The sequence below is a fragment of the Barnesiella sp. ET7 genome, assembly GCF_024733785.1.
Taxonomy (GTDB): domain Bacteria; phylum Bacteroidota; class Bacteroidia; order Bacteroidales; family Barnesiellaceae; genus Barnesiella; species Barnesiella merdigallinarum.
In genome coordinates this window covers 113,529-171,199 of sequence record NZ_JANRHM010000003.1, presented here as the reverse complement: position 1 = coordinate 171,199, position 57,671 = coordinate 113,529, and the positions used below count along the sequence as shown (strand labels likewise).

At 54.2% G+C, this 57,671-nt stretch carries 49 protein-coding genes, 1 tRNA gene, 1 pseudogene and 1 riboswitch (1 of these 52 only partly in view); of the genes and pseudogenes, 23 read left to right on the top strand and 28 right to left on the bottom strand.

Going from position 1 to position 57,671, the window contains the following annotated elements:
* Together NW211_RS03205 and NW211_RS03200 are read right to left on the bottom strand one after the other, a co-directional pair.
* Positions 1-73, bottom strand: partial view of a fumarate reductase/succinate dehydrogenase flavoprotein subunit gene (locus tag NW211_RS03205; protein WP_087407909.1) — the start only. It extends 1,949 nt beyond the left edge of the window; 73 of the gene's 2,022 nt are visible here — the first part of the coding sequence; its start codon is at positions 71-73; its stop codon lies off the left edge, out of view.
* A gap of 37 nt (positions 74-110) precedes the next feature.
* Positions 111-800: a succinate dehydrogenase/fumarate reductase cytochrome b subunit gene (locus NW211_RS03200; protein ID WP_087407910.1), complete on the bottom strand. Its 690-nt coding sequence runs from the start codon at positions 798-800 to the stop codon at positions 111-113.
* A gap of 219 nt (positions 801-1,019) precedes the next feature.
* On the opposite strand from NW211_RS03200, the gene NW211_RS03195 reads away from it, so the two are divergent.
* Entirely contained in the window at positions 1,020-2,108 is a 1,089-nt protein-coding gene (locus NW211_RS03195; RefSeq protein WP_258326892.1) for a TlpA disulfide reductase family protein, read from the top strand.
* A gap of 283 nt (positions 2,109-2,391) precedes the next feature.
* A complete protein-coding gene (locus NW211_RS03190) occupies positions 2,392-4,257 on the top strand; it encodes a right-handed parallel beta-helix repeat-containing protein (RefSeq protein WP_258326891.1) in 1,866 nt (621 codons plus the stop codon).
* 179 nt (positions 4,258-4,436) lie between these two features.
* Here the strand turns inward: NW211_RS03190 and NW211_RS03185 are convergent, their stop codons facing one another.
* From NW211_RS03185 to tyrS, 3 genes are all read right to left on the bottom strand, one after another.
* Complete coding sequence (locus tag NW211_RS03185; RefSeq protein ID WP_258326890.1) at positions 4,437-5,537, bottom strand: hypothetical protein; 1,101 nt, start codon at positions 5,535-5,537, stop codon at positions 4,437-4,439.
* Positions 5,538-5,772: 235 nt separating this feature from the next.
* Positions 5,773-5,843 (bottom strand) — tRNA-Gln (locus NW211_RS03180).
* 81 nt (positions 5,844-5,924) lie between these two features.
* Positions 5,925-7,217: a tyrosine--tRNA ligase gene (tyrS, locus tag NW211_RS03175; protein ID WP_258326888.1), complete on the bottom strand. Its 1,293-nt coding sequence runs from the start codon at positions 7,215-7,217 to the stop codon at positions 5,925-5,927.
* 241 nt (positions 7,218-7,458) lie between these two features.
* Here tyrS and NW211_RS03170 point away from each other — a divergent pair, with 241 nt between their 5' ends.
* Positions 7,459-7,998, top strand: a complete 540-nt coding sequence (locus NW211_RS03170) for a UpxY family transcription antiterminator (RefSeq protein WP_087407915.1) — start codon at positions 7,459-7,461, stop codon at positions 7,996-7,998.
* On the opposite strand, the gene NW211_RS03165 is transcribed toward NW211_RS03170, so the two are convergent.
* From NW211_RS03165 to NW211_RS03140, 7 genes and pseudogenes are all read right to left on the bottom strand, one after another.
* Positions 7,955-8,608 carry a TatD family hydrolase gene (locus NW211_RS03165; RefSeq protein WP_309249695.1) on the bottom strand — a complete coding sequence of 218 codons (654 nt, stop codon included), beginning with the start codon at positions 8,606-8,608 and terminating at the stop codon, positions 7,955-7,957. The genes NW211_RS03170 and NW211_RS03165 overlap by 44 nt on opposite strands.
* Before the next feature lie 51 nt (positions 8,609-8,659).
* A pseudogene (yidD, locus tag NW211_RS14110) lies at positions 8,660-8,878 on the bottom strand (membrane protein insertion efficiency factor YidD); the annotation flags it as partial.
* On the bottom strand, positions 8,875-9,285 hold the full coding sequence (locus NW211_RS03160; RefSeq protein ID WP_087407917.1) for a ribonuclease P protein component: 411 nt from the start codon (positions 9,283-9,285) through the stop codon (positions 8,875-8,877). The pseudogene yidD and the gene NW211_RS03160, both read right to left, overlap by 4 nt.
* An 82-nt stretch (positions 9,286-9,367) precedes the next feature.
* On the bottom strand, positions 9,368-10,117 hold the full coding sequence (locus NW211_RS03155; RefSeq protein ID WP_087407918.1) for a uroporphyrinogen-III synthase: 750 nt from the start codon (positions 10,115-10,117) through the stop codon (positions 9,368-9,370).
* Positions 10,114-11,013: a DUF4271 domain-containing protein gene (locus NW211_RS03150; protein WP_087407919.1), complete on the bottom strand. Its 900-nt coding sequence runs from the start codon at positions 11,011-11,013 to the stop codon at positions 10,114-10,116. The genes NW211_RS03155 and NW211_RS03150 overlap by 4 nt, the downstream gene beginning before the upstream one ends.
* Positions 11,014-11,026: 13 nt before the next feature.
* On the bottom strand, positions 11,027-11,614 hold the full coding sequence (locus NW211_RS03145; RefSeq protein ID WP_258326883.1) for a TIGR00730 family Rossman fold protein: 588 nt from the start codon (positions 11,612-11,614) through the stop codon (positions 11,027-11,029).
* A gap of 72 nt (positions 11,615-11,686) precedes the next feature.
* Entirely contained in the window at positions 11,687-12,697 is a 1,011-nt protein-coding gene (locus NW211_RS03140; RefSeq protein ID WP_258326882.1) for an NAD(P)-dependent oxidoreductase, read from the bottom strand.
* Positions 12,698-12,966: 269 nt separating this feature from the next.
* On the opposite strand from NW211_RS03140, the gene NW211_RS03135 reads away from it, so the two are divergent.
* The 3 genes from NW211_RS03135 to queG all read left to right on the top strand — a co-directional run bounded on the left by NW211_RS03135 (position 12,967) and on the right by queG (position 17,835).
* A complete protein-coding gene (locus tag NW211_RS03135; RefSeq protein WP_258326881.1) occupies positions 12,967-16,224 on the top strand; it encodes a protein O-mannosyl-transferase family in 3,258 nt (1,085 codons plus the stop codon).
* Positions 16,225-16,307: 83 nt separating this feature from the next.
* Complete coding sequence (locus tag NW211_RS03130) at positions 16,308-16,916, top strand: polysaccharide deacetylase family protein (protein WP_258326879.1); 609 nt, start codon at positions 16,308-16,310, stop codon at positions 16,914-16,916.
* Positions 16,891-17,835 carry a tRNA epoxyqueuosine(34) reductase QueG gene (gene queG / locus NW211_RS03125; protein ID WP_258326878.1) on the top strand — a complete coding sequence of 315 codons (945 nt, stop codon included), beginning with the start codon at positions 16,891-16,893 and terminating at the stop codon, positions 17,833-17,835. The genes NW211_RS03130 and queG overlap by 26 nt, the downstream gene beginning before the upstream one ends.
* Positions 17,836-18,005: 170 nt before the next feature.
* On the opposite strand, the gene nagB is transcribed toward queG, so the two are convergent.
* Positions 18,006-18,818, bottom strand: coding sequence for a glucosamine-6-phosphate deaminase (nagB, locus tag NW211_RS03120; RefSeq protein WP_087407925.1), 813 nt, complete (start codon positions 18,816-18,818; stop codon positions 18,006-18,008).
* Positions 18,819-19,005: 187 nt separating this feature from the next.
* On the opposite strand from nagB, the gene NW211_RS03115 reads away from it, so the two are divergent.
* Positions 19,006-20,988 (top strand): glucosamine-6-phosphate deaminase, encoded by a 1,983-nt coding sequence (locus tag NW211_RS03115; protein WP_087407926.1) that lies wholly within the window; start codon positions 19,006-19,008, stop codon positions 20,986-20,988.
* A gap of 181 nt (positions 20,989-21,169) precedes the next feature.
* Complete coding sequence (locus NW211_RS03110) at positions 21,170-21,850, top strand: histidine phosphatase family protein (protein ID WP_087407927.1); 681 nt, start codon at positions 21,170-21,172, stop codon at positions 21,848-21,850.
* Between the two features lie 113 nt (positions 21,851-21,963).
* Here NW211_RS03110 and NW211_RS03105 read toward each other — a convergent pair whose 3' ends face one another.
* Positions 21,964-23,454: an acetyl-CoA hydrolase/transferase family protein gene (locus NW211_RS03105; RefSeq protein ID WP_087407928.1), complete on the bottom strand. Its 1,491-nt coding sequence runs from the start codon at positions 23,452-23,454 to the stop codon at positions 21,964-21,966.
* Positions 23,455-23,682: 228 nt separating this feature from the next.
* On the bottom strand, positions 23,683-23,853 hold the full coding sequence (locus tag NW211_RS03100) for a hypothetical protein (RefSeq protein WP_158096835.1): 171 nt from the start codon (positions 23,851-23,853) through the stop codon (positions 23,683-23,685).
* Between the two features lie 528 nt (positions 23,854-24,381).
* Here NW211_RS03100 and miaB point away from each other — a divergent pair.
* The 9 genes from miaB (at position 24,382) to nrdG (ending at position 34,485) form a co-directional block, all read left to right on the top strand.
* The gene (gene miaB / locus NW211_RS03095; protein WP_375379568.1) at positions 24,382-25,752 is read left to right on the top strand and encodes a tRNA (N6-isopentenyl adenosine(37)-C2)-methylthiotransferase MiaB; all 1,371 of its coding nucleotides are present in this window, start codon (positions 24,382-24,384) and stop codon (positions 25,750-25,752) included.
* A 15-nt stretch (positions 25,753-25,767) separates the two neighbouring features.
* Entirely contained in the window at positions 25,768-26,958 is a 1,191-nt protein-coding gene (locus NW211_RS03090) for an MFS transporter (RefSeq protein ID WP_258326876.1), read from the top strand.
* Between the two features lie 193 nt (positions 26,959-27,151).
* A complete protein-coding gene (locus NW211_RS03085) occupies positions 27,152-28,033 on the top strand; it encodes an ABC transporter permease (protein WP_258326875.1) in 882 nt (293 codons plus the stop codon).
* Positions 28,034-28,053: 20 nt separating this feature from the next.
* Positions 28,054-28,329, top strand: a complete 276-nt coding sequence (locus NW211_RS03080) for a DUF3098 domain-containing protein (protein WP_087407933.1) — start codon at positions 28,054-28,056, stop codon at positions 28,327-28,329.
* 35 nt (positions 28,330-28,364) lie between these two features.
* Positions 28,365-29,213, top strand: a complete 849-nt coding sequence (locus NW211_RS03075; RefSeq protein ID WP_087407934.1) for an undecaprenyl-diphosphate phosphatase — start codon at positions 28,365-28,367, stop codon at positions 29,211-29,213.
* A gap of 6 nt (positions 29,214-29,219) precedes the next feature.
* On the top strand, positions 29,220-29,957 hold the full coding sequence (gene truB, locus NW211_RS03070) for a tRNA pseudouridine(55) synthase TruB (RefSeq protein WP_258326874.1): 738 nt from the start codon (positions 29,220-29,222) through the stop codon (positions 29,955-29,957).
* Complete coding sequence (gene queA, locus NW211_RS03065) at positions 29,954-31,003, top strand: tRNA preQ1(34) S-adenosylmethionine ribosyltransferase-isomerase QueA (protein ID WP_087407936.1); 1,050 nt, start codon at positions 29,954-29,956, stop codon at positions 31,001-31,003. The genes truB and queA overlap by 4 nt, the downstream gene beginning before the upstream one ends.
* A gap of 356 nt (positions 31,004-31,359) precedes the next feature.
* Positions 31,360-31,568, top strand: a riboswitch (cobalamin riboswitch).
* Positions 31,569-31,620: 52 nt separating this feature from the next.
* Positions 31,621-33,999, top strand: coding sequence for an anaerobic ribonucleoside triphosphate reductase (locus tag NW211_RS03060; protein ID WP_087407937.1), 2,379 nt, complete (start codon positions 31,621-31,623; stop codon positions 33,997-33,999).
* Entirely contained in the window at positions 34,000-34,485 is a 486-nt protein-coding gene (gene nrdG / locus NW211_RS03055; protein WP_258326873.1) for an anaerobic ribonucleoside-triphosphate reductase activating protein, read from the top strand.
* Between the two features lie 13 nt (positions 34,486-34,498).
* Here the strand turns inward: nrdG and NW211_RS03050 are convergent, their stop codons facing one another.
* The 5 genes from NW211_RS03050 to NW211_RS03030 all read right to left on the bottom strand — a co-directional run bounded on the left by NW211_RS03050 (position 34,499) and on the right by NW211_RS03030 (position 38,141).
* Positions 34,499-35,701 carry a DUF3843 family protein gene (locus NW211_RS03050; RefSeq protein ID WP_258326872.1) on the bottom strand — a complete coding sequence of 401 codons (1,203 nt, stop codon included), beginning with the start codon at positions 35,699-35,701 and terminating at the stop codon, positions 34,499-34,501.
* 65 nt (positions 35,702-35,766) lie between these two features.
* Positions 35,767-36,078, bottom strand: coding sequence for a DUF3467 domain-containing protein (locus tag NW211_RS03045; protein WP_087407940.1), 312 nt, complete (start codon positions 36,076-36,078; stop codon positions 35,767-35,769).
* Between the two features lie 4 nt (positions 36,079-36,082).
* Complete coding sequence (locus NW211_RS03040; RefSeq protein ID WP_087407941.1) at positions 36,083-36,745, bottom strand: NigD-like protein; 663 nt, start codon at positions 36,743-36,745, stop codon at positions 36,083-36,085.
* Positions 36,742-37,422, bottom strand: a complete 681-nt coding sequence (locus NW211_RS03035; protein ID WP_258326871.1) for an ABC transporter ATP-binding protein — start codon at positions 37,420-37,422, stop codon at positions 36,742-36,744. Before NW211_RS03035 ends, NW211_RS03040 begins: the two co-directional genes overlap by 4 nt.
* A complete protein-coding gene (locus tag NW211_RS03030; RefSeq protein WP_087407943.1) occupies positions 37,419-38,141 on the bottom strand; it encodes a ThiF family adenylyltransferase in 723 nt (240 codons plus the stop codon). The genes NW211_RS03035 and NW211_RS03030 overlap by 4 nt, the downstream gene beginning before the upstream one ends.
* Positions 38,142-38,410: 269 nt before the next feature.
* Here NW211_RS03030 and NW211_RS03025 point away from each other — a divergent pair, with 269 nt between their 5' ends.
* A complete protein-coding gene (locus tag NW211_RS03025) occupies positions 38,411-38,887 on the top strand; it encodes a DUF456 domain-containing protein (RefSeq protein ID WP_258326870.1) in 477 nt (158 codons plus the stop codon).
* A 116-nt stretch (positions 38,888-39,003) separates the two neighbouring features.
* On the opposite strand, the gene pckA is transcribed toward NW211_RS03025, so the two are convergent.
* On the bottom strand, positions 39,004-40,611 hold the full coding sequence (pckA, locus tag NW211_RS03020; protein WP_087407945.1) for a phosphoenolpyruvate carboxykinase (ATP): 1,608 nt from the start codon (positions 40,609-40,611) through the stop codon (positions 39,004-39,006).
* 270 nt (positions 40,612-40,881) lie between these two features.
* Here pckA and upp point away from each other — a divergent pair, with 270 nt between their 5' ends.
* From upp to NW211_RS03000, 4 genes are all read left to right on the top strand, one after another.
* On the top strand, positions 40,882-41,532 hold the full coding sequence (upp, locus tag NW211_RS03015) for a uracil phosphoribosyltransferase (RefSeq protein WP_087408044.1): 651 nt from the start codon (positions 40,882-40,884) through the stop codon (positions 41,530-41,532).
* A gap of 47 nt (positions 41,533-41,579) precedes the next feature.
* On the top strand, positions 41,580-42,710 hold the full coding sequence (locus NW211_RS03010; RefSeq protein ID WP_258326867.1) for an N-acetyltransferase: 1,131 nt from the start codon (positions 41,580-41,582) through the stop codon (positions 42,708-42,710).
* Positions 42,711-43,000: 290 nt separating this feature from the next.
* A complete protein-coding gene (locus NW211_RS03005; protein ID WP_258326866.1) occupies positions 43,001-45,376 on the top strand; it encodes a GDSL-type esterase/lipase family protein in 2,376 nt (791 codons plus the stop codon).
* A gap of 276 nt (positions 45,377-45,652) precedes the next feature.
* Positions 45,653-47,338, top strand: coding sequence for a SulP family inorganic anion transporter (locus NW211_RS03000; protein WP_087407949.1), 1,686 nt, complete (start codon positions 45,653-45,655; stop codon positions 47,336-47,338).
* Between the two features lie 114 nt (positions 47,339-47,452).
* On the opposite strand, the gene cysS is transcribed toward NW211_RS03000, so the two are convergent.
* From cysS to NW211_RS02970, 6 genes are all read right to left on the bottom strand, one after another.
* A complete protein-coding gene (cysS, locus tag NW211_RS02995; protein WP_087407950.1) occupies positions 47,453-48,925 on the bottom strand; it encodes a cysteine--tRNA ligase in 1,473 nt (490 codons plus the stop codon).
* A 37-nt stretch (positions 48,926-48,962) separates the two neighbouring features.
* On the bottom strand, positions 48,963-49,661 hold the full coding sequence (locus NW211_RS02990) for a Bax inhibitor-1/YccA family protein (protein ID WP_258326865.1): 699 nt from the start codon (positions 49,659-49,661) through the stop codon (positions 48,963-48,965).
* 30 nt (positions 49,662-49,691) lie between these two features.
* Entirely contained in the window at positions 49,692-51,485 is a 1,794-nt protein-coding gene (argS, locus tag NW211_RS02985; RefSeq protein WP_258326864.1) for an arginine--tRNA ligase, read from the bottom strand.
* Positions 51,486-51,744: 259 nt separating this feature from the next.
* Complete coding sequence (locus NW211_RS02980; RefSeq protein ID WP_087407953.1) at positions 51,745-52,371, bottom strand: lysine exporter LysO family protein; 627 nt, start codon at positions 52,369-52,371, stop codon at positions 51,745-51,747.
* Positions 52,368-52,646: a lysine exporter LysO family protein gene (locus NW211_RS02975; protein ID WP_258326863.1), complete on the bottom strand. Its 279-nt coding sequence runs from the start codon at positions 52,644-52,646 to the stop codon at positions 52,368-52,370. The genes NW211_RS02980 and NW211_RS02975 overlap by 4 nt, the downstream gene beginning before the upstream one ends.
* Before the next feature lie 566 nt (positions 52,647-53,212).
* Positions 53,213-53,584: a hypothetical protein gene (locus tag NW211_RS02970; protein ID WP_258326862.1), complete on the bottom strand. Its 372-nt coding sequence runs from the start codon at positions 53,582-53,584 to the stop codon at positions 53,213-53,215.
* 329 nt (positions 53,585-53,913) lie between these two features.
* Between NW211_RS02970 and NW211_RS02965 the strand changes: the two genes are divergently transcribed.
* Complete coding sequence (locus NW211_RS02965) at positions 53,914-55,410, top strand: glycoside hydrolase family 10 protein (protein WP_258326861.1); 1,497 nt, start codon at positions 53,914-53,916, stop codon at positions 55,408-55,410.
* Positions 55,411-55,518: 108 nt separating this feature from the next.
* Here NW211_RS02965 and NW211_RS02960 read toward each other — a convergent pair whose 3' ends face one another.
* Positions 55,519-57,399, bottom strand: a complete 1,881-nt coding sequence (locus tag NW211_RS02960; RefSeq protein ID WP_258326860.1) for an AAA family ATPase — start codon at positions 57,397-57,399, stop codon at positions 55,519-55,521.
* Positions 57,400-57,671 lie beyond the last annotated feature (272 nt).

Below are 57,671 nucleotides of genomic sequence, written 5' to 3'. Positions count from 1 at the left end.
TTTGGTGTGCTTTATAATTGGTCCACTTTTCAGCCAAGGGGCCTTCGGGTATTTTAGAATCTATTGTAGCCATAACAATTTTTTTTCTGTGAAATGAATAGGTTGGTTTATTAAAGGGTGCAAGTTCCGCAGCCGGTCAGGCTCATGATGTAGAACGAGATGGCAACGGCAACAAAGCCCAAGCAGATAATGGTAGTGAAAATGTTGGAGATACATTTCCAACGGTTGAACCATACGTGGTTGTTGATACCCAGCGTTTGGATGGCGCTCCAGAATCCGTGGGTGAGGTGGAACCACAAAGCTACGAACCAGATGAGGTAAATAACTACATAAACCGGGCAGCTGAAGGTTTCGCGAATCAGGGCGATACCGTCGTGAGGATTGACTTCGGGCAGGTGACCGATAACCTCGTTGAGCTGCATCTTGTACCAGAAGTTGAAGAGGTGCAAAGCCAGACCCAGTACCACGATGATACCCAGTACCAGCATGTTTTGCGAAGCCCACTCTACGCTTTTCGGACGTACGTTCACCAGATAGCGGTCGTTACCGCGGGCTCTCCGGTTTTGAATCGTCAGCCAGAAGGCATAGATGATGTGAATCACGGCTCCGGCGGCGATAATGACCGTACCAATCAGGGCATACCAGTTAGCTCCCAGGAATTGGCATACGGCATTGTAGCCGGCAGGGCTGATTAACGCCACTAAGTTCATACACATGTGAAACGTTAAAAATAGGACGAGAAAGAGTCCTGTCACACTCATGACTACTTTTCGTCCTATGGACGAGTTACTTAACCACATAGGATTTGAATTTAAGTTATTATTTGTTGTAAATAAAGATTATGCAACCTTGCACCATGCAAAAGTAACTGAAGTATGCGGAATATACAAGATAATAAGGAAATATTTCTTTAATGTATAGTCCTTTGGCTTCACTCTTTTTAAATGATAAAGAACGTAAAACTTCCCGTTTTTATCGAAATATCTCTATCTTTGCCTCGCTATCAATTTATAACGTATATGAAAAATAGAAATCTTTTCTTTCTGGTGGCTGCTGCTGCCGCAACGGTTGTTTCCTGCAACTCCAATCCTTCGTCGTATACCATCGACGGAACAGTGGCCGACTCTACCCTGAACGGCGACATGGTTTACCTGACCGATATGGCTTCGCGCGATGTGCTCGACAGCGCGGTGATTGCCGATAACAAGTTCCAGTTCAAGGGCAAGGCCGATACCGCTTTCGTGGGTATGTTGCAAGTACCCTCTTTTTACCGCATGGGATTTATCGTCGAGAACGGTCACATTGCCGTAGAGTTGGGCGAAACCGACAAGGTATCGGGTACTCCGCTCAACGACGAGTTTGCCTCGTTTATGAACGACATCGATTCGTTGAACCAAATCTTCATAGCCAAACAACAAGAGATCATAGCAAAAGGTTTGTCCGACGAAGAGGCTTCGGCCGAGTGGGACAAAGTGCAACTTACCTTCATCATGCCCGAGATAGACAAACTCTTCTCGCACTACTTCGACCGTAACAACAACAACGCCGTGGGTGCATGGACCCTCTTCAACTGGGATCTTTCGCCCGAGCGTCTCGACTCGGTCATCAACCTGGCCGGCGAAACCCTCAAGGCCGATCCTCTGGTAAAGGTGATGAACCAACGTCTCGAAATCTGGAAAAAGACAGCCGAGGGTCAGATGTTTACCGACTTCACCATCGAGCAACCCGACGGCACGAAGGCTTCGCTCTCTGACTATGTGGGCAAGGGCAAGTATGTGCTGGTCGACTTCTGGGCTTCGTGGTGCGGTCCCTGCCGGGGCGAGATTCCCAACATCAAGGAGCTCTACGACAAGTATCACGCCAAAGGTCTCGATGTGCTGGGTGTAGCCGTATGGGATAAACCCGAAGATACGCAGGCTGCCATCAAGGAGCTGGGTATCGTTTGGCCGCAAATCATCAACGCTCAACAGATACCGACCGAACTCTACGGCATTCAGGGTATTCCCCATATCATCTTGTTTGCCCCCGACGGTACCATTGCTGCTCGCGACCTGCGCGACGAAGCCATGAAAGAGAAAGTCGCCGAGGTGATGAAGAATGTGAAATAAAACAATAGTAAATAATCGACAAAAGAAACCGTAGATAGAGCTCGCTTGAGAGACTGCAGGTAGTGCTTTATCGTCAAAACTTGGGAGCGACCCACATGGGCCGCTCCTTTTTTTGTAGTATATATTTCATTTCTTTTTCTTTTTAGTTTCTTTTATATTTCAAATAGAAAAATATAGAAATTATAGAGAAACTAAACGAAATCTTTTGTGCATAAATAAAAAAATTATTATACTTGCAAAAAATAATTATTTCATTTCTTATCACCTTTTAAAAAGTGCTATTATGAAAAACAAACTACTCTTGATGAGTTGCGCATGTTGTTTGTTCTCGAGCGCAGCTTTTGCCGAAACTTTTTTGGTGACCAAGACCTCGGGCGATGCCAGCGAAGAGGGCTCGCTTCCTTATGTGGTGGCCAATGCTCCGGGAGGATCGGAGATAGAATTTTCTATCGGCGACGAAACTACGGTGACTATTCCGGCCACGATACAGATTGACAAGAATCTGACTATCGATGCCCAGGGCAAAACCATCTCGGTGGCCGAGCCGGGGGTATCGAACTACCGTATTTTCAAAATAGGCCTCTATGCGCCGGCCGAAGATGCCGAACTGGTTTCGCTCACGCTCAAGAACTGTACGCTCTATGGCGGTGACGGCACGGCCCTGATTGACGACGAAACAACCATGGCCTCGTGGTCGGCAACGATTCTCGTGGGTAAGAACGGTTCGTTCACCGGCGAAAACCTGCTCTTCGACAAGGCTCGGAACGGTTATGCACCCGGTATCATGGCTTGCGGCGACATTACCCTCACCAACTGTACATTCCAAAATCTCTCGGCCACGAAAGTAGGCGGTGCCGTGTATACCAACAGTGGCGTGATTGCCCGTTTCACCGACTGTACCTTTACCGACAACGCCAGTACCACCCACGGTGGTGCCGTAGGTTGCTCGGGCAGTACAAACTATTTTACAGGCTGTACCTTTACCGGCAATGAGGCTTCCGGTTCGTCAGCCGATGGCGGTGCCATATTTTTGCAAAATGCCGGAGCTTCGGCCGAAATCGATAACTGTACATTTACGACCAATAGTGCAGGTCATTACGGCGGAGCCGTGGTGCAAAAAAACAATGTGACCGACGGTGTTTTGAAAATTACCAATTCTACATTCAACGACAATACGGCCAACGGTGGCGGTGCCTTGTTGACATGGATGGGCAATATAACGGTAGAAAACTGCTCGTTCGAGGGTAATAGCTCTACGGGAACCTCGGGTGGTGCCTGGTATGCATCATTCAAGACGGAGGTAAACTACAATATCTCGGGCTGCTATTTCGGCGAGAATACATCGGCTGCACACGGTGGCGCCATTCTCTCGACCTCCGATGCCGCAACCATTACCAACTGTACATTCTATAAGAATAAAATCACAGGCAAGTCCAGCGGTGGCGGTGCTCTCGCTTTCCAAGGCAATGCCAGCATCTACAACTGTACACTTGTAGGTAACGAGAGTGTACACGAGACCTATGGAGCAGGTATTCACATTGCTTCGAGTGCCATTGTTAATCTGTATAATACTATTGTTGTAGGTAGTGTGGGCGGCCCCGACATCTATACCCACGACAAATGTACGTTGGCCGGTTCGAACAACATCTATGGAACCGCGTTGGTAGGTACGACAGAGGTTACCGTCGATGGGTTTGTAGACAACACGGTATATACCGACCAGACCCTGTTTGCCGATGCCGAACCCGTTCCGGCTCTCAACGAGGGAACTACCAAAACGATAGCCATCTCGCCCGAGGGTATTGCTGCCGGTGCCGGTATCGTGGTAGAGGGTGTTCCCACGGTCGATCAGCGCGGTAAAGCCCGTTCGGAAACGGCTCCTTCAATCGGCGCCTATGAGGTAGAGAAAGCCACTTCGATCGAGCGGGTAGCTGTTGAAAAACTCTTCTGGCCCAACCCGGCACAAGATTATATCACGCTGGCCGACGGTGTGTCTGAGGTAGCTGTCTACGATTTGCGTGGTGCTTTGGTGCTTGCAGCCGAGGCTCCCGTACAGACCCTTTCGGTCGACGGGCTCGATGCAGGTGTCTATCTGCTGCAAGTGACAGTGGGCGGTAAGGTATATAACCATCGACTGCTTGTCAAATAAATCATAACATTTTCAACTTGTGCGAGAGTGGGGACTTGTGATGAGTTCCCGCTCTTGTTGTGTGTATACTTGCAGACACGAAGCTCTTGGGGGAAAGCCACGAATGGCTCTACCGACTTTTAGGGTTGGCATTTCGAAGGCTTGTCCGGCCGGGACCATGGGGAGACTGGTCTCCTGTGTCAGTCAGAGTTGCGCACGCTGCGCTCATCCCATGTAATGTACTTTTGCGTCATTTTGCCTTTGTTGCCGATAATTATTTTCTGCTGGCTGATGACCTCCTGGGGCCATCCGTCGGGGAAATATTTTATGTGCAGAAATTCTTTGCTTACGGCATCTTCGGTCACTTGCTCGTCAAATCCGGTATCCATATCTTCCTTCACGGTAGTAGCGTCCTCTTTGTCCATAAGCATATCGACGAACCCACCAAGCAGTTGCTTGATATCTTTCCTGGGTATGTAATTGTTGATTTCGATGATTATATCATATTCATAACTTTCGGGGTCGATGGTTGCCGACAGGTAAGTATCCGATTCGTACTTGGTATCGGTGGCCTCTTCGTGCAGGGTGGTCTCTTTCAGGGGAAACTGGTATCCATGGTATTGGAAAAGCATTTCCAACTCTTCTGTATAGCTTTGTACCAGCTTGCTGGGGTCTATGTTTCTGAATAGCTCGTCGGCTTTTATGCCGGTTGAATTCAGTTTGTCCATCCATGAAGATTCTTGGATGATTCCGTCGAATACACGCTTGGCCTGTTTCTCCACCTCTTCCAGGTTGTCATATTGGATAATCTTTCCTAACTCGTCTGTTCTGAACCGTATGGTTGTACCCGCAATTTCGTCTTGAAGTCGTTGGACGGTTTCCTGCATGAAGTTCTGCATTTCGGATTCGGCATCCGTGTCTGTGCTGAATTTCAGAAACTTGTATTCCATCTGATACCCCTCTTTTGTAGAGTCGGTAACCGTTATCATCACTTTGGTGTTGGCTCCAAGGGTCTTGACCGTGTCGGTCCCTTCAAATTTCCAGGAGCCTTCGCTTATCCAGTAGGTCATGGTATCGCGTTCGTTGAACCAGGCGACGATTGGCAGGGCTGAATCTTCCTCTTCTGTGGTAGCCGCCTTGGCCTGGTTGCAATAGGGCAGAGCTGTGAACGAGGCGAATAGTATCAGGCAGATTGCCCATAGCCGTGTGGAGTATAAATTTGGCAATCCGATGCGGTTCTGCGTGGCAGACCGTTGAGGGGTCTTTGCAGGGACTGACTCTTGTAAGTTGTGTTTTTTCATGGTCTTGTTTTTTATATGGTTATTTTTGTTTGGATGGCCCATGGAGGCCGGGGGCTGTTTTTATTTTATATTCATCTGTGTCTGAAGGGGGAGGATGCTTGTTTCACAAAGATAATGTAAAGCGGACAGGAAAACAACTGTTAGTCTGGCTTTTTCAGGAAGTGGGGACAGAATGGAGGAATACCTCTGTATAAACGCAAAAACGAGCAGCGGCGTACCGTTGCTCGTTCTTGTGTTGGCTTACCAGGATTCGAACCTAGACAAACAGAACCAAAACCTGTTGTGCTGCCATTACACCATAAGCCAAACTTCTATGCTTTGAGGTCTAACCCTCAAAAGCGAGGCAAAGATAATGTGTTTTTACGGCTTTGCCAAATTTTAGTCGAATTATTTTGCGATAAGCAGGTAATAATTCTTTTTACCCCGTTGTACGATGATGTATTTGTCGTTGAGCAGATAGCTGCCGTCGATTTTCGTATCGGGGGCTGCGAGTTTCTCTTTGTTGATGGAGACGCCACCACCCTGAGTGAGTTTCCGCATTTCGCCTTTCGAGGGGAATACGGCAGCCATTTCGGTGGTCAGTTCGATAGCGGGTACCCCGCCGAGGATAGCGTCGCGCGACACTTCGAACTGGGGCACACCCTCGAATACGGCGAGCAGCGTGGCTTCGTCGAGTTTGTGCAGTTGCTCCGAGGTGGAGTTCCCGAAGAGGATGTTCGAGGCCTCGACAGCAGCGTCGTAGTCGGCTTGCGAGTGTACCATGACGGTAACCTCGCGGGCCAGCCGTTTCTGCAGGGCGCGCAGGTGGGGAGCCTGGTCGTGCTCGGCGATGAGGGCTTCGATCTCTTCGCGCGAAATCGAGGTAAATATCTTGATGTAGCGTTTGGCATCTTCGTCGCTCACGTTCAGCCAGAACTGGTAGAACTTGTAGGGCGAGGTGTAGCGGGCATCGAGCCATACGTTGCCCGACTCGGTCTTGCCGAATTTCGTACCGTCGGCCTTGGTTACCAGCGGGCAGGTGAGGGCAAATACCTCGCCGCCGTTGGTGCGGCGTATCAGTTCGGCACCGGTGGTGATGTTGCCCCATTGGTCCGAACCGCCCAGTTGCAGCTTGCAGTTCTTGGTTTCGTAGAGGTGCAGGAAGTCGTAGCCTTGCAGCAGTTGGTAGGTGAACTCGGTGAACGAAAGTCCGTCGCGAGCCTCGCCGTTGAGTCGTTTTTGAACCGAGTCTTTCGCCATCATGTAGTTGACCGTGATGTGCTTACCTACGGTGCGGGCGAAGTCGAGGAACGAGAAGTCCTTCATCCAGTCGTAGTTGTTTACCAGTTCTGCGTGGTTGGGAGCATCCGACTCGAAGTCGAGGAACTTGCTCAACTGCTTTTTGATACACTCCTGGTTGTGGCGCAGGGTCTCTTCGTCGAGCAGGTTGCGCTCTTGCGATTTGCCCGAGGGGTCGCCAATCATACCGGTAGCACCCCCGACCAAGGCCAGCGGTTTGTGGCCGCAGCGTTGGAAATGTCGCAGCATCATCACGCCGCACAAGTGGCCTATGTGGAGCGAATCGGCCGTGGGGTCGAAACCCAAGTAGGCGGTAACCATTTCCTTTTCAAGGAGTTCTTCTGTACCCGGCATCATGGTGTGTACCATTCCGCGCCATTTTAGTTCTTCTACAAAATTCATCGAATGAAAACTTTATTAAATGTTTGGTCGTTGTTTCTCGCAGGGTGATAGGGGGCGGCAGGTTGTGCAGACTTACCGAATTCCTTCGTTTCTGCGGTAGCTGCAAAATTACGACTCTTTATCGAAATAAACAATTTTAATTTCGAAATAACAAAAAATAAGAACCATCTCTGTTTTTTTTCGTTAATCTCGTGTATTTAAATTATTTTTGTGCAAACCTATTTTCTTCAGATACACTGTTATGGGTATAAACAAGACCGATCTCAAATGGTTTGCCATTCGGGTGACTTATAGCCGGGAGATGGCATTGAAAGGTTATCTCGACCAGTATGGGATAGAGTCGTTTATCCCCATGCACTACAAGGAGTTTATCAAGGGCGAGCGCAAGGTGCGCAAGCTGGTTCCCGTCATTCACAATTTGGTTTTCGTGCGGTTGAATCGCGAGAAGATGGACGAAATCAAGAAGGAGATTTCGCTCAAGGTTCCTTTGCGCTATATCATGGATCGCGAGAAGCACGAGCCTCTGGTGGTGCCCGACCGGCAGATGTCCAGCTTTATAGCCGTGGCAGGAGCCTATGACGAGCAGGTGGTTTATCTCGATTCTCAGGTTGTCTCGTTGCGCGAGGGCGATCGGGTGCGTATTACCGGCGGTGTCTTTGCCGGGGTCGAGGGGGTGTTCCTGCGGGTCAAGGGCGACCGGCGGGTAGTAGTTTCGATCGAGGGGGTTATGGCCGTGGCTACGGCATTTGTTCACCCTTCGTTGATCGAACGTATTCCATAATGTTTTCGGGTTGAGACGATTGTCGGGCCGGTTGCTCCAACGGGAAGATGCGGGCAATGTTGCCGGCCAGAGCCTTGTGTAGCCGTCGGGGCGACTGGTTGCGTATGTGGGCTGCTTTCCGATACAGTTTGTCGATGGTCATGTTGCCTTCGTCGGTCTCGAGGAAGAGTCGGTCGAGGGGTACCGATTTCAGGGTTTCGTGATTGTAATACTCGCCGAACGAGAGGAATAGTCCCTCGCGGAGGAGCTGTGCCGCCGTTTCGGGCTTGCCTCTGAAGCCGTGGATAATCCACGGTTGTGCGGGGCGTTTGGCTTTGTGTATGCGGATGATGTCGTCGTAGGACTTCACGGCGTGAATGACCAGCGGCTTGTGCCACTGCTCCGAGAGACGTATCTGTTTCTCAAAATAGATAAGCTGCTCTTCGTAGTTGACGCCTCCTTTGAGTTTGTCGAGCCCTGTTTCGCCTACGGCCACCACCTGTTCGTGTTGTACGGCGGCTTCGAGCCGGGCAATCGACTCTTTCGAGGTATCCGACAGGCTCCAGGGGTGCAGCCCTACCGAATAGTATTTGCCCGGTTGGGGACGAAACTCCTCGGGAGTGGTGCTGATGATGGCCCCGTAACGGTCGTGATGGGTGTGGATGTCGGTCGGAAACTTGGGGGGAACCGGATCGTAGCCGCTGCCTCCCCAGGGATGGCAGCTCAACAGCCGACGGGTGGCCAGCCACAAGCCTTTGAAGGGGCCGTGTATCTGTATGGCGTCGATGGCATACTGCGAGCAGGTGGGCACATAGCGGCACGAGGGCGGCAGCATGGGCGATATGGCCGCCTTGTAGAAGCGGATGGGCCATATGAGCAGGGTCGACAGCAACTTTTTCATGGCTCTACGGCGGGAGGGGTGGGTTGCTGTTCGCTTTTCTGCACCAGGCGCTGCAGAGCCTCGATCATCTTGCGTTCGATGGTGTGGAAATCGTTCAGGTCCTTGTCGAGGTAGAGAAAAGCTACGTGCATCGATTGGTGGCGTTGCAACAAAGGTTCGGTCAGAATCTCCTTGTGCAGTCGATAGGCTTCGCGGATGCGTCGGCGCAGATAGACCCGCTTGACGGCCCGTTTGAACTTGCGCTTGGGTATGTTGACAAAGAATTGCGGCGGAGCCGTGGAGTCATCGTCGATGCGGTAGACGACGCGCAACGGGTATACGATGAAGGCACTACCCTCGGCAAACAGGCGGTTGATAGCTGTTCGGCTGCATAGTTTTTCGCTTTTGGGCAGACTGTGTTCGTTCATCGTGTGTTTGAAAATAAAACCTCATAAGCGCCTCCTTTCGGTGAAAGACGATTATGAGGTTTGGTTCTTGTTGAAAAAGAGTTTATTTCTTTTTGCTTTGTTCTTTCAGGAAAAGGTCGAGAGCGGCGGTCATCGATGGTGCTCCGGGCGAGGGGGCTTCGACATCGAGCCGTAAGCCGGCATCGCGTACGGCTTGAGCCGTCGTGGGACCGAAGGTACCGATCTTGATGTCGCCCTGCTCGAATTCGGGGAAGTTCTTGAGCAGCGACTTGATGCCCGACGGGCTGAAAAAGATGAGCATATCGTAGTCAAACGGTTCGCCCTCTTCAAAATCGTTGCTCACGGTGCGGTACATGATGGCACGCGTGTAGTTGATTTTATGCTTTTCCAGCACCGAGGTTTGCTCTTTGTGTACATCCGATACCGGGAAGAGGTATTTCTCTCCCGCATGTTTCAGCAACGATGGAACCAGGTCGTCCAGTTTGCCCGAGTTGCCAAAGAATATCTTGCGCTTGCGATAGACAATGTATTTTTGCAGGTAAAGGGCTATGGCTTCGGTCGTGCAGAAGTATTTCATTGTTTCGGGTATCGTGACGCGCAACTCTTCGCACAAGCGGAAGAAGTGGTCGATGGCGGTACGGGCCGTGAAAATGACAGCGGTATATTCCGGAATGGAAATCTTCTGTTGTCTGAACTCTTTGGAGGTCAGGCCCTCTACTTTGATAAAGGGACGAAATACGATATTGACGCCATATCGCTTGGCAATATCGTAGTAAGGCGATTTTTCGGAACTCGGCTTAGGCTGAGAAACAAGAATTTTCTTAATTTTCAAAGCTGCTGTATTTTTAGTTCGACAAAATGATATATCAATATGCTTGATTTATATACCCAAAATAGGGGTGCGATTTCGAGGGCACAAAAGTACACAATAAAATAGAATAAATCTAATATATTGCGGTAAAAAATCTTAAACCCTTTATAAATAAATAAGATACGGGATGCCAGATAGATAACTCCTGCGACGACCAGCATCACCTTTCCCCATTGCGGAACAAATATCGACAAGAGTACCGGCACGGCGATGGGGATACTGATGATAGCATTGATCGAGATGAAACTCTCGACCCACTTGCGGGTGTGGGCCGTGTCGGAGAATACGAGTCCGAGTCCGCGATAGAGCCATTTTTGTAACGTATAGTAGACCCAGGCGATGAGGCTGCCGCAGCAGACACCCACCCCGATCGATATCGACAGGTCGGGTCGGGTGGAGGCCAGCAGTTGAAACAGACAGAACCCCTCCGATACGCAGGTCATGCCCAGCAGTACGGCTCGTAGCTGGGTCTCCCGCACGGTGGTGTCGTCGAAAAGGTTCTGGCGGTCTTTCACATTGAGCACGCTGTTGAATATCTCGCCCAGGAACTTGGTCCCTTTTTTGAAAGTGAAGGCAAAGAGCAGAAAAACTACTACAACAATGCTCACCAGCAACGAGTTGTTGGTGGGGGTATCGGGCATACGCTCGGCAGAAAACCCCTCGGGTATGGCAATGATGGTCTCTTGCAGGTCCTTGAGGGGGTCGCTCTCCTTGAGCGGAGTACTGCGCTCGAAGCCCCCGATGTATTGCGGCACGAACACTTCGGGCTGGCTCGCCGGCAGCCGGGTGCCGGTGGTATCGGCCGTGTGCAGGGTGTCGGCTACGATAGCGGAGTGAGGTGCAGCAGGGATAGGCATGGCGGTCGGGTGGTTAGATGGCAGCTATTTTGCGGATACTGGGGTCCCAGGCCGGAGCGTTTAAGATGTCGTCGATGGCCTCCTGAGGAGTCTGGGCCACTTGCCACAGGCGGGCGTGTTCGTGGCGCATGAAGTTCTCGTCGATAGCCTTGTTCAGCATCGCGATGAGGGGGTCGTAATATCCGTCGATATTAAGTATCACGATGGGGTTGAGGAAGAGCCCCAGTTGTTTCCATGTGATAATCTCGAAGAGCTCTTCCAACGTGCCGCAGCCGCCTGGCAGGGCAATGACGGCATCGGCCTCTTGGGCCATGCGCTCCTTGCGTTCGTGCATGTCGGCAGTTACTACGGTCTGGGTCAGACCCGGGTGGCACCACCCCTCGTCAATCATAAACTGGGGAATCACCCCCAGCACCTCGCCACCGTGGGCCAACACGCTGTCGGCCAGGGTGCTCATGAGTCCTTGGTTCCCGGCTCCGCATACGCATCGCATGCCTCGTTGGGCAAGGAGCCGCCCGATTTCGCGAGCCGCCTCGAAGTAGTCGGGGTTTATTTTGGAACTGGATGCGCAGTAGACGCACACCGATTTTATCTTTTTCATTGTCACCAGCTTGAATCGCACTGCAAAGGTAACGCTTTTTTTTGAAAGACGGCGTGTCTACAGCGGGCTACCTTACAGCCAATGGTGCTCGCGATACCACTTCACGCACTCGTTTACCCCGCGCTCGAGGCTGTATTGTGGTTCGAACCCCAGTTCGTTGCGGGCATCGCTGATGTCGCATATCCAGTTGCGTTGCTTCATGATGCGGAACTTGTCGCGGTTCAGCGTGCTGGTCTTGCCCAGGAGAGCGGCACCCTTTTCGGCAATGACCGAAACAATCCAGAGTCCGGCGATGGGAATCTTCACCGGTATCACCCAACGCTTGCCCAACGCCGCGGCTACGTACCGGCGGAATTGCGACGAGGTGTAGGCCCTCCCCTCGGAGAGGAAATAGCCTCGGCGCGTCACGCCCCGGTCGATGGCCTTGAAGATGGCCTGCACCAGATCCTTCACGTAGATGAAGGTGATGAGCTGCGGCTTGTATCCTACGATGAAGTCGAATCCGCACTTGATACTCTTCATCATCAGGTAGTAATCTTTTTCGTAGGGCCCGTATACTCCGGTGGGGCGCATCACCACGTAGGGGAAGCCCTTGAGCGATTGCAGGTGTCGCTCGGCCTTCAGCTTGCTCTGTCCGTAACGGGTATTGGGGTGGGGTGTGTCGGTGGGGCGTATGGGGGTGAAGCCTTTTTCGTCGCCCAACCCCCAGGCTCCCAGGCTGCTCATGAGGATAAACTGCTTGGGCACCATGTCGGTAGCGACGAGGGCCTCGGTGAAATTCTTGACAAACCCGTAGTTGATGCGGTCGAAGTCGTCGGGGTTCTTGCACTTGGTCACCCCCAGGTTGTGCACGATGTAGTCCCACTTGCCATATTCCCGTTTGTGCTCGCGCAACTGGTCGGCCAGTAGGTCGGGGTTACCGTAGTTGAAGTCGATGAAACGGATGGCCGGGTTCTTGAGGTGTTCGCGCGAAGTGGTCTTGCGCACCCCGGCCCAGGTTTCGTATCCCCGCGAGAGGGCCTCTTCGACGATGAATCCGCCGATGAATCCACCGGCGCCGGTAATCAGTATTCGGGTACTCATAATGCAATTTCGTTTGGCGGGTAAAAGTAATAAGAAACCGGCGAAGTAGGGCTGTCGAACTGCGATTTTGTGAAATATAGCCGATAAATTATTATAAAAAGTTTATAATGAGGGGAGATTAACAATCTTTCATTATCTTTGCCGGGTATATGAAAACAGATAGACACCTCTTGCTCCCTCGGTAAAATGGTTTCGGCCTTTCCCGGGGTTGTTTTCGTGTGTGGCGTTTGTCTGTAGAACTGCCTGAAAATAAAGACAAAAGTAGTATAATGAAACGGTACAAATTACTGAACAATGTGTTGGGATGGGTGGTCTTCGTCGTTGCGGCGATTACCTATATCCTGACTTTGGAGTCGACCGCCAGTTTTTGGGACTGCGGTGAATTTATAGCTTCGGGATATAAACTGGAAGTGGGTCACCCGCCGGGAAACCCCATCTTCATGTTGACGGCCCGCTTCTTTGCCAACTTTGCCTCTTCGCCCTCGGAGGTGGCCTACATGGTCAACCTCATGTCGGGATTGTTGAGTGCCGCCACCATCTTGCTGTTGTTCTGGACCATCACCCGCCTGGCACAGAAGGTTGTGCTGCGTGAAGGCGAGACTGTCGAGACCATGTCGATGGGTCAGATGATTGCCATCCTGGGTTGCGGCGTGGTAGGTGCTCTGGCCTATGCCTGGTCCGATACCTTCTGGTTCTCGGCCGTAGAGGGCGAGGTTTATGCCTACTCTTCTTTCTGCACGGCACTGGTATTCTGGCTGATTCTCAAATGGGAGAGCGTGGCCGACGAGCCGCACTCCAACCGCTACATCATACTCATCGCCTACATCATTGGCGTGTCGATTGCGGTGCACCTGCTCAACTTGCTGTGTATCCCCGCCATCGTGCTGGTCTATTACTACCGCAAGTTCAAGAATACCAACCTGAAGGGCTCCATCATTGCCCTGCTGCTCTCGTTTGTGCTCATCGTGCTGCTGCTCTACGGACTGGTTCCCGGTTTCGTCGAGGTGGCCAGTTGGGTCGAACTGCTCTTTGTCAATGTCTTCCACCTGCCTTTCAACAGCGGTGTGGTATTCTATTTCTTCCTGATTGTCGGGGTTATCGCCTGGGCCATCTACGAGACTTACGCCCAGCGTAGCGAGAAGTTGATGAAGATTTCGTTCTTCATCAGCATCGTGCTGGTAGGTATCCCCTTCATCGGCGACGGTTATGTGATTGGCATCATCCTCTCGCTGGCCCTGGCCTACTACCTCTTCTTCATGCGCAAGCGTCCGTCGGTAGTGACCATGAACACGATTCTGCTCTCGTTGTTCGTCATCTTCATCGGTTACTCGTCGTATGCCTTGATTATGATACGTTCGACGGCCAACACGCCCATGGATCAGAACTCGCCCGAAGACATCTTCAGCCTCTCGGGTTACCTCAACCGCGAGCAGTATGGCGACCGTCCGCTCTTCTACGGGCAGACCTTCCCCGCCGAGGTGTTGCGCGATGCCAACGGTACGGCCGTGTCGACCCAGGGGAAACCCATCTGGAAGAAGAAACTGAAATCGTCGCCCGACGATCCCGACCGCTACATCATCACCGGGCACGACGAACACTACAAATACGAACCCGAGTTGTGCATGCTCTTCCCCCGCATGTACAGCGACAAGGCCGAACATATATCGGCTTATAAGGAGTGGACCAACTTCAAGGGCCGCCCCGTACAGGTGAAGACTCCCGACGGTACCAAGACGGTGATGAAGCCCACCTTCGGCGAAAACCTCGCCTTCTTCCTCGACTACCAGCTCAACTACATGTACTGGCGTTATTTCATGTGGAACTTCGCCGGCCGTCAGAACGATATTCAGGGCCACGGCGAAGTGCAGAACGGTAACTGGATAAGCGGCTTCAACTTCATCGACAAGCACATTGCCGGCGACCAGACCAACCTGCCCGACGACCTGAAGAACAATGCCGGCCGCAACGTTTTCTACATGATGCCGTTGTTGCTCGGTCTCATCGGTCTCTTCTTCCAGGCCTTCTCGGGCAAGAAGGGTATCGAGAGCTTCTGGGTCACCTTCTTCCTCTTCTTCATGACGGGTATCGCCATTGTCATCTACCTCAACCAGACGCCTTACCAGCCGCGTGAGCGCGACTACGCCTATGCCGGTTCGTTCTACGCGTTTGCCATCTGGATCGGGTTGGGTGTCGCCGCCATCTGGCGTGGCCTCAACTACCTGGCCAAGACGACCGACGAGCAGCCCAAGTCGACGGCGACTGCCGTGGTGGCTTCGCTCCTGTGCTTGTGTGTGCCCTTGCAGATGGTGAGCCAGACGTGGGACGACCACGACCGTTCGGGCCGCTATGTCTGCCGCGACTTCGGTATGAACTACCTCTCGAGTGTCGACGAGAACGCCATTCTCTTCACCAACGGCGATAACGATACCTTCCCCTTGTGGTATGTACAGGAGGTCGAGGGCTATCGCACCGATGTGCGGGTGTGCAACCTCTCGTATCTGCAGACCGACTGGTACATCGACCAGATGAAGCGTCCGGCCTACGAATCGGCAGCACTGCCCATCTCGGCCGACGAGTCGAAGTATGCCTATGACGTGCGTTCCTACAACTACGTAATCAACCGTCTGGCCGACTCGATTACGGTACGCAACGCACTCGACTATCTCTATAGCGATGAGTCGTGGACCAAGGATGTGCCGGGATACGGTGCCCTCAACCACCTGCCCACCAACCAGCTCTATATACCGGTCGATGCTAATGCCGTGGTGGCTTCGGGTACGGTAGCTCCCGCATTGAAGGACAGCATCGTTTCGCGCATCGTGCCCGACTTCTCCAACAAGCGGGGATTCACCATGAGCGAAATCGCCTCGCTCGACATCATCAACACCAATGCCGAGCAGGGCTGGAAACGCCCCGTCTATTTTGCCGTGACGGTGGGTAACAGCTACTACCTGGGTCTCGAGGACTACTTCTCGCGTACCGGTCTGGCCTATCAGGTGGTACCTTTGAAAGGGGTCAACAACAACATCAATACCGACAAGATGTACGACAATATGGTCAACCGCTTCCGCTGGGGCGGTATCGACCAGGTGACGAAAGAGCATCCGCTCTATCTCGACGAGAACGTGCGCCGCATGTGCAATACCATCCGTATGATGTTTGCCGACCTGGTAGAGCAGCTTATCAAGGAGGGCAAGAACGAAAAGGCCCTGACGGCTCTGAACCTTATCATGGAGAAGATTCCGGGCTGGCAGGTAACTCACGACCTTACGTCGCTGTCGTTCGGTCAGTCCTACCTCGAACTGGGCGAAACGGCCAAGGGCGAGGCTCTGCTCAACGAGATTCTTGAAAACTCGGCCGGCTACCTCAACTGGTACAAAGACCTCACTCCGGGTCAGCTCCGCTCCATCCGCAACGATTACGAGAAGCATGTCTACATCGTTCATGCTATCAACGAGCTGAGTACAGCCTACGGACTTACCGATTTGCAAAACAAGATTGCATCGCGTTTTGCCGTTCGGGAGTAATCGAATATAATCCTTTACGGGAGAGTGTCGGGGAGCTTGTTTCGCCGATTCTCTCCCGATTTTTTTCGTTAGATATATCATTTATGTTTATAGAGCAACCCCCGTTTTTTTATCGGATGCTGTTCCCCGAGGCCATCTGGCGCATCCCGGGCGATCGGAAGACCGTCTACCTGACATTCGACGACGGCCCCATTCCCCAGGTTACGCCGTGGGTACTCGATGTCCTCGACTACTATTCGGTAAAGGCTACCTTCTTTTGTGTGGGCGACAATGTGGCCCGCAACCCCAACCTCTTCCAGGAGTTGAGGCACAGGGGGCACCAGGTGGGCAACCACACGATGAATCACATACAGGGCATGTCGACCCCGCCCGAGAAATATGTGCGCAACGTGCTCAATGCCCACGACCTGATTCAGAGCCAACTCTTCCGTCCGCCCCACGGACACATGCTCCCCGGGCAGGCCAACCTGTTGAAAAAGGATTTCAGCATCATCATGTGGGATGTGGTGACTCGCGATTATAGCAACAAGCTCACAGGCGAACAGGTGTTTGGCAACGTGAAGCGCTATGCCCGCAACGGCTCCATCATTGTGTTTCACGACTCGATCAAGGCCGAGCGCAACCTGCACTATGCCTTGCCCCGAACCATAAACTGGCTGCGCGAAAATGGATTCATCTTCCGCACCCTTTGAGTGGCGAGAGCAGATTCGTAGCGAAGCCCTTCGGTTGGGTTTCGATGCGTGTGGCTTCGCTCGGGTCGACGAGGTAGAGCCCCGGGCCCGCGAGGCTTATCGCCGTTGGCTGGACGAGGGCAGGCAGGCCCAGATGGACTATCTGGGCAACTACCTTGACTTGCGCGATCATCCGGCCCTTCTCTACCCGGGAGCCCGCACCATCGTATGCGTGGCGCTCAACTACTATCCGGCCCGTTTCCAGCCGCAGGAGCATCCTCAGTTTGCCTACTATGCCTATGGCCGCGATTACCACGAGGTGATGCGCGACAAGCTGCGGCAGCTCGCCGCTTTCGTGGCCCCTCTCTCGGGCGATGCCGGGCGGGTGTGTTGCGATACCGCCCCTGTGCGCGAACGCTATTGGGCCGTGCAGGCCGGTCTGGGATTTATCGGCAGGAATGCCCAGTTGATAATCCCCGGTAAGGGCTCTTACTTCTTTCTGGGCGAGTTGCTTACGACACTCGCCTTGCCCCCCGACAAACCCTTGTCCAACCGCTGCGGCGACTGCTTGCTCTGCCGGGAGCATTGCCCTGTGGGGGCGCTCGATGTGCCGGGGCAGGTCGATGCCCGCCGCTGCATTTCGTGCCAGACCATCGAGAACCGCGGCGAGATACCGCCCGCGGTGGCTGACCGGATGGGCAACCGGGTCTATGGCTGCGACACCTGCCAGCAGTGCTGTCCCTGGAATCGGGCGGCTACTCCTTCGACGCACCCCGAGTTCGCCCCCTCGGACGAACTGCTCGCTCTCGACGCCGCCCGTTTCGAGGCGTTGACTCCCGACGATTTCAACCGCATATTCCGCCATTCGGCCGTGCGCCGGGCCAAGTATGCGGGGCTCATGCGCAACTTTGCCGTGTGGAAGAAAAACCGTAAATCGTGACGAATCGGCACAAAACGATACCATCGTACCCCCTTCGCACCGATAGCCGGCTCTATCCTGTTCCCTTTTGAAATACATCCCTTGAGTGAGGGTAAAAAGAAACGATGGCCCCACACCGATGTGTGGAACCCTCGCTATGCGGTTCGAAAGATTTTGGCTTTCGAGTGAGATTACTTCAGCAAGCTGTCGGGGTCGAGGTTGTTGTGCTCGATGTCGAGGAAGTATTTGTAGGTACCCACTTTCAGCTCGGCCGTAGCGGCATCGTCGCATACGATGATGCTCTTGGGGTGCATTTGCAGAGCCGTGATGGTCCACATTTGCGAAACGCCGCCCTCTACGCCCTGTTGCAAGGCACGGGCCTTGTTGTGGCCGTTGACGATGATGAGTACGTTGCGGGCAGCCATGACGGTGCCTACACCCACGGTGAGCGCCGTTTTGGGCACGAGGTTGGTATCGCCGCCGAAGAAGCGCGAGTTGGCGATGATGGTGTCTTGTGTCAGGGTTTTCACACGTGTGCGCGAGGTAAGCGACGAACCCGGTTCGTTGAAGGCGATGTGGCCGTCGGGGCCTACGCCGCCCAGGAAGAGTTCGATACCGCCGTAGGAGGCGATTTTAGCCTCGTAGCGGGCACACTCCTCTTCGGGGTTGGCAGCGTTGCCGTTGAGGATATTGACGTTCTCGGGACGGATGTCGATGTGCGAGAAGAAGTTGCTCCACATGAAAGTGTGGTAGCTCTGCTCGTGATCTTCGGGCAGGTTGCAATATTCGTCCATGTTGAAGGTAACGACGTTGCGGAACGACACGATACCTTTCTTGTTCAACTCGATGAGGTGTTTGTACATGCCCAGCGGCGACGAGCCGGTGGGGAGGCCCAGTACGAAAGGCTTCTCTTCGGTAGGGTTGAATTTATTGATGCACGATGCCACATAGTTAGCGGCCCAACGCGAAACTGCATCATAGGTTGGTTCGATAATCAGTCTCATGATTTTATAGATTTTTATGGATTTTAGCTTTCCCCAAAAGTAATCATTTTTTGGCAAGTATCGACCGGCGGGTGAAAATTTTGTGTATTTTTCTAAAAATCGAATATACTTCCATCATTTTTCACCTTTTTTGTGTGGAAAAAATGTAAAGGAATCATTAAGTTTGTAACTCAAAAATACTATCGCGATGAAAACAAATCTTAGTTCTCAAATTAAACTGGACCGTATACCCAAACGGTATTACGATCCTGACGGTGAGTTGGAACTCGCGGCTCTGACGCGGGAAGAAAAGGTCTATACCAAAATCTTCGAAGGTTCCGACGAAGGTTCGGTATATGTGGCTCACGACATTGCCGAGTTGATTCAGAAATGCAAGGCCGAACATCGCCATTGCGTTCTCGCTTTGGGTTCGGGTGCAGCCACTCACTCGGTCTATGCCGAACTGGTGCGCATGTATCAGGCCGGAGAAATCAGCTTCTCGAATGTAATCGTGTTCAACATCGGTGAATACTATCCCTTGGCCGAAGGTGCTCCCGGTACCATGAGCCTCTTGAAAGAGCTTTTGCTCGACAAGGTGAATATCGACCCCGAGAATATCCACACGCCCAGCAAGATGGTTTCGAAAGAAGATCTCTTCGCATACTGCAAGAAATACGAGGAAGAGATCGAAGCCTGCGGCGGTATAGACCTGGCTCTGTGCGAAATCGGTGCCGTGGGTAATCTCGCCTTCAACGAACCAGGTTCGCAGCTCAACTCGTCGTGCCGTCTCATGTTGCTCGGTAGCGATGCCCGTCACGTGGCTTCGTCGCAATTCAATTCGAACGAGAATGTTCCCCGCTGTGCCATCACGCTGGGTATCTCGAACCTCATGTCGGCCCGTCGTATCATCTGCGTGGCCTGGGGTGAAAATCGCGCAAACATCGTGAAACGCACCATCGAGGGCGAAGTGACCGACCTCATTCCCTCTTCCTTCCTGCAGACCCATCGTCGTGCCAAAGTGGTGCTCGACCTTTCGGCTGCCGAGGCTTTGACGCGCATCAGCCGTCCGTGGCTCGTAACGTCGTGCGAATGGGACGAGAAACTCATCCGTCGGGCCATTGTTTGGCTCTGCAAGGTGACGGGTAAACCCATCTTGAAACTGACCGACAAAGACTACAACGACAACGGCTTGAGCGAACTCGTTGCCCTCTACGGTTCGGCCTACAACGTAAACATCCGCATCTTCAACTCGCTGCAACATACCATTACTGGTTGGCCCGGTGGTAAACCCAATGCCGACGACACTTTCCGTCCCGAGCGTGCTACTCCGTATCCCAAACGGGTTATCGTATTCAGCCCGCACCCCGACGACGATGTGATCTCGATGGGTGGTACCCTCAAACGTCTTGCCGTACAGAAACACGATGTACATGTGGCTTACGAGACTTCGGGCAACATTGCCGTAGGCGACGAAGATATGATGCGTTACATCATGCTTATCGACAACATCGCCAAGAAGTTCAAGTTCGATACCCCCGAGCTTCTGAAAGAGAGCAGCGAAATCCACAAATTCATCGAGCAGAAGAAAGACGGTGAGTCCGATACGCCCGATATTCGCTTTATCAAGACAATGATTCGTCGGGGCGAGGCTCGTACCGCCTGCAAATACATCGGCATCAAGCCCGAGAATGTTCACTTCCTGAACCTCCCCTTCTACGAGACGGGTACCATTAAGAAAGGCGATTTGACCGAAGCCGATATTCAGATTGTAAAAGACCTGATTGAGTCGGTTAAACCGCACCAGATTTTCGTAGCCGGCGACTTGGCCGACCCGCACGGAACTCACAAGGTTTGCCTCGATGCCGTTCTGGCCGCTATCGACGAAATCAAGGACGAAGAGTGGATGAAAGATTGCCGCATCTGGATGTATCGTGGTGCCTGGGCCGAATGGGAAATCGACCACATCGAAATGGCTGTGCCCCTGAGCCCCGAAGAGCTGCGTCAGAAACGTAACTCGATTCTCAAACACCAGTCGCAGATGGAGAGCGCTCCCTTCCTGGGCGATGACGAGCGTCTGTTCTGGCAACGTGCCGAGGATCGTAACAAAGCTACGGCCGACCTCTACGCCAGCCTCGGTCTGGCTTCGTACGAGGCCATCGAAGCCTTTGTAGAATATCATCCCATACGATAATCCGTAACCTGTATAGAGGGGCTGTATCGGCGTGATGCAGCCCCTTTTCTTTAAATAAGAAGAGACAACAAGAGGCAATACTTGTTTCGGGGACTGTCGCACAATGCCCCGGGGGGACTGTAAGAACCGGGGACCCTTCGTTTGCAAAGATCATACACACATACCTCATGTAAATATACCTATGAAACCACACCGAATTATCCTGATACGTCATGGCGAATGCTATGCCAATACCGACGAAAGCCAGTTTGCCACCGAACCCGACTACACGATAGAGCTGACTCCCCGAGGTCTCGAGCAGGCTCGTGAGGCAGGTGAAGCCCTGAAGGCGTTGGTTGGTGACGAACCGCTCTATTTCTATGTGTCGCCCTTCTGGCGCACCCGTTCTACCTTTGAGCAGGTGGCCCGGGCCTTTCCCCGTCGTCAGTTCGACTACAACGAGGAGCCCCGCCTCAGAGAGCAGGAGTGGGGCTACTTGCGCACCTATGCCGAGCTGAAGCGGTTGAAAGAGGAACGTCGCCGCTACGGCACGTTTTACTACCGGTTCCCGGGCGGCGAGGCCGGCACCGATGTCTACGACCGCATCAACGACCTGCTGGGGTCGCTGCATCGCGATTTCCGTAGCCCCGACTTCCCGCCCAACTGTGTACTCATCACCCACTCGCTGGCCATACGCCTCTTTGTGATGCGGTGGTTTCACCTCACGGTCGAGGAGTTTGAAGAGATGGCTTCGCCCCGGAACGGCGACCTGGTGATACTCGAATACGACGATGCCGCTCAGGAATACCGGCTGACGACTCCGCTCGCCCGGAATTCCGACACGGTGTTCCGTCGGCGGCCCATCCGGTTGCCCGACGAGTAATCGGAATCGGTGCGACGAAAAAGATCGTTTCCAGCTCTCGCGTTATAAACACAATACCCCCGAGGCGCGGGTGGCCTCGAGGGTATCGGTTATAATCGCATTCGACGGTTTAATTATACATATTCGGCCCAGTTGGTAAGAGCCATATCGCCCGATTTCAGGAACTCGTTGTGGAATCCGAAGGCGGCCTTCAGGTTGTGAGGCGTGTGGCCTTTGCCCAGTTTCAGGTAGTCCCACAACAGCTCTTTGTACATGGGGTGAACGCAGTTCTCGATGATGGTGTGAGCGCGTTGGATGGGCGATTTGCCGCGGAGGTCGGCTACACCCTGCTCGGTGATGAGCACCTGTACCGAGTGTTCGCTGTGGTCGAGGTGCGAAACCATGGGTACGATGGCGCTGATTTTGCCACCTTTGGCAATCGAGGGGCAGGTGAATATCGAGAGGTAGGCATTGCGGGTGAAGTCGGCCGAGCCGCCGATGCCGTTCATCATCTTGGTACCGGTTACGTGGGTCGAGTTCACGTTGCCGAAGATGTCGGCCTCGAGGGCGGTGTTCATGGTGATGAGGCCCAGTCGGCGTACGATTTCGGGGTGATTCGATATTTCGCCCGGTCGCATGATGATTTTGTCGTGGAAGAAGTCGATGTTGCTGAACACCTCGTCTTGTTTGCCGTCGCTTATCGTCATGGAGCAGCAGCTGGCAAATTTGCATTTACCCTCTTTCATCAGGTCGATAACGGCATCTTGTATCACCTCGGTATACATTTCGAAGGCGGGGATGTCGGGGTTGGAGCCCAGACTGCCCAGCACGGCGTTGGCGATGTTGCCTACACCCGATTGCAGCGGCAGGAATTGGGGCGGGATGAGGCCGGCTTTCAACTGGCTTACGAGGAAGTCGCACACGTTGTTTCCGATCTTCATGGTGGTCTCGTCGGCCGGGGTGAAGGGTTTCACGCCGTCGAGCTTGTCGCTTTCGACGATGCCCACGATTTTCTTCGGGTCTACTTTAATGATAGGAGCACCGATACGGTCGCTGGGTTTGTAGATGGGAATCTCGCGACGGTAGGGCGGGTCGAGCGGTTGGTAAATGTCGTGCATGCCCCGCAGCTCTTTGGGGTCGTGGTGGTTCAGTTCGATGATGATTTTATCGGCCAGCGCGCAGAAGGTGGGAGTAGCACCCACACCGTTGCCCAGCAGGATTTCTCCGTTGGGGGTTACCTCGGTAGCTTCGACGATGGCCACGTTTACCTTGCCCAGAAATCCGTAACGCAGGTTTTGCGCCAGGTGCGAGAGGTGCATGTCGAAGTAGGCAATCTCGTTGGAGTTGACGGCTGCACGGGTATCTTTGTGCGACTGGTAGGGTGTACGGCTTCTGATGGCTTTTGCACGGGTGAGGGCGCCGTCTACGTAGTCGCTGGTCGAGGCACCGGTGTAGACGCCAATCTGGAAGGGGCGTCCGGCTGCATGTTCGGCCTCGGCCCGTTGGGCGATGGCGACAGGGACTACTTTGGGGGTACCTGCTGCAGTAAAGCCACTAAATCCTACATTATCGTTGTGGTGAACGAATTGAGCCGCTTCTTCGGCGGTAATAAAATTAAATGCCATATCTATGATATTTTGTTGTTTTTGAGATATTTCAAGGTTAAGGTGTTTCTCGGTTTCAGTATTTTCTATTCAGTATTTCTGCAGCGATGACCGCTTTTCGCCAATCTATATCGCTTATATCTATTGATTCAGTCTCTGCTTCGGATTCCTGTACCGGTACGGTTTGTGTCACGGGTCGGGCAGATGTTTGCGGACGGGCGAGCGCCGATTTTCCCTCCTCCTCGGGTGTCAGTATCGTTGCTGCCGGTTCGGGTTTTGGGACGGTCGCAGCCGGCTGTTCTGCAGGTCGAGGCTGTGGTCGCCATTCGGTTTGAGGTTCTCTTCGCTCCAGGGGCTGCACCTGAGGGCGGCGAGACGGTTGCGGCTGCGCTCTTCGGGGAGCTCGGGGGATATATTCATCGGCCTCGTGAGCCTTTCGCTCCTCCTCTTCGTGAGCTCGGCGCAGCTCTGCGAAAATTTCGTCCAGGGTAAGTGGTGTGGAAGCATCTCGACTCTCTTCCTGCTCTTCTCGCTGAGGGGCCTGAGTGGAGGCTTCGGGAAAGATGGTTCGACCAGGTTGTCTTCCCGGTTGATTTTTAGAGCTTTGTTGCTTTTTGGAACCAACGGAATTGATGGCAAGAATGACCAACCCGATGATTATAGCGACGATTATCTCTGAAAAATCCATCTCTTTTTACTATTTTTGTCCTCAAATATAGAGTTTTATTGAGAATCTTCCAAATTTTGGAGCTCTATAAAATAACTAAGAGCTGTTTCTCAACAACTCTTAGCCGATTTAACCTAAACCTTAACTATGAAAAAATTTCATGTAATGTGATTGCAAAGAAAATAATTATTTTTTAAAAAACAAATTTTAGAAAGGAAAATATTACTTTTTTGTCGATTTTGTTGATAAATTAAAATTAAATGAAGAATAAAACGGATAGAATGAAAAATATGGAAGCGACTGAAACCCCCGTTGGGCAGCCGGTTGCAGAGAAGAAACTCTTTATCGAAACTTATGGTTGCCAGATGAATGTGGCCGACAGCGAGGTGGTGGCTTCGATCATGCAGATGGCTGGTTACACCTTGTGCGATAATATCGAGGATGCCGATGCCATTTTCGTCAATACCTGCTCCATTCGCGACAATGCCGAGCAGAAGGTGCTCTCGCGTCTGGCCTACTTCCAGTCGTTGCGCAAGCATCACAAGCATTTGGTGGTAGGGGTGTTGGGCTGCATGGCCGAGCGGGTGCGCGAGCAACTCATTGCCGAGAACGGCGTCGATTTGGTGGCTGGTCCCGATTCGTACCTCGACTTGCCCAATCTGGTAGGGGCTGCCGAGCATGGCGAGAAGGCGGTGAACGTAGAGCTCTCGACTACCGAGACCTATCGCGAGGTGATTCCCTCGCGCATCGGGTTGAACCGCATTTCGGGTTTTATCTCCATCATGCGGGGGTGCAATAATTTCTGCTCCTATTGTATTGTACCCTATACCCGCGGGCGGGAGCGCAGCCGTGAGCCCGAGAGCATTCTGGGCGAACTGGCCGACCTCAAGGCCAAGGGCTTCAAGGAGGTGACGCTGCTGGGGCAGAATGTCAACTCGTATCGCTACGAGCGGGCCGACGGCACGGTGGTCGATTTTCCCGCCCTGCTGGCTCTGGTGGCCCAGGCTGCCGGCGAGATGCGGGTACGCTTCACCACGTCGCACCCCAAGGACATGAGCGACGAGACCCTCCACGTCATCGCCGCCTGGCCCAACCTGTGCCACCACATACACCTGCCGGTACAGTCGGGCAGTAACCGCATTCTGAAACTGATGAACCGCAAGTATACCCGCGAATGGTATCTCGACCGCATTGCCGCCATCCGTCGCATCTTGCCCGATTGCGGCATCACGACCGACATGTTCAGCGGCTTCCACTCCGAAACCGAAGAGGATTTCGAAGAGACCCTCTCGCTCATGCGCGAGGTAGGATTCGACTCGTCGTTCCTCTTCAAATACTCCGAGCGTCCCGGTACGTATGCCTCGAAGCATCTGCCCGACGATGTACCCGAGGAGGTGAAGATTGCCCGCCTGCAACGCATGATCGACTTGCAGAACGAGCTCTCGCTCGAGAGCAACCGCCGCGACATCGGCCACGAGTTCGAAGTGCTGGTCGAGGGTTTCTCGAAGCGTTCGCGCGAACAGCTCTTCGGCCGCACCTCGCAAAACAAGGTGGTGGTCTTCGACAAGGGCAACCACCGTATCGGCCAGTTGGTACGGGTACGGGTGACCGACGCCTCGTCGGCTACCCTGCTGGGCGAAGCGTTGGACTAAACACCCGAGTGTCTTATGGAAAAAGTGGTTAAAGATAAACTGTGGACACCCAGCTTCTGTGTGGTGGTGGCCGGGAACTTCCTGCTCTTTTTTGCCTTCTACCTGCTGTTGCCGGTATTGCCCATGTATTTGAGCGAGGCCTTTGCCGCCAGCCGTTCCACGGCCGGTTTCATACTCTCGTCTTATACCATCACTGCCCTGATGATACGCCCCTTTGCCGGGTATATGGTCGACACCTTTCCCCGCAAGCCGCTGCTGCTCATCTGCTATTTTGTCTTTTTGCTCTTCTTCGGCGGCTATCTGCTGGCCGGCACGCTGCTCCTGTTTGCCATCATTCGGGCCGGGCACGGGGTAGCATTCGGTCTGCTCACCGTCTCGAACAGTACGGTGGCTATCGACGTGATGCCCTCGTCGCGACGGGGCGAAGGCATAGGCTACTACGGGGTGAGCAACAATCTGGCCATGGCTGTCGGGCCCACACTTTCACTTTATATACACGATGCTTATGCCAACTTCGACTATATCTTTTTGCTCTCGATGGTATCGGCTACTATCGGACTGATTGCCGTTTCGACCATCAAGATGCCCTACCGGCGCGACCCGGTACCCGAGAAGCCGCCCATCTCGCTCGACCGGTTTCTGCTGCTGAGGGGTATGCCCGAAGCGGTTACGCTCATCTTCTACTCGTTCAGCTACGGGGTGCTGTCGACCTATCTGGCTGTCTATGGCAAGGAGGAGCTGGGCATCGAGTCGGGGGCCGGGTTCTTCTTCATTCTGCTGGCTATCGGCCTTATCCTGTCGAGGCTCGCCTCGGGGCAATGGCTCAATCGCGGTTTCGTTACCCGCAACATCTTCGTGGGCATGTTGCTGTCGCTGCTCGGTTACCTCATCTTCGTAGGGGTGCGTAACGAGTGGGGTTATTACGGTGCGGCGGTGGTGCTGGGTTTGGGTTACGGCTGCATCTGTCCGGCTTATCAGACGATGTTTATCAATCTGGCTCCCAATAATCAGCGGGGTACAGCCAACTCGACCTACCTCACAGCCTGGGACTTGGGGGTAGGGCTGGGGGTCCTTATCGGCGGACAGATTGCCGACCTCACCAATTATGCTACGGTCTATGCTACCGCTTGTGTGCTCTGCACGATAGGGTACCTGCTCTTCCGGTTCAAGACGGCAGCCCATTTCGAAAAATATAAGTTGCGATAGAAAATATTAAAATATGTGAACAAAAAGAGCGATTTCGCCCAGATAGACTTTATTTTGCATAAAATTTGGGCTAATAATATCCTTTTGTTTTCTGGTTCGTTAAAAGAAAGGGGTAGGAACGTCGAAATAGGTGTCTAACAGAGGCGTAAAATCCTCACAGAACAAAAGGCTTGATTTGGTAAAAAAGAGAGATATGAACAACAAGGCTTCTTTCAGCAAACGGATTTCTTTTCTGAATGCTCGAATGACTTCGACATTAAGCGTGTCGCTGGTCCTTTTCATCTTGGGGATTATGGTCTTGATGGGCTTTTTGGCCAACAATCTCTCCCGTCATGTCAAGGAGAATATAGGCTTCTCGATTGTCCTCAACGAGTCGGCCGGCGAACAACAGGTGCACCAGTTGCAACGCATGCTCGAGCGGGCCGACTATGTGAAGGCTGCTCAGTACATCTCGAAAGAGGATGCCCTGAAGGAGGTGATGATCGAGTTGGGCGAAAATCCCGAAGATGTGTTGGGGGTCAATCCCTTGCAATCGTCGATCGAGGTCAAGCTCAAAGCCGACTATGCCAACACCGACAGTCTCTCGGTTATCGAGAAAGGTCTTCGCGACCAGGTAATCGTGAGCGACATCCTGTATCAGAAAGACCTCATTCAGTCGGTCAACGACAACATGAGCCGCATCGGCCTCATCTTGCTGGCGTTGGCTATTGTGCTGATGATTATATCGTTTGCCCTGATTAGCAATACCATCCGGTTGGGTGCCTACTCCAAGCGTTTCCTCATTCACACGATGAAGCTGGTAGGCGCTACCCCGGCCTTCATACGGCGGCCGTTCATCATCTCCAATGTCATCAACGGCATTGTGGCCTCGGTCATTGCCATGTTGCTCCTCTCGGGGTGTGTCTATTACCTCATGTCCGAGATGGAAAACTTCACGACACTTGTGTCGGTACCCATGATGCTGCTGGTATTCCTCACCGTGCTGGTGCTGGGTATTATCCTGTCGGCCGTCTCGGCCTATTGGGCCGTGAACCGTTATATCCGCATGGATAGAGACGACTTGTATTATGTGTGATAAAAAAACAGTATAACCATATGAAATCTCAAGAAAAGAAATCGGCACCGGTGCTTTCCGACACGGAGCAAAAGGCCTCGTTTGCTCTGGGAAAAGCCAATATAAAACTCATTGCCATATCGTTTGCCGTGATTGTAGTCGGCTTCCTGCTGATGCTGGGGCCCGGTACTACCCCCGAGGCATATAACCCCGACATTTTCAGTTTTCGTCGCATTGTGCTGGCCCCCGGCATAGCCTTCGTGGGGTTTGTCTTCATGGTTTATGCAATCATGCACAACTCTAAAAAGAGACAATAAGGCAGTTTGATATTTCTGTTTAAATTTTCAAGAAAGTGGATTTTTTAGAAACGATTATTATCGCCATTGTAGAGGGACTGACCGAGTTTTTACCCGTTTCCTCTACGGGGCACATGATTATTACACAGAGTGTTCTGGGTGTAGAAAGTACTCCCTTTGTAAGGGCATTTACGGTCATTATACAGTTCGGTGCTATCTTGTCGGTGGTATGTCTCTATTGGAAACGGTTTTTCCGGCTCAATCGCACTCCGCTCCCGGGCAATCCCTCGGCCTTGCGGCGTTTCCTGCACACCTACGATTTTTACTGGAAGTTGCTGGTGGCATTCATCCCCGCTGCCATATTCGGTTTGCTCTTGGGCGACTGGATTGATACCCTGCTCGAAAACGTGGTAGTCGTTGCCGTCATGCTGGTTATTGGCGGTATCTTCATGCTCTTCTGCGACCGGATATTCAACAAGGGCAGCGACAACACCGAGCTTACCGAGAAACGAGCATTTTACATAGGATTGTTCCAATGTATCGCCATGATACCGGGTGTATCGCGTTCGATGGCGACCATCGTGGGCGGTATGGCACAGAAACTTTCGCGCAAGGCGGCAGCCGAGTTCTCGTTCTTTCTGGCTGTTCCCACTATGTTTGCGGCAATGGCATACAAGATGCTGAAGCTGTTTTCAGAACCTGAAGGAGCCGATTTGATTATGAACAACATGGGTACTTTGTTGTTGGGCAACGTAGTTGCCTTTGTGGTAGCCTTGCTGGCCATCAAGTTTTTCATCGGTTTCGTTACCCGCTATGGATTCAAGGCCTTCGGGTGGTATCGTATAATAGTGGGTGGTGTGATTCTCGTCATGTTGTTGACGGGACATAACTTAACGATTATGTAATGTGTAATGGATTTTAACGAAGGCGAAATCATATATATCGACAAACCGCTGCATTGGACCTCGTTCGATGTCGTCAAGCGAATCCGTTTGCGAATCTTGCGCAGGCTCAAGCAGAAGAAACTGAAAGTGGGTCATGCCGGTACACTCGACCCCCTGGCTACGGGAGTGATGATTGTCTGCACCGGGCGGGCCACGAAACGCATCGAGGAGTTTCAGTATCATACCAAAGAGTATATCGCCACCTTGCAGTTGGGTGCGACTACCCCCTCGTTCGACCTGGAGACCGAAATCGATGCACACTACCCGCACGAGCACATCACCCGCGAGAGCGTAGAGCGAACATTACCGCGTTTTGTCGGTTCCATTATGCAGGTGCCTCCCTCCTATTCGGCTTGTAAGATCGATGGGCGCAGAGCCTACGACATGGCGCGCAAGGGGCAGGAGGTAGAACTTAAACCCAAGGAGCTGGTTATCGACGAAATCGAGCTGCTCTCCTGCGAATTGCCCCTTATCCAGATACGGGTCGTTTGCAGCAAAGGGACTTACATACGGGCTTTGGCCCGTGACATCGGGGTGGCCCTCGGCAGTGGTGCCCATCTGGTGGGGCTCGTGCGTACACGGGTGGGCGATGTGACGCTTGCCGACTGCCTCTCGGTCGACGAGGTGGCCCGGATGATTGACGAGGCCCCCCTGACGACCTCCGAAGAAGATAAAAACGAAGAAAGTAATAACGAACAAATATGAAACTGTCCCAATTCAAATTCAAATTGCCCGAAGCGCAAATCGCTCAATACCCGGCAAAAAACCGGGACGAGTCCCGGTTGATGGTCATCGACCGGAAAACGGGAAAGATTGAACACCGCATCTTCAAAGAGATTATCGACTATTTCGAAGAGAAAGATGTGTTTGTATTCAACGACACCAAAGTCTTTCCCGCCCGCCTCTATGGCAATAAAGAAAAGACCGGTGCCAAAATCGAGGTATTCCTTCTGCGTGAGCTCAACGAAGAGAATCGCCTGTGGGACGTTCTGGTAGAGCCGGCCCGCAAAATACGTATCGGCAACAAACTCTATTTCGGCGACGACGACTCGATGGTGGCCGAGGTAATCGACAATACCACCTCGCGCGGCCGTACGCTGCGATTTCTCTACGACGGCTCGCACGACGAGTTCAAAGAGGCCCTCTACAAACTGGGCGAGATGCCTTTGCCGGCCTATATCACCCGCCCGGTCGAGGAGCTCGATGCCGAGCGTTATCAAAATATCTTTGCTCGCCACGAAGGGGCCGTGGTTACTCCCGCTGCCGGGCTCCACTTCAGCCGTGAGCTGTTGAAGCGCATGGAGATCAAGGGCATCGACTACGGTTTCCTCACCCTTCACTCGGGTCTGGGTAACTTCCGTGAAATCGATGTCGAAGACCTCACCAAGCACAAAATGGACTCGGAGCAACTGATTGTAACTCCCGAGTTGGTCGAGCTCGTCAACCACGCCAAGGATGGCGGCCACAAGGTGTGCGCCGTGGGTACCTCGGTGATGCGGGGTATCGAGAGTGCGGTCAGCACCGGCGGCCACATGAAGACCTACGACGGCTGGACCAACAAGTTCATCTTCCCGCCCTACGACTTTACGGTAGCCACCAGTCTGGTGACCAACTTCCACATGCCGCTTTCGACCATGCTGATGATGGTAGCGGCATTCGGCGGATATGAAATTGTCCTCGAGGCCTACGATGCTGCCCTCAAGGAGGGGTATCGTTTCGGTGCCTATGGCGACGCCATGCTCATTCTGTAATTGGTAAGATATCAGGGACGCTCTTGTCCCGGAAGATACAGAGAACCTTGTTGCACCTTGGGGACAAACGGTGCGGCAAGGTTCTCTCTCTTATAGAGAGATTACTATCTCGCCTTTTTTATTATGTTGCTGGAATAGATAACAATTTGGTTGATTCGATTGGATATCCGATTGAACAATGGAATAGATGCCTTTTTTGCTGTTTTATAGCAGTATAGTTTCCATATGGGAGTTGGTATAGGCCTCTATTCGTTGCTGGTTTTAGGAAACTTTTTTCTATTCTGGTTTTCAAAAGTTTCCCGAAAAAGGAAACTTTTGTCTCGAAATTTGTTGTTTGGTTATCGCGAATTTGTGTAACTTTGTACCCGCATTCCGGTTCGGCCCCGTTGTACGATGGTGTCGATAAAAAGGGAATCGGGTGAGAATCCCGAGCAGTCCCGCTGCTGTAATTCCTGTGAAAGTCCCGTGACACGAGCCACTGACGAGAATCTGTTTCTGTAATGTCGGGAAGGCGTCATCGGGGCAGGGAAGAGCCAGAAGACCTGCCGGAGTGAGAGAGAAGCAAAAGGACGTTCGAGGAGACGTCCGCAGTATCCAACCCTAAACAACTTATCAACATGGATTATGCAGGCATTACCATTGCCAAGCGCGATGGTGCCCAAGAGAGTTTCTCGATTGCCAAAATCGAGCGGGCTATTGCCAAGGCCTATCGGGCCGATGGTATCGACGACGAAACTGCGGTGAAACAGATTGCCGGCGAGGTGGCCGCCGCCATCGACAAGAGCGAGATTTCGGTCGAGGAGATTCAAGATCTGGTCGAGCGCCATCTGATGCGGCGCAACCCTTCGGTGGCCAAGCGCTTCATCATCTATCGCGAGTGGCGCACCAAGGAGCGCGAGAAACGCACCTCGATGAAGCAGGTGATGGACGGCATCGTGGCTGTCGAGAAGAACGACGTGAACCTGAGCAACGCCAACATGTCGTCGCATACGCCGGCCGGGCAGATGATGACCTTCGCCTCGGAGGTGACCAAGGATTACGCCTATAAGTATCTGGTGGGGGTGCGCTACGGGCGGGCGCACCGCGAGGGCGACATTCACATCCACGACCTCGACTACTATCCCACCAAGACGACCACCTGCGTGCAGTACGACCTGGAGGATATTTTCAACCGCGGTTTCCATACCAAAAACGGAACCGTGCGCACGCCTCAGTCGATACAGAGCTACGCCACGCTGGCCACTATCGTGTTCCAGACCAACCAGAACGAGCAGCACGGCGGGCAGGCCATCCCGGCTTTCGACCACTTCATGGCACCGGGGGTGCTGAAGAGTTTCCGCAAACATCTCGAGACGGCCATCGACTTCATCTTGCGCCTGCATGGCGAGAGCGACCATCCGTCGCTGCGAGAGGCGATAGCCGACTCGGTCGCCTCGATAGCCGATACGGAGGTGCAACAGGCTGCACTGGCCGACCGCCTGCAGACTCTGGGCCTGACTCTCTCGGCCAATGAGTTGCGCACCGCCTGGACACAAAGCTACGAGACTACCCGCAAGGATACCCACCAAGCCATGGAGGGGTTGGTGCACAACCTCAACACCATGCACTCGCGGGGTGGCAACCAGGTGGTTTTCAGTTCGATAAACTACGGTACCGATACCTCGCCCGAGGGGCGCATGGTCATACGCGAGCTGCTCTCGGCTACAACCGAGGGGTTGGGCCACGGCGAGGTGCCGGTCTTCCCGATACAGATTTTCAAGGTGAAGAATGGGGTATCGTACAGCGACGAGGATTATGCTGCGGCGATGGCCGACTTCGAGGGGGCGATGGCGGGACGTATCCCATTCAAGGCGCCCAACTTCGACCTGCTGCTCGAGTCGTGCCGGACCACGGCCACTTCGCTCTTTCCCAATTTCGTATTTCTCGATACCGACTACAACCGGAACGAACTTTGGCGGGCCGACGACCCCGACCGCTTCCGCTACGAGGTGGCCACGATGGGTTGCCGTACCCGGGTGTTTGAAAACCTGCACGGTGCGAAGAGTTCGTGGGGGCGGGGCAACCTCTCCTTTACCTCGATGAATATGCCGCGCCTGGCCATCGAGGCGCGTCGCGAGGCCGAAGAGCTGCACCCCGACGGCGACAAGCACGCCATCCGCCGCGAGGCCCGTATCCTCTTTCTCGAGAAGGTGCGCACCACCGCCTCGATGATTGCCGAGCAGTTGCACGAGCGGTACGAGTATCAGCGCAAGGCTCTCGCCCGTCAGTTCCCTTTCATGATGGGTAACGACGTGTGGAAGGGTGGCGGACGGCTGAATCCCGACGATGAGGTGGGCGACGTAATCAATAGCGGTACGCTGGGCATCGGTTTTATCGGCGGCCACAATGCCATGTGTGCCATCTACGGCGAGGGGCATGCCCGCAACGAGGAGGCCTGGCAGACGCTCTACGATGCCGTGATGGTGATGAACAACGTGGTCGAGGAGTACAAGAGCCGCTATGGGCTCAACTACTCGGTACTGGCCACGCCGGCCGAGGGTCTCTCGGGACGCTTTACCCGTCTGGACCGCAAGCGCTACGGGGTTATCCCCGGCGTGACCGACCGCGACTACTACGTCAACTCGTTCCACATCGACGTGAAGGAGCCGGTGACCATCGTCGAGAAGATTCGTAAGGAGGCCCCCTTCCACGCCATTACGCGGGGCGGACACATCACCTATGTCGAGCTCGACGGCGAGGCGAAGAAGAATGTATCGGTCATCTTGAAAATCGTGAAGGTGATGCACGACGAGGGCATCGGTTACGGTTCGATAAACCACCCGGTCGACACCTGTCGTGCGTGCGGCTACCGGGGTGTCATCTATACGCAATGCCCGGTGTGCAAGAGCGAGAACATCTCGCGCATGCGTCGCATTACCGGCTACCTCACCGGCAGCCTCGAGTCGTGGAACTCGGCCAAGCAGGCCGAAGAGCGCGACCGGGTAAAACACAAGTAAATGGAAACACTGCACCTGATCAATGTCTACCCCGAGACCATCTCCGACGGTTTCGGGGTACGCTATTCCATCTATCTGGCCGGCTGTACGCACCATTGCCGGGGGTGCCACAATGCCGGCAGCTGGAATCCCCGGGCGGGCGAGCCGCTCACCGAGGCTTTGCTCAATCGCATCATCGCCGAAATCAGGTCCAATCCGTTGCTCGACGGCATTACCCTCTCGGGGGGCGACCCCTTTTACAATCCGCCGGCCCTGCTGGCTCTGTTGCGGCGCCTCAAGGCCGAGACGGGTTTGAATATCTGGTGTTATACGGGCTATACCTACGAGGTGCTGTTGGACGATGAGGCCCGGCGACCTTGCCTCGAGTATATCGACACGCTGGTCGACGGCCCCTTCGTGCAGTCGCTCTTCGATCCCACGCTACCCTTCAAGGGCAGCAGCAACCAGCGCATTCTGCACCTGTCGCAGGGGCAGAAAACAGAATGAGGCAATTCAGTGTTTACACGGCCCGGTAGTAATCCTGCAGGAGGCAGCGGGCTATGAAATCCCAATTATCGGCCACGAGCTGCGGGTTGCCGTCGGCAAAGCAGGCATCGGGCAGCAAGCCGTGCGAGCAGAGGTAGAGCAGCAGGTCTACGGGGCAACGTCCCGGCACGGTGAGCAGCGATATGGCCCCTTTGCGAGCCTCCTCGGGGTTGTACCAGGGGTTGGCCGGGTCGGCTATGTATTGGGCAATATCCGAGGCCACCAGCATCCCTTTATAGGGAGTTACGTAGAGGACGAAATTCTTTTTGTGAGCCAGGTGCGACAGGTGTCCGCCTTCGGTCTCGCCCCATTGCATCCCTTCGGTGAGGAAGCGGTCGAGCTCGGCATACGAGCCGATATACTTCACGGGGCTGCCGCCCGTCGATTGGGTGAACTGCTGGTAATAGGGGTGCAGCTCTTTCTGTTCTTCGAGCTCTTCGGGCAGGGTGTGTTGCCACAACAGCGACACCCATTCGTGAGCAAAGAGGGCCAGCGGTCCGGCCGGCAGGGTGTAGAGCGACTCGCGGCGCAGTTTTTCGAGTCGGTTCAGTTTCTCTTTGTCGGTGTGATTCGGTTTGCTGTGCACCTCGTGCAGCAGTTGGCGGGCCAGTGAGCGGTTCGACGGTCCCAGCAGGAACGATTCCCAAAAGAGCCATTCGGCAAAGCGGTACCGCGCCTCGGGGTCGGAGGTATCGTTCAGTTCGGGTTGGCAAAACTCTTGCAGCAGCGGCGAGTCGGGTGCCGTTTCGTATTCGCTCTCAAGCAGGTTGTAGATGGGGTCGGCCGTGGCAATGAGGTCGGCATCGAGAGGCGACAGCACCTCGTGTTCGTTGCCGTAGGCAGCCGACAGATACCACAGCAGCACCCGCACGTCGTCGCGGTTCACCTCGCCTTCGTAGTAGGCTTCGGGGGTAAAGAAGGGCAGTGTACGCCCGTAGAAAGCCTGGTGCTGGGCCACGAATGCCGCCCACAGCCCGGTGCCCGACAGGATGTCGGCAAAGTAGCCCACGAGGTCGCAGCAGATTGATTTTACCGCGTCGTCGCTCCAGCGCGTCTTCAGCGGCGATTGTTTTATCTCGTCGTACAGCCGGTTGGCCAGTCGTGTGTAGTAGCGGTCGCTGTCGGTGGTGGGGGTATAGGGCTGCCGCGCCAGCCATTGTTGCAGGGTGATGTTCATGTGGTCGTCTTTTAGAGGATGATACAAAGGCAGGCAGACCGGGTAGCGGCCCGCCTGCAAGTCGATTAAGCCTCGCCGCCGGGAGCCATGAAGGGAGGCATGCCTCCGCCCCGTTGTTGCGGGTCGTTCATCTGGATGGGACCGAACTGGGATTCATATTTGCGGATGTTGTCCTGCAGGGCGAAGAGCAGCCGTTTGGCATGCTCGGCCGTGAGGATGATGCGCGATTTCACCGGTGCTTTGGGAGCGCCCGGAGTTACCCGGATAAAGTCGATGACAAACTCCGACGGAGCGTGCGAAATGATGGCCAGGTTGGAGTAGGTACCTTCGGCTACGGCAGCCGACAACTCTATTTGAATCTCTTTTTTCTCTTCCATGATGTCAGTTTAGTTTGAAATAATAATATTTATAATTGAAATTTACTTGGTTCACATATACTTGCAGCGTGGTGTAGGGGCGGTTGCGATACCCCTCGATGTTGAACGACGAGTAGAGGTTGCTCCAGTGTCCCTCGGGGTCGTCGTTGCGGCTGTGGCGCAGCTCCACCTTGAGGGTATCGCCCTCGAGGGTCGATTCGTCGGCTACGAGCATGATGCTGTGCGGCTGGCTGTGGTAGTCGATACGGTAGCGCAGGTTGAGGAAATCGCCCGTTTTCCAGATGCTTTGCAGGTAGAGGGTATCGTCGGGCAACTCGGTCATCCGCTCGTGCGAGACCAGCCGCAGGGTATCGAAGTGGATGGCCGAGAGGGCCTGCACCTCTATCCGTTTGCGGGTCGTGCTCAACTCCTCGACGGGGCGGTATTGCAGCAGCACGCGCACCCCTTCGGCCGTGCGGCTCTCGTCTACCGCGCCGATGGGGCAGAGGGTATCCATCGGGGACGAGTCGGTGGCCTGGCAGGTGAAGTAGGTCCCTTCGTTGCCCCGGTGGCAAGTGACGATGTCGGCATAGAAGATGCCGTAGAGATCCTCCTCCTTCTCGCAGGCCGTCAACAGCAGCAACGGCACGGCGAGCAGCCACCAGCGACGGGCGACGTGTCGTTTCATACCTCGGCCTCCTCCTTCCCGGCCGGTTCCACGATAGAGCCGTCTTTCATAAAGAGGATGCGGTCGGTCATTTGGGCCAGTGTCTCGTCGTGGGTGACGATGACGAAGGTCTGCTTGAACTCGTCGCGCAGGTCGAAGAAGAGCTTGTGCAGCTCGATTTTGTTTTTCGAGTCGAGGCTGCCCGAGGGTTCGTCGGCCAGAATTACCGAGGGACGGTTGATGAGGGCCCGGGCCACGGCCACCCGCTGCTTCTCGCCGCCCGAGAGTTGGGCCGGTTTGTGTGCCAGCCGGTCGCCCAGACTCAGAAAGTCGAGTATCCGCTTGGCCTCCCGCTCCGCCTCCGAGCTGTTGCGTCCGCCGATGAGGGCGGGTATCATCACATTTTCGAGGGCCGAGAACTCGGGCAACAGTTGGTGAAACTGGAAGACAAACCCGATGTGTCCGTTCCGGAATCGGGCCATCTCGCGGTCGGGCAGGTTGTCTACCCGCTTGCCGTCGTAGCGTATCTCGCCGCAATCGGGCTTGTCGAGGGTACCGACAATTTGCAGCAGCGTGGTCTTGCCGGCGCCGCTCGCTCCTACGATGGCAACAATTTCGCCCTGCTCGATGGTGGCGTCGATTCCCTTCAGCACCTCGAGCGAGCCGTAGCTCTTGTGTATTTTTTTAATCTCTATCATGATTCCGTAAGTTTTCGTATCACGTAGCTGGCCAGATGGCAGCCAAACAGGGCCGGCAGATACGACAGGGTGCCCACGGTCGACTTCTTGTTGCGCTCACCCTCTACGGCTATGACGGCGTGCGGGTCGGCCTGTTCGGTCGAGAATACCGTTTTCAGTCCCTTGGTGATGCCTGCCTTGCGCAGCCGCAGCCTTACGGCCCGGGCCAGTCCACAGTGATAGGTGTCGGCGATGTCGGCCAGGCGAATGGCCGACGGGTCTTTGCGGCCACCTGCACCCATCGACGAGACGATGCGCACCTTGTGACGCAGGCAATAGGTGATGAGGGCAATCTTGGGCGCCAGGGTGTCGATGGCATCGACTACGAAATCGACCGGTTCCCGCTCGAGCAGGGCCGGGATGTCGTCGGCTTCGAGGAATCGCTGTTCGGCGGTGAGCTGCAACTCGGGGTTGATGTCGAGCAGCCGCTCGGCCATCACCTCGGTCTTGGGTCGCCCCAGTGTGCTGTGCAGCGCTACGAGCTGGCGGTTCAGGTTGCTCTCGGCCACCGTGTCGCCGTCGACGATGGTCATGCGGCCTACGCCGGCCCGGGCAATCATCTCGGCCGCATAGGCACCCACGCCTCCAACACCCACCACCATCACATGGGCGCGTTGCAATCGCTCCATGGCGGCATCGCCCATCAGCAGGCGGGTTCGCGACAGCCACTCTTCGTTCATCGTATCTTCTCTTTTTGTATTTTATCAATTTACGAAGATACTCTTTTTTTGGAGAAAATCGGAATCCCCGTCCGTAAAATGAATGTTCGCGGCTTCATTTTCCCGACGGAATTGCTTGAATGAGAGCGGAGATACCGTTTCGTAGAATTTGTTTCGTCGTCCATTTATGCTATCTTTGCTTGTGAAAGTCCCCGCCTCGACGGTTGGGTCGCTTACCCGATTTGCCGGACGGAGGGGACGAGCATAACCCTTAAAACCGAAAGAACGATATGGATATTGTATGGATTGTTTTGGGAGCCTTGTGCCTGCTCGTGGGGCTGGCCGGCTGTTTTCTTCCCGCACTGCCCGGGCCGCCGCTGGCCTATGTGGGTATGTTGTTGCTGCACATTACCGAGCGGGTGCAGTTTACTGTCACGCAACTGGTTGTGTGGGCCATCCTGGTCATTGTGGTGCAGGTGCTCGACTACTTCACCCCGCTCATCGGCACCAAATACGGGGGTGGCAGCAAGTGGGGCAATCGCGGCTGCATAGCCGGCACGGTGATAGGCATGTTTTTCTTCCCGCCGTGGGGTATCATTCTGGGCCCTCTGGTGGGGGCTATCGCAGGCGAACTGTTGGGTGGCAAGCTCACGCACGAAGCCCTCAGGGCCGGGCTGGGAGCCTTTGTGGGTTTCCTGCTGGGTGTAGTGATCAAGGTATCGCTCTGCGGCTACTTCATCTATGAGTTTGTAGCGGCACTCGTGTGAGAGCCGTTACCGGGCCGGCAAGAGGAACCCGTATTGAATCAGATGTATTTAAAAAGCAACCGAGGCTGCTCCGTGTGGAGTAGCCTCGGTTTTTATTGGAGTTAATCGATTTTCGATTAGAGTTTCGGGCCGGCAGCAACCAGAGCCTTACCAGCGGCGTTGCCTTCGAACTTAGCGAAGTTCTTGATGAAGCGGCCTGCCAGGTCTTTGGCTTTTTCATCCCACTCGGCAGCGTTGGCATAAGTGTCGCGCGGGTCGAGGATGTTCTTGTCAACACCCGGCAATTCGGTAGGAACAACGAAGTCGAAGTAGGGGATAACTTTCGTCGGAGCCTTGTCGATAGAACCGTCGAGGATGGCGTCGATGATACCACGAGTATCGCGGATCGAGATACGTTTGCCTGTACCGTTCCAACCCGTATTTACGAGGTAAGCCTTGGCACCGACCATTTCCATCTTCTTAACCAGCTCTTCGGCATATTTGGTAGGATGCAGCGAAAGGAAGGCAGCACCGAAGCAAGCCGAGAAAGTAGGAGTCGGCTCGGTGATACCACGCTCGGTTCCGGCCAATTTGGCGGTGAAGCCCGAGAGGAAGTAGTATTTCGTTTGCTCGGCGTTCAGGATAGAAACGGGAGGCAATACACCGAATGCGTCGGCCGACAGGAAGATAACCTGTTTGGCGTGCGGGCCTTTCGATACCGGTTTAACGATGTTGTTGATGTGGTAGATAGGATACGATACACGGGTATTCTCCGTTACGCTCTTGTCGGCGAAGTCGATCTTACCGTTGGCGTCAACCGTTACGTTCTCGAGGAGGGCGTCACGTTTGATGGCGTTGTAGATATCGGGTTCGCTCTCTTTGTCGAGGTTGATAACCTTGGCATAGCAACCACCTTCGTAGTTGAATACACCGTCGTTGTCCCATCCGTGTTCGTCATCACCGATGAGCAGACGTTTCGGGTCGGTCGACAGCGTGGTTTTACCCGTACCGGAGAGACCGAAGAAGATAGCGGTGCTCTTGCCCTCTTTGTCGGTGTTGGCCGAGCAGTGCATCGAAGCCATGCCTCTCAGGGGGTTCAGGTAGTTCATGATCGAGAAGATACCTTTCTTCATCTCACCACCGTACCAGGTGTTCAAGATTACTTGCTCGTTGGTCTTCAAGTTGAATACCGTAGCGGTTTCGGAGTTCAAGCCCAGTTCTTTGTAGTTGTCAACTTTGGCTTTGGCAGCGTTGAACGATACGAAATCGGGTTCGCCGTAGTTGGCCAGTTCCTCTTCGGTAGGACGGATGAACATGTTCTTAACGAAGTGAGCTTGCCATGCAACCTCCATGATGAAACGTACTTTCAGACGAGTAGCGGGGTTGGCACCGCAGAACGTATCCATCACGAACAGTCTCTTGCCCGAGAGTTCTTTTACGGCTTTGGCTTTCAAATCGGCCCAAGCAGCTTCGGAGCAAGGTTTGTTGTCGTTTTTATATTCGTCGCTGGTCCACCAGAGGGTGTCCTTGCTGGCTTCATTCATTACAAAGAATTTATCTTTGGGAGAACGACCGGTATAGATACCCGTCATTACATTCACAGCACCAAGTTCAGTTACCTGACCTTTTTCGTAGCCTTCCAAGCCTGCTTTGGTCTCTTCCTCAAACAGCACTTCGTAAGAAGGATTGTGTAAAATCTCTTTTACATCTTTAATACCATACTTGCTTAAATCTAATGTTGCCATTGTTCTTGAATTTAATGGTTTATAAAATGTTTATTTGTATTCTTAGTCCATGAAAACCGACTGCAAAATTAAAAACAAATTCCACAAGTAGCGATGTAATTAAAGAAAATTTTCGCTAATTGTTTGTATTTATTACAAATATACCCCGAATCGCTATGCCGGCATAGCAAAAAGGAGCTTTTTTTAGGGCAAACAGGAGAAAAAACAATTTATAATTTTCTAAAACAAAATTTATACGTACTTTTGCTCTTCGGCAAAAAACAGAAAAGTATGGAAGTTATCAATTTTGCCGAGAAAAACTCGGTAGTAAACCGGTTCATGGCCGAATTACGGGATGTGAACATTCAGAATGACCGGATACGGTTTCGTCGGAATCTCGAGCGCATTGGCGAAATCATGGCTTACGAAATAAGCCATCGCCTCCATTACTCCGAAAAAGAGGTAACCACCCCGCTGGGAACCGCACGGGTCAATCTGCCCGACGATACGGTGGTGCTGGCTACGATCTTGAGAGCCGGTCTCCCGTTCCACCAGGGATTCCTCAGTTGTCTCGACGATGCCGAAAATGCTTTTGTATCGGCGTATCGTAAATACAAGGACAAACTCAATTTCGACATCTTCATCGAGTATATTGCCTCGCCTCGTCTCGATGGCAAGGTACTCGTCATCACCGATCCCATGTTGGCTACCGGTGGTTCCATGGAGTTGTCGTACAAGGCATTGCTTACCAAAGGTACCCCCAAGAGCGTGCATGTGGCTTCGGTCATTGCCAGTCGGCAGGCCATCGATTATGTGAAACAACATTTCCCCGACGACACGACCTTGTGGGTGGGAGCCATAGACGACCAGCTCGACGACCACTCCTACATAGTGCCGGGGCTGGGCGATGCGGGCGACCTTGCCTACGGAATCAAGGAGTAGAAGCGGAGGCAAGCGCATAGGAATAAATTGCTGAAATTATAAACATCATGTCAATCACAATTAAGGAAATTGCCGGGAATCGTGCTCTAAAGAATTTTGTCAAGTTCTCGATCGATTTGTATGAGGGCAACGAGTATTATGTGCCCTCACTGGTCCTGGACGAGGTGGGCACGTTGAGTGCAAAAAGCAATCCGGCATTCGACTTTTGCGAATCGGTCTATTACATGGCTTATCGCGACGGTAAGCCCGTGGGACGTATAGCCGGTATCATCAATCGCAAAGTCAACGAAAAGACCGGCGAGAAGGCAGCTCGGTTCGGTTTTGTCGATTTTATCGACGACCGCGAGGTGAGCAAGGCGCTCTTCGACGCCGTGGAGAATTGGGCCCGTTCCAAGGGAATGAACGAAATTCACGGTCCCCTCGGGTTTACCGATATGGACCCCGAAGGGCTGCTGGTCGAGGGATATGACCAGCTGGGTACCATGGCTTCGATTTACAACTATCCCTACTATGTCGACCACATCGAGGGTATGGGATATGAGAAGGCCGTCGACTGGGTCGAGTATAAAATCAAGGTGCCCGAGAGTGTGCCCGAGAAGCACCAACGCATCAGCGACATCGTGCAGCGCAAGTACAATCTGCGTATCCTCAAGTTCAAAAAGGTGTCGGAGATTCATAAGGGAAAATATGGACAGAAGATTTTCGACCTTATCAACGATGCCTATGCCGAACTCTACGGTTATTCGGCACTCTCGCAACGGCAGATCGATTACTACGTCAACATGTATATCCCGGTGTTGCGCCTTGAGAATGTGACGCTTATTGTCGATGAGCACGACGATCTCGTGGCCGTGGGTATTGCTATGCCGTCGTTGTCGAAAGCATTGCAGAAATCGAGAGGCCGCCTCTTCCCCTTCGGGTTTGTCCCTTTGCTCAAGGCTTTGAAAGGAAAGAACGATGTCGTAGACCTGTTGTTGGTGGCCGTGCGCCCCGACTATCAGAGCAAGGGTGTCAATGCTCTTCTCTTCTCCGACTTGATACCGGTCTTTATCCGCAACGGGTACAAGTATGCCGAGAGCAATCCCGAACTCGAGGAGAACGAGAAGGTGCAGTCGCAGTGGCAATACTTCGAGCGTCATCAGCACAAGCGCCGTCGGGCTTATACCAAGAAACTCTGATAACGGCTCGAGCCTCGGGTTTCGAGTGTCGGACCCGTTGCACATAGCCTGTACAGATAGCAACTTTTATCGCACCCCCTGTCACGGACAAAAGGCCGTGGCTGGGGGTGTGTCTGTTTTTGGGGGGTGTGAAGCTGAGACTCTTTCGTGCAAGTGGCAGGTGTGGCCGATGGTCCGTCTCGACAGAACGAATAAAAAAATTTTGCTGTCGGGGCTAAGGGTAGGACTCTCTTTTTGTGTCACAATAGTAGTGCTTGAAATCCTTATTATTATAATAATAGTATATTCACATGAAAAACCAGTTTTACTTCAAGAAAAAAGCGGGGATTCTGCTCCTCTCTTTGTGTGCCGCTGTTGGCTTGTGCGCACAAAATCAGATTGTTGTCTTGGAGGCCGAGAATGCCGACTCGGTTCATGCTCCGGCTAAAGTCAAGTCGGTCGATGGCTTCTCGGGAGGCAAATATGTCGGAGGCAACGATCCCGGCAGCTACCTTTTCTTTCACGATGTCGAGATGGATGAGGCCGGGACCTACGAGTTCAAAACCTATTTCAACTGCAACGGTACGCGCCGCTTCACCGTCAAGGTCAACAACTACCCCGAGGTAGAGTGCTCGGTAAAGGGCACGGCCAAATGGGATACGCCGCCGGCCGAGACCACGAGCGTGCTCGTCTATATGGCTGCCGGCAAGAACAACATCAAGATTACTCCCTATCCCACGACGTCGGGCGGACCCAACCTCGACAAGTTCGAGATTCTCGAGACGACCGAGGCGCCGCTGCCCGTGCCTCACGAGGGTTTCCCCATCGTGCTGGAGGCCGAGTATGCCCACCTGTCGGGTACCCTCAAGGTGAAGACGCTCGAAGGCATGTCGAACGACCGCTACGTGGGCGACTTCAACAAGGATACCAACTCGGCCCTGCAGTTCACCTGTATCGATATTCCCGAAGAGGGTCCCTACGAATTGAAGATATTTACCAACGACCCGATGGGCCGTCCCCTCGATATTCAGACCAACAACTACGCCAAAATCTATATCAACGTGAACAAATCGCAAGGAGGCTGGGACCAACTGCCCACGGCCGAAACTTCGGTACTTGTCTGGCTCGACAAGGGGCTCAACACCATTTCGTTTACCGAGTCGTGCCGCAACAGCGGACCCAACATCGACAAGATAGAGATTCACGAGACCGACGAACCGATGGAGCGTCCCGACATCGAGAAACCCTATCCCGAGTCGTGCAAGGAGATTGACGAGTATAAGATCTCGTTCATGGGCTCGTCGGTATGCTACGGTACCGGCGCTACCAACAACTACGGCTATGCCTACATGTATGCCGACCTGCTGGAGCAACGGGCTCAACAGGGTATCGGCCGGGATTGGATTTCGTCCAACATTTCGATAGGCGGTAACACGACCCAGATGGTGCTCGACCGTTGGGAGCGCGACTTGCTGCGCGACTGCGGCCGCTACGTCTTCTACGGCCTCTCGCTCGGTAACGAACGCAACGACGGCACTCCCACCCAACAGGCGGCCATCAACTACGAGAAGGGCATGAAGCAGCTCATCCGTCAGGCCGATTCGGTAGGCATCGTTCCCGTCATGGCCAACAACTATGCCAATGCCGGTTTCAATGCCGACGACTACGAGATTTTGAAAAACCTCAACCTCACCATCCAGCAATGGACGGTTCCCTCGGTCAACATGCTGGGTGCTGTCGACGACGGTTCGGGCCGCTGGGTCAAAGCCATCGAGAGCGATGGCGCTCACCCCAACTCCGACGGTCACCGCGAGTTCTCCTACGCCATCGTACCTTCGCTCTTTGATGCCCTCGATGCCGGCAAGGAGGCCCCGCAGCGTCAGGAGAGCACGGCCTATGAACTGGGCACGGCTGCTGCCACGCAACATGTCGAATTCACGCCCGAAAATATCGTGCACCCCTTCACCCTCTCGTTCGAAGTGAATGCCGCTTCGGCCGGTACACTGGCCTCGTTCGAGAACGAAAGCGGTATGGGTCGCCTCGTCGTCGACGAGAGCGGCAACCTGGTCTATCGCTCGCCGCTGGGTGGGGAGATTGTTTCGACCGTAGCCTTCACGGCCGGTAGCTGGCACACCGTTTCGCTCACCCACTACTATGCTTGGGGTATGACCCAGCTCTATGTCGACGGTGTCCATGCCGGACAGTTGGCCGAGAAACTCGTGGTGAAACGCTTTGCCTTGGGTGGAAGTGCAGCCCCCGCAGAGGCTCAGTACCGTCAGCTCTTCTTCTGGCGCTCGGGTATGAATGCCGAGGAACTGGCCGCCGTAGCCGAGGGCAAGATGTTGCGCTCGAGCCTCGAGATTTATGCTCCGTTGAGCGCCGAGGTACCTCTGCTCAACCTGGCCCAGAGCACCAACACTCTTTCGCTGGTCGACAACAGCACGTCGGGCATTGCCTCGGTCAAGGTCGACAACCTGTTGTTTTCGCCCAATCCGGTCAGGCAGGGCAGCCGGGTCAACGCCGGTTGCACCGGTCGGTTCGACATCTATTCGGTGAACGGTATGCTGGTCGATAGCCAGTCGTTGCGGGCCGAGGGCGATACCCTCTCGACCGATACTCTTACGGCCGGTACCTATCTGGTACTCCTCGAAGGTACGGCTCAAAAGGGTCTGCTCATTATCTATTAAGCATTTTATCGCGTAGTAACTATCTTTTCCCTTCAGGGGGCAAGGCTCGTCGGGTCGACCATCCGCGAGTTATCGCCCCCTTTTCTATTTTAATTTTTTTCAACAAACATACCGTTCGAATCATAAAAAAGAGTTAATTTTGCCGCTGTTTTTCAAACCGGCGCGAATGCCGGTTCGCTTGAGTCGCACTTTTGCCGGGCTTGCCGGTGTTGCTATCGAGTGACCTCTGTTGAGAAAAAGAGGATAATAACAGGTATTATATATAGGTAAAGAAAGATGAAAAGCAGATTGGATTTTCACCCGAAGTTCGTGGCTTCGTTGGCCAGCTATTCCAAAGAGAGATTTCTGAAAGACCTCATGGCCGGTATCATCGTGGGCATCGTGGCACTGCCATTGGCCATCGCTTTTGGTATCGCCTCGGGGGTGTCGCCCGAAAAGGGTCTTATTACAGCCATCATCGGTGGCTTCCTGGTTTCGTTTCTGGGCGGTAACAGCGTGCAGATAGGCGGGCCTACCGGTGCCTTTATCGTCATTGTCTACGGCATCATACAGACCTACGGTCTCGAGGGGTTGGCCATCGCTACCTTCATGGCGGGCTTGATTCTGGTGCTCATGGGCTGCTTCCGGTTGGGAACCATCATCAAGTTTATACCTTATCCCATTGTGGTGGGATTCACCAGCGGTATCGCCCTCACCATCTTTGCCACACAGATAAAGGACCTGCTGGGGCTCACGATGGAGAGTGTGCCGGCCGACTTCATATCGAAGTGGATTGCCTACTTCCAGCACATCGATACCACCAACTTCTGGTCGCTGGGCATCGGGGTGCTCAGTATCCTCATCATCGCCTATACGCCGCGTATCTCCAACAAGATACCGGGTTCGCTCATGGCCATTATCCTGATGACGGTACTGGTCTATATCCTCCGTAATGTCTGGGGCATTGAGGGTATCGAGACGATTGGCGACCGCTTCAACATCAGCAGCGAAGTGCCCGAGCCGCAGTCGCTCAATATCAACATGGATACCATCAACCAACTCCTCTCCCCGGCCTTTACCATCGCCGTGCTGGGGGCTATCGAGTCGTTGCTCTCGGCTACCGTGGCCGACGGTGTGACCGGCGACAAGACCAACTCGAACACCGAGCTGATAGCCCAGGGGGCTGCCAATATCGTGGTGCCCTTCTTCGGCGGTATCCCCGTGACCGGTGCCATTGCCCGCACCATGACCAACATCAACAACGGCGGCCGTACCCCGGTAGCCGGCATGATACACGCCGTGGTGTTGCTGCTGATATTCCTTTTCCTCATGCCGCTTATCCGGCTGGTGCCCATGTCGTGCCTGGCCGGTGTGCTGATTGTGGTTTCGTATAACATGAGCGGCTGGCGCACGGTGCGATCGCTGCTGAAGAACCCCAAGTCGGACGTATCGGTGCTCATCATCACCTTCCTGCTCACCGTCATCTTCAACCTGACAATTGCCATCGAGATAGGTCTGTTGCTGGCCGTAGTGCTCTTCCTGCGCCGGATGACCGAGACGACCAAAATCTCGGTATTCCACGACGAGCTCGACATTGCCCACGGCACCGAGTCGAATCAGCACGAGGTGCTGAAGGTGGCCCCGGGAGTAGAGGTGTACGAAATCGAAGGCCCCTTCTTCTTCGGTATCGCCACCAAGTTCGACGAGCTGATGCGCAGTATGGCCGACCGTCCGCTGGTGCGCATCATCCGCATGCGCAAGGTGCCCTTCATCGACTCCACGGCCCTGCACAACCTCGAGATTCTGATTACCTCGTCGCAGAAGGAGAAGATACATGTGATTCTCTCGGGTGTCAATCCCCAGGTACACGAGACGCTGAAAAAGGCCAATATCGACCGCCTCATCGGCGACGACCACATCTGCGACCACATCACCAAGGCGGTGGCCAAGGCCAACGAGTTCGTGGCCGAAATGCAGAAATAGGCGCGTGGGGTGGAGCGGCTTCGGTGCCGCGCCTCTCTTCCACGACGATGCTATACAAATAACGCCCGGGGCAACGGCCCCGGGCGTTATTATTTTGTTCGGTCGAGCGTGCGGTTATTTCAGTTTCCACTCCACGCCCTCTTTGGTATCTTTGATTTCGAAACCGATTTCGGTCAACTTGTCGCGGATGTAGTCCGAGGTGCTCCAGTCCTTGCGGGCCTTGGCCTCCTTACGTACGTCGAGCAGCAGGTCTACGGCTTTGTGGTAAGCCTCGTTACCTTCGTCCGAAGCCTTGGCCTCCTCGCGGATACCCATGATATCGAAGAGGAAGGTCGAGAAGGTCTCCTTCAGGTGGGCGATGTCGTCGGCCGTCAGTTTGGCCTCGCCGGCCAGCGCCGTGTTGATGATCTTCACCGCTTCGAAGAGGTGCGAGATGACGATAGGCGTGCTCAGGTCGTCGTTCATGGCCTCGTAGCAGTGCTCGCGGATAGCCTTGACATCGACCGTCGAGGTGTCGCTCGGCGTGATTTTGGCCAGGTTGTTCCAACCCTCGAGCATGCGTTGCAGAGCCTTTTCAGAGGCTTGCAGCGCCTCGTTGCTGAAGTCGACGGTGCTGCGGTAGTGGGCCTGCAGGATGAAGAAGCGTATGGTCATGGGCGAGTAGGCCTGTTGCAGCAGCTTGTGGTTGCCGGTGAAGAACTCGTCGAGGGTGATGAAGTTGCCCAGCGACTTGCCCATCTTCTGCCCGTTGATGGTAATCATGTTGTTGTGCATCCAGTAGTGCACCGTTTCGTGACCCTGTGCGGCTACCGATTGGGCAATCTCGCACTCGTGGTGGGGGAAGAGCAGGTCCATGCCGCCGCCGTGGATGTCGAACTCCTCGCCCAGATACTTGGTGCTCATGGTCGAGCACTCGAGGTGCCAGCCGGGGAAGCCGTCGCTCCAGGGCGAAGGCCAGCGCATGATGTGCTCGGGGGCTGCCTTTTTCCAGAGGGCGAAGTCGAAGCTGTTGTGCTTCTCGCTCTGCCCGTCGAGCTCGCGGGTAGTGTTGAGCAGGTCGTCGATGTTGCGGCCCGACAGTTTGCCGTAGTGGTGGTCTTTGTTGTATTTCACCACGTCGAAGTAGACCGAGCCGTTGCTCACGTAGGCGTAGCCGGCCTCGAGAATCTTCTTGATGTATTCGATCTGTTCGATGATGTGTCCCGAGGCATGCGGCTCGATGCTGGGGGGCAGCACGTTGAGGGCCTCCATGGCCTTGTGGTAGCGGTTGAGGTAATATTGTACCACCTCCATCGGCTCGAGCGACTCGAGGCGGGCCTTCTTGGCGATTTTGTCTTCGCCTTCGTCGGCATCGTTTTCGAGGTGACCCACGTCGGTGATGTTGCGCACGTAGCGCACTTTATACCCCAGATGCTTGAGGTAACGGAACAGCACATCGAAGGTGATGGCGGGACGGGCGTGTCCCAAGTGCGCGTCGCCGTAGACGGTGGGACCGCATACATACATGCCCACATAGGGCGGGTTCAGCGGTTTGAACTCCTCCTTTTTACGGTCGAGCGTATTGTAGATGAAAAAGGGTTGTGTCATATCGTGTCTGTTTAGATAGCTTGTTCAGGTTGTTCCCTTAATCGTTGCTGCGGCCGAAGAAGCGGAGCAGATAGAGGAACAGGTTGATAAAGTCGAGGTAGAGCGACAGGGCTCCGATGGTGGCCAGTTTGCCCATTTGCGAGGGCTCTACTTCGTAGGCTGCGTTTTTGATTTTCTGCGTATCCCAGGCGGTGAGGCCGATAAAGAGGGCTACCCCCACGAAGCTGATAATCCAGTCGAGGGTGCTGCTGGCTACGAAGATGTTTACTACCGTGGCGATGATGAGGCCGAAGAGGGCCATCACGCAGTAGCTGCCGAATCGGGTCATGTCGTTTTTGGTCACCAGGCCGTACACGCTCATGGCACCGAATACACCGGCCGTGATGAAGAAGGTGTAGGCGATGGAGCCCAACTCATACACCACGAATATCGACGAGAATACCACGCCGTTGAGTATGGCGTAGAGGTAGAAGAGCAGGGTGGCCGTAGCAGTGCTGAGCTTGTGGAGCATGCCCGAGAGGACGAACACGACAGCCAGCTCGGCAATCATCAGGCCGAAGAAGATGGCCCGGCTGCCCAGAATGGTGGTCAGCAAGGCGGGCGACGAGGCTACGTAGAGTGCCGTGAAGGCAGTCACCACGAGAGCCAGGAACATGCGCACATATACTTTGCGCATCACGGTCGACAACACCGATGAGGTGGCTGTCGATTTATACGAATCATACGAGTTTTCCATATCTGTCTGGTTTTAAAAGGTTGTTGTTCTTTACATACGGTCGGGCACCTCGATGCCGAGCAGACCCATACCGGTCTTGATGACCTTGGCCACGTTGGCCGAGAGCATCAGGCGGAAGGCCCGTACCCGGGCATCCTCCTCGCGCAGGATGGCGTAGTCGTGGTAGAACTGGTTGTACTCCTTGACCAGGTCGTACACGTAGTTGGCAATGAGCGAGGGGCTATATATGCGACCGGCCTCGGCTACGACCGAGGGGAAGTCGGCCAGGTGCTGGATGAGCGAAATCTCTTTCTCGGTAGGCTCTACGTGGCTGGTATCTACGCTGTGGTAGTCGATACCGGCTTCGGCAGCCTTGCGCATCACCGAGCAGATGCGGGCGTGGGTATACTGGATGAAGGGCCCCGTGTTGCCGTTGAAGTCGATCGACTCTTTGGGGTTGAAAGTCATGTTCTTGCGGGGGTCTACCTTCAGGATAAAGTATTTCAAGGCACCCAGGCCTACGATGCGCGAAATCTCTTCGGCCTCTTCGGCGGTACAGCCGTCGAGTTTGCCCAGTTCGGCCGAGGTCTCGCGGGCGGTGTCAATCATCTCGTCCATCAGGTCGTCGGCATCGACTACCGTACCTTCGCGCGACTTCATCTTGCCCTCGGGCAGCTCTACCATGCCGTAGGAGAAGTGCACCAGGTCTTTACCCCATTTGAAGCCGAGCCGGTCGAGCAGTATGGAGAGAACCTGGAAGTGGTAGTTTTGTTCGTTACCCACCACATAGATCATCTTGTCGATGGGGAAGTCCCTGAAGCGTTGTTGGGCCGTGCCGATGTCCTGGGTCATGTAGACCGAGGTGCCGTCGCTGCGCAACAGCAGTTTCTGGTCCAGGCCCTCGTTCGTCAGGTCGGCCCATACCGAGCCGTCCTCCTTGCGGAACATGAGCCCCTTTTCGAGACCTTCGAGCACTTTGGCCTTCCCTTCGAGGTAGGTCTGCGACTCGTAATAGATCTTGTCGAAGTCTACACCCAGACGGCGATACGTCTCGTCGAATCCGGCATATACCCAGTTGTTCATCATCTCCCAAACCCGACGTACTTCGGGGTCGCCGGCCTCCCATTTGCGCAGCATCTCGCGAGCCTCCTGCATGAGGGGCGATGCGGCTTCGGCCTCTTCGGCCGTCATGCCCTTGGCCTCGAGCTCTTTGAGCTCCTCCTTATAGTGCTTGTCGAAGAGCACGTAGAAGTCGCCGATGAGGTGGTCGCCCTTCTTGCCGGCCTTTTCGGGCGTGATGCCGTTGCCCCACTTCTCCCAGGCCAGCATCGACTTGCAGATGTGGATACCCCGGTCGTTCACGATGTTGGTCTTCACCACCCGGTTGCCGTTGGCTTGCAGAATTTTCGAGAGGCTGTATCCCAGCAGGTTGTTACGTACGTGACCCAGGTGCAGCGGCTTGTTGGTGTTGGGCGAAGAGTATTCGACCATGATGAGCGGAGCATCGGGGGCAGCCTGGCGGATACCGAATTGAGCCTCCTCGTCGATGTGGTGCAGCATCTCGCTCCAGAACGCCGGAGCGATAACCAGGTTGAGGAACCCTTTGATTACGTTGAACGAGGCAACGGCAGGTTCATGCTCCTTCAGGTATTCGCCAATCTCCTGAGCCGTAGCTTCGGGAGCTTTGTGCGAGGCCTTCAAGAAGGGGAAGACCACGAGGGTAAGGTTGCCTTCGAACTCTTTTTTCGTCTTCTGGGGATTGGTCGTCCCGGGGGCCGCGTCGACTCCATACAAGGCTTTCACGGCCTTGGCGGCGGCATCGGATATGATTTGTTCTATTTTCATCTCTCTACTTTATTAAATATATGGGGTACAAAGATAGTGAAAGGCGAGCGCAGAGGCAAATGGAAAACGAAGTTTTCGACATTTGACAGTGCCGAGCCGCCTCCTTTCTTCTGGAAAGATAGTGAAAGGCGAGCGCAGAGGCAAATGGAAAACGAAGTTTTCGACATTTGACGGTGCCGGGAGGAATAAAAGAGCCCCACCTGTTCGCAGTGAGCAAGTGGGTATAGGCAGGACCAAATCGTTGTCGCGACCAGCCGTTTCAACAAAAGGCATTGATGAGGATCGGTACGCTCACCTCGAGTACGATACCATGCAGAACGGCGATGGGTATGAGCTCTTCGCCTCGTGTGGTATTGCGTACAATCATGGGCAGGCACACATCCATCGAGTTGATGCCGGCCACCGATATAGGCACCAGTCGTCCGCCCCAGCGGGCCAACGTAGGAGTGCCAAAGAGGGCAATCATTTCGCGTATGACGTTGGCAAGCAGAGCCACGGTAGCCAGTTCGGTAGCGCCCTGCACGCCGAGGGTTGCACTCTTGAGGTCGGCAATCAGCACCGACGAGAGCGAGTAGTATCCAAACCCGCTCCCCACGAGCAGGCAGTCGCTGAGGTTACGCCCGTGCAGCAGCAATACCCCTATGGCCGAGAAGAGCAGGGTGCCGGCGATGGTAAAGAGGGGCAGCAGCGACATGCGAGGATTGAGCGAGCGGACCAGCTGGCGCAAGTCGGTGGCACTGCCCAGACTGATGCCTACTTGCAGGATGAGCAGCGAGAGGATAATCATAGGCAGGTCGTGCCCGTGCAGCCAGTCGGGTGCCTGGTTTGAAAGTCCCAGCGCAATACCGGCCACGAAACATCCCAGAATGAGCAGATTCTCTTTCATAGTTTACCTCCTTTCTTGAAGAAGAGCCGTTGGGCAGCCCGGGCAGCCACGATGCTGCCGACTACGCCCAGGCAGGCAATGACCAGAGCTTGCCAGCCAAACCGGTACAGGTTGTCGATGAGGTCGCGGTTAGACCCTATCGAAATACCGAAAACAAACAACAGCAGGCATACGGTGGCCTGAATGCCCCATTTCGTAGCCTTTACGCAGGAGCGTCCCCGCAGGAGCATCCCTACGCCTATGCCTATGGCGAGTAAGATGAGAATGCGAAACATAGTTGTACACGCTTTTGTGCAGCACTTCTCCGTCGGCCGTATATGCCGAGGGTTACCTGGCTGCAATGATTGTAATATAGAGTTTGATTGAGTCTGGGGCGAGGTGCTTGCCCCGGTCGGGAGTTGTGCCGATAGCGGTGCCGTTACTCCCTTTATAGAAGGGGAATGGCTCAAATGAACCCGCTGAACCAGTGGACATACACCGTGGGCGAGGTAGGCGATGCGTTACCTCGAACGATGGAAAATCGAACTTTGTTCAGTACTAATATCATACAAATAAGCGTATAAAAATTCGATGTAAAGGTAGCTATCTTTTGGTTACTCCCAATAGAAGCGTGGCGAACTTAATATTATTTAAGAGATTCGCCGGCTTTTTTGCACTCGTTGTTCGTTGGCTGGTGTAGACCTGTGGGAGGATTAGGGACTCGACTGTCATTCGAATGCTGTTTCCTGTCTACGAAGTTGAGCGGTAGGCGCGGCATGACGACCGGGGATAGAAGTAAAGAGGGCCGTGTCGATTTTCGCTCTCGACACAGCCCTCGATTAGTCGTATTCGATCTATCGAATTATTTCTTGGCATTCTCCTGTTTGCAGCAGGGCGTGTTGGCTTTTTTGCAGTTGGTTTTGCAAGGAGCTTGTTTGCCACAGTTGCTGTTTTGTTTGCAGTTGGCGTTCTGTTTGCAGCAGTTGGCATTCGACTGGCATTTTTTCTGGCAGTTTGCCTTGCACTCTTTGCCGGTGCAGTTGGTGCACTTGCCCGCTTGGCAATTCCCTTTACACTCTTTGCATTTGCAATCGGTGCATTTGCACTCTTTCTTATTGCATTCCTTTTTGCAGCACTCGGTTTTCGCTTTGTTGTCGGTCGTGTTTTGAGCAACAGCCGGTAAAGCGATGATCGAGGCGGCGGCAATACAGGCCATAATAAGTAATTTCTTCATAGGTCTTGTGTATTTTAGTGAGATTACGTTGCAAATATAATACGAAGTCGTTGTGACTCAAATACAACGATTCTTATTTTTTCGAAAAAGCAGGCACAAGGTTTGTAAAAGGTGTAAAATCGTACTGATTCTTATCTGTACCGTACGCTCTTCACGGACTTTTCGACTTGCTGCCTGCGTCCTCTTTGCCCCTGTTGTGGACGAAGACAGGCTGCGCCTCTTTGGCTCCGTTGGGACCCGAAGACAGGCTGCGCCTCGGCAAAGCACAAATAAATTTGTTTTTGCTCTCGGCTTGCATTATCTTTGGCACAAAAACAAAATTCAAGACAATGAAACTTAAAATTTATTTATCGCTACTGCTGCTCGTTTGCCTCGGAGGCAGCCTGGTACGGGCCGACGAGCACCCGAAACGGGAGTTCCGTGGAGCGTGGATTCATACGGTGGGGCAGAGCCGTTACCGCGATATGGACCGGGATTCCATGCAGCGCTATTTCAATGAGATGTTGGACAGTCTCCAGCACATCGGTATCAATGCGGTGATTTTTCAGGTGCGCCCTACGGCCGACGCCTTCTATCCCTCGCAGTTGGAGCCGTGGAGCAAATATCTCACGGGGCAGCAAGGGGTGGCTCCCAACCCTATGTGGGACCCGCTGCAATATCTGATTGACCAGTGCCATGCCCGCAATATGGAGTTGCACGCCTGGCTCAATCCCTACCGGGTGGGGACGGTCGGAGCCGAGCCGCTGGCACCGTCGCACATCTATTACAAGCATCCCGAGTGGTTCGTCCAATATGGTAAACAGCTCTATTTCGACCCGGGATTGCCCGAGTGCCGCGAGTTTATCGGCCGGGTGGTCGACGATATTGTGACTCGCTACGATGTCGATGCCATCCACATGGACGACTATTTCTATCCCTATCCTATTGCCGGCAGCGAGTTCCCCGACGATAACAGCTACGCCCGCTATGGTAACGGTATGGAGCGGGGTGACTGGCGTCGCGAGAATGTGAACCTGCTCATCAAGGAGTTGAGCGGGATTATCAAGACGCGCAAACCCTGGGTGCGCTTCGGTATCAGCCCCTTCGGTATCTACCGTAACCAGAAGAGCGACCCCGACGGCAGTGCGACCAACGGCTTGCAGAACTACGACCAGCTCTATGCCGATGTGTTGCTGTGGACCCGTAACGGTTGGGTGGACTACATGTTGCCGCAACTCTATTGGGAGATCGGCCACAAGGCGGCTTGTGTCGAGACGCTTATCTATTGGTGGAACAACCATGCCAACGGCCGGCACCTCTATATCGGGCAGGATGTGGTGCGCACCATGAATGCTACCGACGTGAATCCCATCTACACACAGTTGAACCACAAGATGCAGTTGAGCCGCTACCTCGACCACGTGGGGGGCAACTGTTTCTGGCCGGGCTACTCGTTGCTCGAGAATTACAAGGGTATAGCCGACGACTTGCGCAACTACTACCACGCCGTACCTGCCCTTATCCCGGCTTATACCTTTATCGACAGCAAGGCTCCGGCCGAGGTGAAGGGGCTCAAGGCCAAGTGGACCCCCGACGGTTACGAGCTGCAATGGAAACGCAAGGAGACCAAAGACGAGATGCAGAAACAGATTTACTTCTGTGTCTATCGTTTTACCCCGAGCGAGAAGATTAACCTCTACGATACCTCTCATCTGGTGACGGTGACCCGCGATACCCGCTGCCTGCTCCCCTATAAACGGGGTACTCGCGAGTATGTCTATGTGGTGACGGCTGTAGACCGCATGCACAACGAGAGCGACGGCAAGAGCAAGAAAGTGAAATTGTAACCGGTCTTGTCGAGACCGAACGAATTTGGCGGCGTTGGCTGCCGAGGAGGCCACCCCCGGTTGAGGGGCGGCCTCCTCTTGTTTTTTAATGTTGGGTTTTCGGGACGGTCAGGCTCTGAATCCGACACGTACCGGCTGAGGAACTCTCAAGTCGGGGCGAAGGGCCAGTCGCGCTTCGGCTTCGTCGATGTCGGTCGCCTCTACGGTGCTGAGCAGCACCCGGTCGGTACGGTCGTGGCCGGGAATGGACATGATGCGGCGAGCCATGCTTTTGACAATGCCCTGTTCTATCAGGTTGTGCACCCAGCGGCCGTTCCCGAAGTGGGCGTCGCGGTGAGCGGTAGCTCGGGCAATCGCCGCCCGTAGCCGCTGTTCGGAAGCAGGGGTCAGTACAAATCCCCGATCTTGCAGCGTCTGGCAGGCAATGGCGTAGAGTTCGTCGTTGGTATAGTCTTCGAAATAGAATTTCAGGGGGAAGCGATCCTTCAATCCCGGGTTCGACTGGAGCAGAGTCTGCATCTTCTCTTCATAGCCGGCCAGAATCACAATCAGGTCGGGGTCGGGTTCCGACAGGATGGGGAGCAGGGCGTGAATCACCTCCTTGCCGAAGTCGTTCGACTCCTTGCTGCGGCCCACCAGCGTGTAGGCCTCGTCGATAAAGAGCACCCCGCCCCGGGCCTGCTCCAGCACCTCCTTCATGCGGTTCTCGGTGTGACCTATGTATTCGCCCACCAGGTCGGTGCGGCAGGTCTCTACCGTGTGCCCCTTCGAGAGCACTCCCATTTGATGATACAGTTCGCCTACCAGACGGGCCACCGTAGTCTTCCCGGTCCCCGGGTTGCCATAGAACAGCATGTGGTGACGATTCTCTTCGTGGGGGTCGAGGCCAAGTTCGCGGCGCTCCCGGGCAAACCGGGCCGCCAGGCAGGCATCCTGCATGTCGGCCTTCAGTTGAGAGAGGCCAATGAGTCTTTCCAGTTTCTGAGTGGCATTGCACGAGGTGTCGGTCGTTTCGGGGCAGGGCTGTCTGAGGTCGCAGACGCCGGCCTCCTCGGGCAGCGGCAATTCTGTCTCCTCGTCGTCGTTCCATATCGAGTTGTCCGGCATCTCCGACAGAGCAAAGGTCGTATGCTCGTCGAAGAGGTCGGCCAGAGCCGGGATATACTGCAACAGCAAGTCGATGTTCTTTTCCGAGCCGTGGAACACGAAGGGCAGGGCATCGGCACTCTTGAGCCAGTCGCTCAGCAAGTCGAGCATGTTTTCGTTACAGGTGCTGGTGCCCATGCGATCGACCTGCACCACGACCGTCTTTTTGTCGTCGAGGTTGTCTCGCAACAGCGACCAGCTCAAGCGGCCCGATAGCAGGTCGTTGAGGGCAAACCGGCAACAGGCCTTCGGATGGCTGTCGGTGAGGCTGGCCGCCAGAATGCTGGTGGCAAAAGCAGCCGCCTGCGCCTCGTCGCCCGATACCACCCAGTGCCGCTTCGGGGAGGGAGCGGAGGTGTACCAGAGCAGACTGTCGATGAGTTTGCGAATGGCTGTGGGCGAGATCGACCCCTGAGCCAATCGGCTCCACCACGGTTGGAGGCACAGGTGGCCGACGAAGAAGAGCGCTTCGGGGTGGTCGGCAGCCTCTTCGAGGGCGATGTTTTCCCACTTGTCATAGTCGCTGAACAGCGCAAACGAGGCGTAGCCCCGCAGGAGTCCGTTGCAATAGAGAAACAGGTGGCAGCAATCTTCGAGCCAATAGGAGCTGGAGGCCAGTTGGAAACGTATCTTGCGGGGTGCCTTTCGGCCGTTGGGTTTTTGCCACACGTCGGCACCCAGCAGTTGATAACGGGTAGAGTAGATGCGAATCGACACCTCTTGCACCGGGTCGGGCAGAGTGTCGGTCGAGAGTTCGGCAATCAGCAGATTGATAGCATATTCGGGTCCCTCGAGCGAATCGTCGAGCGAACGCATGATTCGTAAAGTCAGAGGATTATTCATAACAACAAATGATTTTAAGGTGAAAAAATGAGAAAAAGAATTGTGCGCTGCCCTCTTCGCCTCACGCGAAAACGACAACTGAACCACGCTCGTTTCCCAGGACGAAACGAACGTAACTTTTCCGATTACGTCAAAGAACGCAACAAATCCGCTCCCTGCGAGTGCGGGTACAATCTTGTCGGGTTCATGCCCTACGGCGCGAACCAGACTCGAAAGCTTGTTGCGTGATACATCTCTTTGACAATCATTTGTTGTATATGATCAAAATTTAC

Excerpts from the sequence above, each read along its gene's own strand:
- NW211_RS03110 (WP_087407927.1), top strand. The coding sequence starts at position 21,170 with ATGAAACCACACCGAATTATCCTGATACGTCATGGCGAATGCTATGCC.
- NW211_RS02970 (WP_258326862.1), bottom strand. The coding sequence starts at position 53,584 with ATGAAGAAATTACTTATTATGGCCTGTATTGCCGCCGCCTCGATCATC.
- NW211_RS03105 (WP_087407928.1), bottom strand. The coding sequence starts at position 23,454 with ATGGCATTTAATTTTATTACCGCCGAAGAAGCGGCTCAATTCGTTCAC.
- NW211_RS03025 (WP_258326870.1), top strand. The coding sequence starts at position 38,411 with ATGGATATTGTATGGATTGTTTTGGGAGCCTTGTGCCTGCTCGTGGGG.
- NW211_RS03080 (WP_087407933.1), top strand. The coding sequence starts at position 28,054 with ATGAAATCTCAAGAAAAGAAATCGGCACCGGTGCTTTCCGACACGGAG.
- NW211_RS03090 (WP_258326876.1), top strand. The coding sequence starts at position 25,768 with ATGGAAAAAGTGGTTAAAGATAAACTGTGGACACCCAGCTTCTGTGTG.
- queG (WP_258326878.1), top strand. The coding sequence starts at position 16,891 with ATGGATTCATCTTCCGCACCCTTTGAGTGGCGAGAGCAGATTCGTAGC.
- NW211_RS03130 (WP_258326879.1), top strand. The coding sequence starts at position 16,308 with ATGTTTATAGAGCAACCCCCGTTTTTTTATCGGATGCTGTTCCCCGAG.
- NW211_RS03185 (WP_258326890.1), bottom strand. The coding sequence starts at position 5,537 with ATGAAAAAACACAACTTACAAGAGTCAGTCCCTGCAAAGACCCCTCAA.
- NW211_RS03035 (WP_258326871.1), bottom strand. The coding sequence starts at position 37,422 with ATGATAGAGATTAAAAAAATACACAAGAGCTACGGCTCGCTCGAGGTG.
- NW211_RS03195 (WP_258326892.1), top strand. The coding sequence starts at position 1,020 with ATGAAAAATAGAAATCTTTTCTTTCTGGTGGCTGCTGCTGCCGCAACG.
- pckA (WP_087407945.1), bottom strand. The coding sequence starts at position 40,611 with ATGGCAACATTAGATTTAAGCAAGTATGGTATTAAAGATGTAAAAGAG.
- NW211_RS03150 (WP_087407919.1), bottom strand. The coding sequence starts at position 11,013 with ATGCCTATCCCTGCTGCACCTCACTCCGCTATCGTAGCCGACACCCTG.
- NW211_RS03060 (WP_087407937.1), top strand. The coding sequence starts at position 31,621 with ATGGATTATGCAGGCATTACCATTGCCAAGCGCGATGGTGCCCAAGAG.
- NW211_RS03200 (WP_087407910.1), bottom strand. The coding sequence starts at position 800 with ATGTGGTTAAGTAACTCGTCCATAGGACGAAAAGTAGTCATGAGTGTG.
- NW211_RS03005 (WP_258326866.1), top strand. The coding sequence starts at position 43,001 with ATGAAAAACCAGTTTTACTTCAAGAAAAAAGCGGGGATTCTGCTCCTC.
- truB (WP_258326874.1), top strand. The coding sequence starts at position 29,220 with ATGGATTTTAACGAAGGCGAAATCATATATATCGACAAACCGCTGCAT.
- NW211_RS03170 (WP_087407915.1), top strand. The coding sequence starts at position 7,459 with ATGGGTATAAACAAGACCGATCTCAAATGGTTTGCCATTCGGGTGACT.
- nrdG (WP_258326873.1), top strand. The coding sequence starts at position 34,000 with ATGGAAACACTGCACCTGATCAATGTCTACCCCGAGACCATCTCCGAC.
- nagB (WP_087407925.1), bottom strand. The coding sequence starts at position 18,818 with ATGAGACTGATTATCGAACCAACCTATGATGCAGTTTCGCGTTGGGCC.
- NW211_RS03050 (WP_258326872.1), bottom strand. The coding sequence starts at position 35,701 with ATGAACATCACCCTGCAACAATGGCTGGCGCGGCAGCCCTATACCCCC.
- tyrS (WP_258326888.1), bottom strand. The coding sequence starts at position 7,217 with ATGAATTTTGTAGAAGAACTAAAATGGCGCGGAATGGTACACACCATG.
- NW211_RS03085 (WP_258326875.1), top strand. The coding sequence starts at position 27,152 with ATGAACAACAAGGCTTCTTTCAGCAAACGGATTTCTTTTCTGAATGCT.
- NW211_RS02960 (WP_258326860.1), bottom strand. The coding sequence starts at position 57,399 with ATGAATAATCCTCTGACTTTACGAATCATGCGTTCGCTCGACGATTCG.
- cysS (WP_087407950.1), bottom strand. The coding sequence starts at position 48,925 with ATGACACAACCCTTTTTCATCTACAATACGCTCGACCGTAAAAAGGAG.
- NW211_RS03135 (WP_258326881.1), top strand. The coding sequence starts at position 12,967 with ATGAAACGGTACAAATTACTGAACAATGTGTTGGGATGGGTGGTCTTC.
- queA (WP_087407936.1), top strand. The coding sequence starts at position 29,954 with ATGAAACTGTCCCAATTCAAATTCAAATTGCCCGAAGCGCAAATCGCT.
- NW211_RS03140 (WP_258326882.1), bottom strand. The coding sequence starts at position 12,697 with ATGAGTACCCGAATACTGATTACCGGCGCCGGTGGATTCATCGGCGGA.
- upp (WP_087408044.1), top strand. The coding sequence starts at position 40,882 with ATGGAAGTTATCAATTTTGCCGAGAAAAACTCGGTAGTAAACCGGTTC.
- NW211_RS03045 (WP_087407940.1), bottom strand. The coding sequence starts at position 36,078 with ATGGAAGAGAAAAAAGAGATTCAAATAGAGTTGTCGGCTGCCGTAGCC.
- NW211_RS03145 (WP_258326883.1), bottom strand. The coding sequence starts at position 11,614 with ATGAAAAAGATAAAATCGGTGTGCGTCTACTGCGCATCCAGTTCCAAA.
- NW211_RS03190 (WP_258326891.1), top strand. The coding sequence starts at position 2,392 with ATGAAAAACAAACTACTCTTGATGAGTTGCGCATGTTGTTTGTTCTCG.
- NW211_RS03100 (WP_158096835.1), bottom strand. The coding sequence starts at position 23,853 with ATGAATATATCCCCCGAGCTCCCCGAAGAGCGCAGCCGCAACCGTCTC.
- NW211_RS03160 (WP_087407917.1), bottom strand. The coding sequence starts at position 9,285 with ATGAACGAACACAGTCTGCCCAAAAGCGAAAAACTATGCAGCCGAACA.
- NW211_RS03040 (WP_087407941.1), bottom strand. The coding sequence starts at position 36,745 with ATGAAACGACACGTCGCCCGTCGCTGGTGGCTGCTCGCCGTGCCGTTG.
- NW211_RS02990 (WP_258326865.1), bottom strand. The coding sequence starts at position 49,661 with ATGGAAAACTCGTATGATTCGTATAAATCGACAGCCACCTCATCGGTG.
- NW211_RS03000 (WP_087407949.1), top strand. The coding sequence starts at position 45,653 with ATGAAAAGCAGATTGGATTTTCACCCGAAGTTCGTGGCTTCGTTGGCC.
- NW211_RS02975 (WP_258326863.1), bottom strand. The coding sequence starts at position 52,646 with ATGTTTCGCATTCTCATCTTACTCGCCATAGGCATAGGCGTAGGGATG.
- NW211_RS03115 (WP_087407926.1), top strand. The coding sequence starts at position 19,006 with ATGAAAACAAATCTTAGTTCTCAAATTAAACTGGACCGTATACCCAAA.
- NW211_RS03010 (WP_258326867.1), top strand. The coding sequence starts at position 41,580 with ATGTCAATCACAATTAAGGAAATTGCCGGGAATCGTGCTCTAAAGAAT.
- NW211_RS02980 (WP_087407953.1), bottom strand. The coding sequence starts at position 52,371 with ATGAAAGAGAATCTGCTCATTCTGGGATGTTTCGTGGCCGGTATTGCG.
- argS (WP_258326864.1), bottom strand. The coding sequence starts at position 51,485 with ATGAAAATAGAACAAATCATATCCGATGCCGCCGCCAAGGCCGTGAAA.
- NW211_RS02965 (WP_258326861.1), top strand. The coding sequence starts at position 53,914 with ATGAAACTTAAAATTTATTTATCGCTACTGCTGCTCGTTTGCCTCGGA.
- miaB (WP_375379568.1), top strand. The coding sequence starts at position 24,382 with ATGAAAAATATGGAAGCGACTGAAACCCCCGTTGGGCAGCCGGTTGCA.
- NW211_RS03030 (WP_087407943.1), bottom strand. The coding sequence starts at position 38,141 with ATGAACGAAGAGTGGCTGTCGCGAACCCGCCTGCTGATGGGCGATGCC.